We start from the raw sequence: 57,671 nt of genomic DNA, 5'->3' as shown, positions 1-57,671 counted from the left end.
ATGCAGCGAATCAGGGTTGATTTTCCTGAGCCTGAGGGGCCGCAAACAACAACGATCTCTCCTTCATGTACTGCCAGGTTAATGGATTTCAGTGCCTGAAAATCACCAAACCATTTATCTACATTGCTAAATTCAATTGCGTTAGTCACTTAATTGCATGTGCTCTTATATCAACGATCTGCTAATACCTTAACAATATCCGTTACATAATGCATTTATTGAATCTAATTTACGTATTGTTAACGGTAAAATTTACAGTGTAAAAATTAATTTACGATATGATATTTTTGTAAAATAAGGGCTTTTATTGATATTTCATAAAAATAATGATTGAACTCTTCGTTTTTAAAAGATAAGTTACACCTATATAGAACGAGATATGGCTCACACTTAACAATAACTCTTTGTGGGCACGCATAATTAAGTAGGACTAGAAGCAACATGATGTACAAAACTGACGACGTAAGAATTAATCAAATAAAAGAACTATTGCCACCAATTGCACTACTTGAGCGATTTCCGGCTTCAGAAAATGCGTCTTCAACAACGTATCAGGCTCGAAAGGCTATCCACAACATTTTGGAAGGCGAAGATGACCGCCTGTTGGTTATCGTAGGTCCGTGTTCAATCCACGATACTAAAGCAGCAATCGAGTACGGTGAAAAACTAAAAGTATTGCGTGATGAGTTGGGCGACCGCCTTGAAGTGGTTATGCGAGTCTATTTTGAAAAACCTCGTACCACCGTTGGCTGGAAAGGCCTTATCAACGACCCGTACCTGAACGATACATACCGAATCAACGATGGTCTGCGTACTGCTCGTAAGCTTCTGTTGGATCTTACTGACATGGGTATGCCAACCGCGAGTGAATTCCTTGACATGATTTCTCCTCAGTATATTGCGGATCTAATCAGCTGGGGCGCAATTGGTGCTCGTACAACTGAATCACAGGTACACCGTGAGCTTTCTTCTGGTATGTCTTGTCCGATTGGTTTTAAAAATGGTACTGATGGAAACATCAAGATTGCTTCTGATGCGATTCGTTCAGCAGAATCTTCTCATCACTTCCTATCAGTAACCAAGTTTGGTCACTCTGCGATTGTTGAAACGGCGGGTAACCCGGACTGCCATATCATTCTTCGTGGTGGTAAAGAGCCAAACTACAGCGCTGAACATGTTGCAACGATAAAAGACCAGCTTGAAGCATCGAAACTGCGTCAGAAAGTGATGATTGACTTCAGCCATGCAAACAGCTCTAAGCAGTTTAAGCGCCAGGTTGTGGTATCGGATGATGTAAGTGCTCAGATTGCTGGTGGTGAACAAGCAATCTTTGGTGTGATGATTGAATCTCACCTAGCAGAAGGTCGTCAGGATCTTATTGATGGTAAGGCTGAAACCTATGGTCAGTCTATCACTGACGCGTGTATTGGCTGGGAAGATACTGAAAAAGTTCTTCGCCAGTTAGCGGACGCAGTAGAAGCTCGCCGCAGCTCATAAAGAATCAAAATAACAACGACTTTGGTTAGAAAAGGCAAAATCCACCTCAATTAACGGGGTGGATTTTTTTGTTATCGATCAGCAAAGGATAGTTCACGCCAGCTTTATCCAGAATCTCATCCATAATTTTCATATTCTCGATAGTGGCTTGTGGCGACATGTTTTCGCTGAATTGTCTTTTCTCAAGCAGACACTGGTGTACTTCATCAACCTGATATTCGAAGCCGCTTGATCGATACGCCTGAGTAAACGCTTCAGTATGCCCATTGTTGAGAATGAGCTTCGCAGATGTTGCTTCCCAGAAGTTACCTTCTACTACTATGGTTCCCATACTGCCGGTAATATGGAACTCATTATCCAGCTTACTTAAGAACGAGCAGGTAAATTGGCTGGTGATACCTTCATAATCCATCAGAACGGAGCAGCGTTCATCAACACCTGTATCTCCAACGATTACTGAGGAGTGAATATGGGTCGGCTTTTGCTCAAGAACAAACTGTGAAAGCGCGATATTGTAGATCCCTGTATCTAATAAAGACCCTCCTGCAAGATCCAGGTTATATAACCGTTCATTGGTTTTATTGTTCTCCGGCTGGAAGCCAAAGCTGGATCGCAGTAGCTGAATGTCACCTATTTCCCCCTGGTTTATCCAGTTTTTTACCTGTTGCCAGCAAGGCAGAAAACGACTCCACAATGCTTCCATCAAAAAGGCCTGGTTTTCTCTGGCAATAGAAAACAGGGCTTCACTCTGTTTTGCGGTGACGGTTAATGGCTTTTCACATAACACGGCTTTGCCAGCGTCAAGGCATTCTTTGGCGGTATCAAAATGATATCGGTGAGGGCTGGCGATATATATTGCATCGATGTCGGGATTGTTAATAAGAGCTCCGTATGTATCGAAAACATAGGGTATTGTGTGTGTCGATGCGAACTCGCGCGCTCTATCTATATCTCGGCTGGCAACACCATAAAGCTCGCCGTCTCCCATATCTTTAAAAGCGTCAGCAAATCGATGAGCGATTCGCCCGGGGGCGATAATTCCCCATTTAATTTTCTTATTCATATTTCCCCATTATCATATACTCAAGTAACCTCAAGATGCATTTTCAGCGAGAATTTATTCGCTTTTAATCAAGGCACTGATTTGAAGGTATAGTGGTTCTACATCAAAAATCAGTAACGCAGAGTAGAAGCGAATAAAACTCGCCCTTCGGAGCTCATCAGAAGCGTGATTTCTTCGTCAAATATTCTTGAAAGGGAATGCCATTCCTACAAATATTTTCCTTGAACTAACGCTTCTGATGCAGCTCTGAATCCTGCATCTTGAGGTCACTTGAGTATATTATCGATAAAAAGCATAATTTAAGAATACCGAAACTAAACAGAAATACTATTGAAGTACTTCTCATATCTTTAATAAGCTTTAGCGAGTACCTGCAATATAACCTTCAAATAAATCGCGGTATTTTTCACCAAATAGACATATTTACTTGGCAATAATAAACACACATAAATGTGGAAGTTCATTGCAAGGTCATTTATATGAGCAGTGTTATTAAGGGTTCTATGTATTCTGTTCTCGGTGTTTTTGGCGCAGCCAACTATTTTAGAGGACTTAACCAACAAGAGCTAAAGTTGAGTAAGTTACAAAGAAATCAACGGATTCTGGCATCACCACAGTTTAAAAACGGAAAGTTCATCAACCAGATGCCTAGAACGCCTTACAATAAAAACCTTTTTAGTGATCTCAATAAAGCTACCTTTGGACGAACAGAGTTTAAGCCTCAACATGAATTACCTGTATACAAAATAAATCATGACTTGCTAAATAAACGAAGCGAAGAACTTCGTGTTACCTGGCTTGGGCACTCAAGTTTATTTATTGAGATGAACGCCACTCGTTTTTTATTAGATCCTGTTTTTGAGTTTGCTTCTCCGTTAATTGCCAAGCCGTTTTTTGACCGCAACATGTCAGCACCGGTAGCTAAAAATGAATTGCCGCTTCCGGATGTTATAGTTATTTCTCACGATCATTACGATCATCTTGAAAAATCAACAATCCAATATTTCGCAGATAAACCATTACGGTTTTTAGTCCCTTTGGGTGTTGGGCAACATTTAGAAAACTGGGGGTTGAGCCTTCTAAAATTCAGGAGTTTGATTGGTGGGAATCCACCTTAATTAATGGCGTAAAACTGACATCTACACCTGCCAATCACAATTCAGGTCGCACTGGTGCCGATAGCAATTCAACGTTGTGGTGTTCCTGGGTATTGCAGTCTGACAACGGTTCGATATTTTTTAGTGGTGATACGGCTTACGATTCACATTTTTCTGCTATACAGAAACGCTTAGGTCACTTTGATGTGGCATTTTTAGAAGTGGCGGCCAATGTAAAAGATGGAGTAGGATTTCCAGTAGAAAATCATGGTCATATGCAGGCTTGTCATACCGTGCGGGCGTTTAAAGATCTGAAAGCGACGAAACTGTTTCCGATACACTGGGCCACCTTTGAACTCTTTACCCACATGTGGGATGAACCGATGGCTGATTTGATTCAAGAAGCGGACGTTGCGGATGTCTCACTGACAACTCCAATGATAGGACAAACAATTTATCCTAAGCAGGAATTCGAGACATCTTATTGGTGGTGGCAGGCTGAAAAAGCTCATGTAGTGGATATGTTAAAAGCAATCGACACAGAGCTTAATGTTGGCACGGTTAACCTCTGAGCATTGGCTCGGGTATAAACTCCTGTGGCAGGCCTGCAGGTTCTACTTTTAATGTCTGTGTTGGAAATGCAACATCTGCATCGTGCTTGTGGATGATGGACATTATTTGCAGCAACACATCCTGTTTTACTTCATGATAACGAACCCAGTTTACAGTCTTGGTAAAGGTATATACGAAGAAATCCAGCGACGATGGTCCAAAAGCATTAAAGTTAACAATTAGGGTTTGATTGGCGTCGATATCAGGGTGTTGCTCAAGCATTGATCTGACATCCTTGATAATCAACTCTACTTTCTGCGCGTCATCGTAACGAAGGCCGATAGTTTCGTAGATTCGGCGATTCAGCATTCTTGATGGGTTTTCTACCACGATATTGCTGAATACCGAGTTTGGTACATACAAAGGCCTCTTATCAAATGTTCTGATTATGGTCATGCGCCAGCCAATTCTTTCGACCGTGCCTTCAATTTGTCTGTCTGGGGAGCGGATCCAATCGCCGACTTTGAATGGGCGATCAAAGTAGATCATCATGCCACCGAAGAAGTTAGAAAGAAGGTCTTTAGCTGCGAGACCAACAATCAAACCACCAACACCACCAAAGGTTAGTAATCCTGAAAGGCTGAGACCGAGGCTTTGCATTACCGATAGCAAACCCATGATGATGAAGATGAGTCTGACAACCTTAGCTATTGCCTGTACTGTGGTTTCGTCTCGTTTAGGGTCTTTTAAGATGACTTCTTCGACGTTTGAGACCAGTCGGATAATAATCCAGACAAATATAGTGATAAGAAGAATGTACTTCAGAGAGTCAAGCCAGTTGAGTGGATGAGAGACGATACTCTCTACCATCAAACCAAACGAAACGGTAGCTGGCCAACCCCAGATAAGCGTGCTGACAGGAGTTTTGATGGCTGCAAGAACAACATTATCCCATTGAATGCGGGTTTTAGCTGCGATGCTCTCCAGTCGTCCAAATAAAATGCGCCACGCAATCCATGCGCCAAAGCTGAAGAGGGTGAGTAGTATGACATCGTTACTCCAATCGATATCAGCAAGGAACAAGTCCAGTTTTTGAATGTAATCAGTCATAAGCTATAAGCGCAGAATCAGTAGTACACGGTAATGAAAAGAAAATTATCGTATTTTGCAGAATTTAACGCAATGTTTGCATTAGCTATTTACCTTTAATGTATGTTGCCAGCAGATTTCTTCCGGATAATTTCTTCATAACTGATTCTTACAGATCAAACGTCTTAGCTTGTTGTTGTTTGAATGAGTTGCTTGATTAGGACTTGAAAATGAAATTAGAAAATAAGCAATTTGCGATTATAGGATTAGGCCGATTTGGTTTAGCTGTTTGTCAGGAGCTTGAAGAAACGGGCGCTCAAGTGCTGGCGTTGGATATTGATGAAGAAAAGGTTAGGCAGGCAGCAAGTGTTATCGGTCAGGCTGTAGTGGCTAACTGTACCAGCGAAGAGACTGTTGAAGAGCTGAAGTTGGACGAGTATGACATGGTCCTAGTTGCAATCGGTGCAGATGTTAATGCTAGCATTCTTACTACCCTGGTGGTTAAAGAGGCAGGAGCCAAAACGGTCTGGGTGAAGGCGAATGACCGATTTCATGCCAAGATACTGCATAAGATAGGTGCAGACCATATCATTATGCCAGAGAGAGATATGGGCATTCGCGTAGCAAGGAAGATGTTAGATAAACGTGTGCTAGAGTTCCATTCTCTGGGAAGTGGTATGGCAATGACGGAAGTAGTTATCGGTCATAGACTTATGGGACAAACTCTTTCTGAACTCTCTTTTGTAAGGGAGAGGAGTTGAAGGTTTTAGGATTTAAGCGGGGGCCAGTAATCGAGACCAGCCCGGATATGTCTAAAGAAGTGGCCATCGGTGATCTGGTGATTGTTACAGGTCCGCAAGAGCTGCTAGAAAGAAAGCTTAAAGCACTATGAGTCTATTTATGCTAGATGGTTACGCTGTCACATCATCGCAGCGACGACAGGGCGGTTCCGAGCCCTGGATAATTTTCAGCAGCCTTTTAGCAATACTGATTCCCTCGGCGATTTTGTTGACCTTGCCTATATTTTCAGTCACTGGATTATCGCTGGAAGACGCTTTATTTACCGCAACCTCTGCGATTAGTGTTACTGGTTTAGGTGTAGTGGATACCGGTACGCACTTTACACTCACGGGTAAAGTGCTGCTAATGTTTTTAATGCAGATTGGTGGCTTAGGGCAAATGACCCTATCTGCTGTTTTGTTTTACATGTTTGGCATCAGGCTTTCACTCCAGCAGCAAGCGTTGATGAAGGAAGAGTTAGGGCAGGAGAAGCGTATAAACATAACTAAATTAGTTAAGCGAATTATAGCATTTGCATTGCTTGCTGAACTTGTTGGTTTTGTTTTTCTATCATTTAAGTGGGTGCCAATGTATGGATGGTCTACCGGCACTTTTTATGCCTTGTTTCACTCTATTTCAGCGTTTAACAACGCAGGCTTTTCGCTTTATTCAGACAGCATGATGAGCTTCGTTGATGACCCGTTAGTTATACTCACCATATCTGCTTTATTTATTGTTGGTGGGCTTGGGTTTACCGTTGTAGGGGATCTGGTGCTTAACTTTGGCAAAGGATTTAAAAGGTTAAAGTTGCACACCAAGATCATGCTGGTGGCAACGCCGGTGTTACTCCTTTCTGGCACATTATTTTTCTGGATATTGGAAAAGGACAACTCTGCAACCATGGTTGACTTAAGTTTATCAGGCCAATGGCTAGCGGCATTTTTTCAGTCTGCCAGTGCCAGAACGGCAGGATTTAACAGTGTCGATTTAACACAGTTTACTCAGCCTGCACTGCTAATAATGATTGTTCTTATGTTGATTGGTGCTGGTTCTACGTCTACAGGTGGTGGTATCAAAGTATCTACTTTTACTGTAGCAATGGTCGCTACCTGGGCATTTTTGCGACAAAAAAAGCATGTAGTCATGTTCAATAAATCAGTGAGTTGGCCTACCGTAACCCGTTCTCTTGCGATTATTGTTGTCAGTGGAACGGTGATCGTGGCATCGATGTTTCTGTTAACGATTACTGAACAGGCTTCTTTCGACAAGATTATGTTTGAGGTTATTTCTGCGTTCGCTACAGTTGGGCTAACTGCAGGGCTTACAGCGGAGCTTACGGTCTACGGTAAATATATTATGATTGTCGTGATGATCATTGGTCGTATTGGGCCCCTTACATTGGCCTTTATGTTGGCGCGACCTAAACCTACGCTGTTGAAATACCCTGAAGACAACGTATTAACTGGGTAGTGCGTATTTATCTGGCAATCGGCGTCACTGTGCTAGCCACGAGCGTTTTTGTTCACGTACATAGCACGGTCGGCGTCGTCTATAATCACCTCCATGGACTCATCATTTGGGTAACCGATTCGCACACCGATGCTCACACCAAGTTCAATGATCAGATGATCTATATCGATTGGTTCATTTATCGCATTGTGAATACGTTCAGATAGTTGGGTTATCTCATCGTTGGCGAGCTTCTCATTGATTAGAACCACAAACTCATCGCCCCCGAATCGTGCAACAATATCAGCATTTTTTAAGCAGGATTTAAGCCGTTTCGCTATCACGCTAAGCACAAGGTCTCCCGTTGCGTGGCCGTATCGATCGTTAACATCTTTGAATTTGTCTAAATCCAAAAACAGGCAGCAAACATAGTCGGATGTGCTTTTTAGTTGGGTGTAGGCTTCTATGAGTCCGTTTCGGTTTAACAATTGAGTCAGAGGGTCGTATGATGATTTGTGTTTTAAAGTGATGGACTCTGTGACGTCAAGAAGGCTAATCATTTTTACTTCTCTTGGTATGGACAGGACACTAGAGATCCCTATTTCGATATGCTTATTATTCAGCATAACGGAGCCTTCTACTAATGGGGTAGTGAGTAGCTCCTCTATGGTGTGAAGTTTTAGCTCTTCAACGGACATTTTAAACAGCTTACTCGAGACACTGTTGGCATAAACTACCTGATGGCTTCCATCAATAAAGAGTATTCCCTGAGGAAGGTGATGAATGAGGGTTTCGAGTTGATTGACAAATACATCTTGCTCTTTGCCTGCTCGCTTAAAACGGTAAAGAATTGCGACAAAATTGAGTAAAACCAGAATGAATATAACCACCTGGGCTTGTCTTAGTGAAGCGGCGTTTGTAACAGAGACCTCTTCCGATCGAACAGTGAGCTTGTTCATTAAATACAGGACATCTTCGTTGGTTTCTGTCGCATAAGCTTTAACTACCCTTACACTCCGTTCATCCATTGGTTTATATGTATCCGCCTCCCACTGTTTAAGCGTGGCATACACGTCACCCCACAACGAAAATGTCTGCTCTATGTATAACTGGCTCTCTGCATCGTTGATCGCTTCTATATAGACGGTGTCGTCAGCTGCAGTGTAAACATAGCCACCGTTTGCAAATGCGGTAAGAGCTTGCTGGAAAGTATCCGCTAAACGAACAGTTTGGGTAAATCGCATTCTGTTTGCTGGATTGCGGTTGGTACAGTCGATAAGGCAGGACTTGGCAATTCGTTGAGACAGCATCCGTTGTCTGCCTGCAAGATTGATAATCACTGCGTCATTTTGAAGTTTTTGAGTCAAGTTTAGGTTTAAGAAAAGCAGGGTAAAATCTAGCGTCAGGAAAACAGACACCATTAAGATAAGTGGAACGTTAGATAACTTCCTTATCTCCATTACTCAGGTAGACCTTGAACCAATAAATAAAATATATGTTAATAAATATGTATATGAATGTTGAGTATATTACTCTGTGTTATGAAACTATTCTATTCATGTAATGAAATAATTTCTTTTGAGCACATAATTTTTGGGAAATTTGATATATGGAGCATATATGGCGGACAAAAAGTCGCATTTCACTGCAAATTTGACGTTATCTATAGCTGGTATAGACAACGTCAATATTACATTTATCTAATACTTAGCCCTTAAAGCCTAATCATCAGTTTTCCTTCGTTTTCTCCCGTAAAAAACAGGTTGAGTGCAGTCATCGCGCTTTCTAAACCTTCTAACACATGCGAACGGTATTTTATGTTTCCTTCCAATACATATGGCGTAAGTTTAGCGAGCAACTGAGGCACTTCTCCAAAATGATCGGGCATAGCAAAACCCTGGACTGTGATGCGCTTTTTGATCAAGGGTATCCAGTTTGGTCCCGGAGATGGTGTAGCCGCTGTGTAGTCGGCAATCATGCCACAAACAACGATACGACCGTGCACGTTCATCCGGTCAAATATATGTTGCTGAATCGCGCCGCCAGTATTTTCAAAGAATAGATCCACACCATCAGGCGTAAGTTCAGCGAGCTTTTCCTGCAGGTTGTCAGTTTTGTAGTTGATTGCACCGTCAAACCCCAGCTCATTTACGATCCAGTCGGCTTTTTCATCACTGCCAACGACACCTATTACTTTCAACCCTTCTGCTTTGGCTAGCTGTCCGACAATCGAACCGACAGAGCCAGCAGCTCCGGTAACAACAAGTGTCTCCCCTTGTTTAGGTTGGCCAATATTGAATAACCCCTGTGTAGCTGTTAGACCTGGTAAGGCAAATACAGACAGTGCCGTTTCCGCGTCGATGTCTGACGAGAGTTTGTTAATGCCTTGACCGCTGCTAAGCGCATACTCTGTCCATCCAATCATTCCCATAACTTTATCACCGACAGAGAAATCCGGATGGTTGGATGCTACCACTTCTCCAAAGCCACTTGAACGCATTCGACTTCCAAGCGCAACAGGTGGGATATAGCTATCCTCGTCTGGCATCATCCAGCCCAGCATGGCTGGATCCATCGACATGTGTGTTTGCTTAATTAAGAACTCGCCCGGTGCTGGAGTAGGTATATTTTTTTCAACAACTTCAAATAGGCGGGGGCCGATAGGGTTACCATCTGGTCTCTTAGTTAATAGGATCTCTTTGTACTGACTCATTCTGTTCTCCTTATAATTTGATTAGCAGTATTGCATACATAAATGTGTATAAATAGGATATGATTTACTAATCAGTTTTGTTATTAAGGCAATAATATGGATAAGTTTAGGGCTATTTCCTATTTTATTGAAACAGTAGAGTCCGGTAGTTTTACCGCTGCCGCTAAGCGATATAAAGTACCTGCATCATCGATTTCCAGGCGAGTATCGGATTTAGAGTCGGAGTTGGGTGCCCAGTTATTGGTTCGTAGTACGCGCAATGTTTCTCTGACTGAAGTTGGCTCAACCTATTTCTCGCAGATGAAGGAATTAATGGCAAGGCTGAAACATTCAGAAAACCAGGTACAGCAATACCAAAGCATTCCCACTGGTACTCTAAAGATTAGCTCTACCGTAGGTTTTGGGGAAAACCATACTTCGACCTATTCTGGATGAGTTCAGAAAAAGGTATCCTGAAGTGGTTTTGGATGTCGTGTTAAGTGATACGTTGTCAAACTTAGAAAAAGATGATGTGGATATCGCTATTCGTGGTGGATATGCGCCAGATGAGCGTGTGATAGCGCTCAGGTTAATGGATAACGATTTTGTAGCGGCGGCATCACCTGGTTATATAGGGAAGTACGGAATACCGGAAACAACGCTTGAGTTAAAAGATCACAAGGCTCTGTTTTTTAAAACACCTGCCGGGCCAACACCATGGTTGTCAGAGGTTGACGGACAGTGGCAGGATGTATCTGGTATCCCTTTGTTGATTAGTAACAATGGGCGCTGGATTCTGGACAAAGCGATTGAAGGAGAGGGAATCATCATGTTGCCTAGATGGTCTCTTCAACCTTATCTGGATTCCGGCGAGCTGACCACGCTTAAATTTAGCGAACCTCTGAAGGTGAATTATTCGGGTGATCTCGCTATCTATCTGCTCTACCAGAAGCTTGATTACGCGATACCAAAGGTTAAAGTAGCTATTGATTTTATTGCAGCGAAAGTTAAACAAAAATATATGCCTTAAGAGGCCCTGATTCAAGGTGATGAATGTGAATAGAAAAAGGAATACTCAACCTTATTATTGGTTATTTCTTCTGGGACTATTGTTTCTCTTGGTATCAGTATCAGTCGTTCTTTTTCAATCTTACCTATATTTTTTTAAAGATATCTGGCCTGAGATAAACGTGGGGAAAATGCCCGTTTCTGCTATCAGTTTTGTTATTGGTTTGCTAAGCATTAATCTCTACCTAAGGTTGTCTAACTAATTGAATTTAATCTTTTCTATGTGAGGTGGACATAAGTTGTTACACTTATTGCACTCTATGAGTTAGATGGGGTATGCGATGTAATAAAAGTGTCATGGTTGCAATTCACAATTACGACAAAATACTCACTTCTATATAGTTATGCTCTCAATTTTTAAGACATTTTTTGCGCTTGGTTGGATCAGTTTTGGTGGTCCAGCCGCTCATATTGGTTATTTCCGAAATACCTTTGTAGAAAAACTAAACTGGTTGAGTGATGAAGAGTACGCTCAGATCGTTGCATTAAGTCAGTTTTTGCCAGGACCGGGTTCTAGTCAGGTTGGGTTTGCTATTGGCTACAAGAAAGGGGGACTTCCCGGTGCTGTTGCTGCGTTTTTAGGGTTTACCTTACCATCTGTCATTCTCATGATTTTGTTGGCACTGCTTAGCAGTCAACTGACAGAGTCAGGCGTGTTTGATTCGGTTGTTCATGGCCTGAAACTGCTAGCAGTTGTGGTGGTAGCAGATGCGACCTGGGGAATGTACAAAAATTTCTGTAAAGAACGTGTAGCAGTATTTTTAGCCATCCTAACCGCTGTTGTTATACTTGTTGTTCCAGGCATCATGGCGCAAATTTCCATTCTGCTTTTTGCCGCATTGGTTGGAAGACAGAAGTTACGTAAGGAAAAAACTCAAACTGTTCAAAATAACAAAAGCTATCTAAGCCATATTCATTGGCTACCATTGATTCTCTTTGGTCTCATATTATTTGTGTTGCCTCTTTTTGCCGATACCTTTAAACAACTCGGTCTGTTTTCAGATTTCTTCCAGGCAGGTAGTTTAGTGTTTGGTGGTGGTCATGTGGTTCTGCCGTTACTACAGAATATTGTCGGTGACCAGATTTCGCAGGACGCATTCCTCACAGGTTATGCTGCAGCGCAGGCTGTACCAGGGCCGATGTTTACGTTAGCAACCTATCTAGGGTATGAGATGGTTCCAAACGCTCCAGTAGTTGGTGCCATTGTCGCAACCGTAGGCGTGTTTCTCCCAGGATTTTTATTATTGCTAGCAGTTATGGACAATTGGCAGGAGCTTGCGAAACAACCTAAATTGGAAGGCGCGATCCGAGGAGTAAACGCAGCGGTAGTCGGTTTGCTTGTAGCTGCGCTATATACGCCAGTATTTAATAGTGCAGTTGGTAATAGTCTGGATATGGCTGTAGTAATACTTGGTATTTTTCTTTTAAAGCAAGTAAAACTCCCTATTGTGTATCTGGTTGGTTTATTTGCGGTGATGGGTGTAATTCTTAGCTTGATTTAGAACAATCTCGAGTTTGACGATATATTAATATATTCAAGTAACCTAAAGACGCAGCTCTTAACCCAGCCTCTTTAGGTCGCTAGAGTATAATGGGTTTAGTTGCATATGAAGGGTAATTTGTTGTTTTAAATAATTAATTGTGTGTATATTATGGTGCAATAAAACCAGAAATAAACGCAATTGCCCCGAATGAAAATAAACCCATCGAGTTTGTGGCTCGAAAAATACATTAGAACTAAATATATTAGCAATGTATGGTTTCATATTGCCCTTATATATTTGGCGGTTTTTCTGACAGGGCTAGTACTTTTAGTGCCTCTTGCCAACAGGCACGTTAATGTCATTGCTAAACAAGCGATTCAAGAGCTGGATAGTGCGTTTAACTCTGTCCACTCAGAGCTTTCTTATTTAACTGACCAAAAGATTGCATCACAAAGTTGTGATGAACTTTCTTCCCTTTTAAAGAAAGAGGTATTCAAGTCTGATTTGGCGAAGGAAATTGGCTTGTTTAGGCCATCAGGTGAAGTTTTCTGCACAAATAATGCTAGTGATGAGCCATTTTATCTGTATCAGACCATTATGAGCAGGCTAAAACATAATGGAACTACACTCTCTTACACCAAATCAAAAGTTAGTCAGGTACGTTCAGTCTTTCTGCTGTTTTCCGGGGAGAGCGGGTATGGCGTTACAGCATTGATTCCTCCAAGGTATATTTTCAGAATTCCAGAAGATATCTCAGAATTTGGCCTTGAATATCGGTTAGATGTTATTTCCAGAGATATTTCCGGTGCACCTCCGTCATCCGAGCGCAAAGCTACAGCGAGCTATAAATCAGACAAATACCCACTTAAGGTAAGTGTTTACACTTCCCAAGATTACTATCTGCACTATTTTGTGATGAATAGTTGGATGGGTTTATTAATAGCGGCGATAGTGACATTTTATTATTTCTATGCCAGAAACAAGCTTATATCTGGGAATTCTTTGGAAAGTGCTTTACAAAATGCATTAATAAACGAAGAGCTGGATGTGCATTATCAGCCAATTATTGATAGTAGAGACAGTAAAATTGTAGGCTTTGAGTCTTTGGTTCGCTGGAAAGATCCTGACGAAGGGTATATCTCCCCAGGTATTTTTATTCCTTTAGCAGAAAAACTTAACTTGATTGATCAGATAACTGAACAGGTTATGTCTAAAGTTATTACCTTTATAGCCGAACATGGTGATGCTATTAACGAGCGCTATGTCAGTATCAATATAAGCCGATCGTTGATTCTTAAGCCTGAATTTGTAGAGTGGTTTACTAAGCTCTATCGTGAGCGACCTGATCTCACAAATAAAATTGTGTTTGAGATTACCGAAGATATTAACTTTTCTAATCAGGAGCTGGATTTACTTAAAGCTCACCTTAGGCAGATCTCTGAGATTGGTATCAGGGTTGCTATTGATGACTTTGGTACTGGTTATTCAGGACTGGATTTTATACGTCAATATCCGTTTGACATAATCAAGATCGACAGGGTTTTTGTAAACAATTTAAGCGAGGACTCGACGATTATACCTCTTCTGGAATCGATGAAGATGATCTCGAATACATTGAATATGAAAGTCATCGTTGAAGGGGTAGAGGAGAAGACACAGGTAGATCTCTTATCTTCATTAGGGTTCTGCTTTATTCAGGGGTTCTATTATCATCGGCCTATGCCAAAAGAAGATCTATTAGCGTTAATCAATGCAGAGGTTAACTAGTCCAAATAAAGTACGCCCATACAAAAAAAGGACACTCAATCGAGTGTCCAAATGGTTTTGGCAAATTAGTAATTCTAGTTGTCAGTAGTAGAGTTACTAATTATCTTAGCTAACTGAGCTCATGAAATTGAATTTTCTTTTGTAGTGCTTCGAGCTCTTCTAGGCTCTTTACACCAACGCCTACCTGAGAGACTGCTAATGCAGAAAGTGCGGTTGCGAAAGTTAATAGTTCAGGCTTATCCATTTCCTGCATGTGACCCCAGCATAAGCCAGCCACTAGAGTGTCTCCGGCACCTACTGTGCTGACGACTTCCATTTTTGGTGGTTGAGAACGAACCCAATGGTGGTTGTTAAGCCACATCACACCGTCAGCACCCATTGATACGACGATGTTTTCAATACCTTTATCTGCCAGCGTCATTGCGGCAGACTGACATTCCTCGGCGGAATGAAGAGAACGTCCGGTGAACTCTCCAAGTTCTTCGTCATTTGGTTTTATTAGCCATGGATTTGCTTCCAGTCCGGCTGCCAACGCAGCACGGCTGCTGTCAAACAACACTTTTTTGTCTAAATCGTGCAGTTTCTGAATCCAACGCGCACATAGCTGAGGGCTAATGCCTTTTGGAAGGCTTCCCGCAATAACGAAGTAATCGTGCTCTTCTGCTAATCGGAAAAGCGTTCTTTCAAACTGTTCGATATCAATGGGTTTGACTTCCACACCTGGAAAATTGATATCGCTGGTAGCACCAGATTGTTCAACTAACTTAACGTTGATGCGGGTTGCGCCTGGAACTCGAACAAACTGGTCATTGACGCCAAGTTCATCAAATAACTGGCAGAACATCTCTTCATTGTCAGTGCCCAGAAATCCGGTAACTGTTACCTCGGCACCTAAATCACTCAGAACCTGCGCCACATTGACACCTTTACCGGCGGCGTGAAGATCTCCTTTATCCACCAGGCTCACAGAGCCCACATTCAGTGCATTCAAATGACCGGTAAGATCCAGAGCAGGGTTTAGCGTGACAGTAACGACTTTCTTTGTGGTCATATTCCGCTCCTTAACCTTCACCCAGACCAGACTCGATTGCAGCGCCAATCGCGGCTAGTGTCTGTAGAGCATGCGGACCACTGGTAGCTTGCCGAAGTATTATCGTGGTAGATGTAAGTTCTAACATAGTTTTTGTTCTCTTCTGCTTGCTCGGAGTCCTGCTCATCTGTAAAGCGGAGATAGCCTCTGTTTAGAGTATTCTGAAATTATGTATCTCTTATGCTGAATCGGTTCAGTGTATAATTCAACATAGAAAACAGAATAAGCTGTGAATTTATGATCCAGCGCACATATACTAAGCAACTTACTCTGCAATGGTCAGAGTAATGTTTTAATCCCGGTGTTGGCGGGATAGCAGAGGTGACCTAGATGACATTGGATGAAATAGCAAAGCTTGCAGGGGTTTCTAAGACAACCGCCAGCTATGTGATAAACGGTAAAGCTCAGAAATATCGTATTAGCGAAAAGACACAGAAAAAGGTGATGGCGGTTGTAGAAGAACATAACTACCGACCTGATCATGCGGCGTCTTCTCTAAGGGCTGGTAATAGCCGTTCATTTGGCCTGATTATTCCCGATCTGGAAAACACCAGTTACGCTAAGTTGGCTAAACTGTTAGAGCAAAACTCAAGAAAGGCAGGTTACCAGATCCTTATTGGCTGCTCTGATGACGACCCTGAGACAGAAACGAGTGTGGCAGACGCACTGGTTAGCCGAAGAATCGAAGCTTTGTTCGTTGCCAGTTGTATCCCGGATGCCAGTGGACATTACCAGAAGGTGCAGAAACGAGGGACTCCGGTTGTTGCTATTGACCGACCATTAGATGATGAACATTTTGCTTGTGTTATCAGCGAGGACTTCAGCGCTGCATTTGAATTAACACATTCGGTGTTGTCTGAGCAGGTAAATACGGTTGGGTTGATCGGAGCGCTACCTAACTTAAACGTATCAAAGGAGCGTCAACTGGGTTTTGAATCCGCACTTAAAGTACAGTCGAAAAACGCTATTGTAGGTTATGGCGATCACTTCCATCGCGAAGAAGGGAAAAAGATTCTTGAAAAATGGATAAAAGAGGGAGTATTGCCTGATGCAATTGTCACGACCTCATATACTCTGCTTGAAGGTGTGCTCGATGTACTGCTTGAACGCCCGGCATTAATGAATCAGATAAAAATTGGGACGTTCGGTGACAATAGACTGCTAGATTTCTTACCAGTCAAAATTAACTCCTTACCCCAACAGTTTGAGTTAATAGCGGATAGTGCGCTCGCTTGTGCTCTCAATGCTTCTGCCAAACGTTATCAGGCCGGGATTGAGTTAGTGCCGCGTAAGATTGTGACACGTTAAGTCATAGGGTAATCTACGCCTAATCCAAATCACAGGTAAATAAGATGTACGAAGAACACTCAGAAGAGCCAATGGAAGAGATTGAAGTTGAAGCGATAGGTATCGAAATCGCGACTCAACCGATAGAGCTTTTCAAAATATTTAAGCTAGCCAATCTGGTCGGTAGTGGCGGTGAAGCCAAACATATCATCAGTGAAGGATATGTCGCGGTGAATGGTGAGCTTGAAACCAGAAAGCGACGCAAGCTCTACGATGGCGACCTTGTTGAGTTTAATCAGGAGTTCTACCTTATTATCTGCGATGAGTCAGGAGAGTTTGTTGCGGAGCCAGATGAGCAGTACTACGAAGATAATCCAATGCACTCCTCGGAACACGATTACGTAGAGCCGGAATCAAACGGTCAGAATGAACCTGAACAAGCTGAAGAGGAAGTTTCTACACCTGAGAACAACAAAAAATCAGGCAAAGGCCGCAAGTCGATTTCCTTTTTCTGATCCCTCCTTTATATGGTTCAACCGGAAAATTTGCGGATTTTCCGGATTTGCTTTTCAAGGCCTGCATACACCGCCCTACGAACTTTAAATTCACTCAGTTGCATATTTGACACTAAACTCTAATCTATACTGATTGAGTATCTTTGATTAAATAGTCAATAAATGAGTTTTTGGTGTTGTATCGTGCTTAGGGGAATAGTGAATGGTAAGTATGTTGATCCTTTCTCTCGTTGCTTGCTTCAGCTTAGTGGTCGCCCCGATCCTATACGCTAATAATATCGCCATCATCGACAGTTACCACCAGGGCTATGCGTGGGCAGACTCCGAAAGGAAAGGCTTTGAAGAGCATGTCGATCCAGGCTCCCAGCTCACTTATTTCGAAATGGATACCAAGCGTATAGAACAAAGTGAGTTTCTCACACGGGCTAATCAGATATGGGAGAAGATTCAAGTCATTAAGCCAGATTTGATTGTCACTATGGATGACAACGCCTTGAAGTATTTTGGGTCGCGTATTACACACACCGAAATAGGTCTTGTTTTTATGGGGGTGGAAAACGACCCTCGCACTTACTTTAATGATCATAAGATTCCAGACAATGTCGCGGGGATTAGAGAAAAACCTCTGGTTAAGCAAAGTATTTTATTAATCTCGCAACTTGCTCCAGTCAGAAATAAGCGTTTTTTGCTGATGATGGATGAGGGGACCACTGCGAAGAGTGTTTCCTCTCGGCTATTGGCCGGGCGAGAGTCCATTACTATCGCTGACATCGAACTAGAGATATTTACGACCAACAGCTACAACGAATGGCAGGACAAAGTCCGTGCAATCTCAACATCGGAGTATGATGCATTGATCATCGCAAGCTATGCTTCACTTAAGGATAGTGATAAGGAGCATATCCCAGCATTTGTTACAACTGAGTGGACTAGCCAACATAGTCGTGTCCCACTGTTCACCTACTGGAAAGATGCAGTGGGGAAGGGAAGAGCAATAGGGGGCTTAGCTATCAGTGGGTACGAGCATGGGGCTAACGCTGCCCAAATGGTCAACGCTATACTGAATACTGGCGAGTTACCTCATATCGAAGTTCAGCAACAGGGAGAGTTTATCCTAAGTGAGTCCGAACTTTCACGCTGGGGGATCGAGCTTCCTCACTTTATCCGCAGCAGAAGTACAATCGTTGAGTGATAAAAGACATTTTATACCGTTAACCCTCCCTTAACCCATACATTGCTATTTTATCTTCAATCTTAATGGAGATAGTCGCAATGACCTTTAAACACACTCTAATTGCCATAGCTATTACAGGATTAGTCGGTTGTGCAAGTAGCAGCGATGCTAATTATGCTCAGCAGGCTACCAATAACTCTGTCGTAACGACAGACGCTTTGCTGGAAAAGTACATATCGGAACAAGGTGTAGCTACGACACAAGCATCTGAAGCAGTTTTGATTACTGATCTGGTAGACATTCCAGAGTTGAAGCAATACATCGAAACGGCATTGCAAAACAACCCTGGCCTTCAGCAAAGTATTACCGCTTTAAAAATACTGTATGCCCAGAAGGGAATAACCAGCGCCGATCGCCTGCCAAGCATCGATGCCTCCTATACGGGAAGCCAGGAAGAAGGCAGTGATGAGTCATACACAGGTGATGTAAGCGTCAGTTGGGAACTCGACTTATGGAATAAGTTGGGTGCCAATATAGCAGCCTCTGACAAAGATATTGCTAACTCACAGGCAACTCTACAAGAGGCGCAGGATGTGTTGGTTGCCAATATTATGCGTAGCTGGCTTGAAATCAGTCTGTATGAGCAGTTGGTTGATATCGAAACTCGCCGCCTAGCCATTCTCGAAAACAATGATGCTCTGGTACTTCAACGTTATCAGGTTGGTTTAGGTAGCCTGAAAGATCTCGATGATTCCCGAACGTCTAGTGCTTCAAGTCGCTCCACGTTGGCTGGCTATAAGGAAAGCCTGGCAAAGAGTCAACGCAATCTGATTCTATTAACAGGGGAGTGGAGTGCAGATTCACCTGAAATAGCTGTTTCGGCCACATTTCCTCAGGTAATTAACCCAATTAGCCAGCTTTCAGATCAGACTCTTGCCCGTCGTCCCGATGTGAAAGCGGCATTCCATTCCATTGAAGCTGAAGCGCTAAGAACCGACTATGCCTACAAGGCAATGCTTCCTCCTTTAGTCTTTCAGCAAGTCTGACATCTGTGGCTGATAATCCCGCAGATGCGTTACTGGTAAGCCCGTTATGGAGTCTGTTGGGTAACCTTTCCACTCCTCTGTTTCAGGGGGGCACTGAAGTCTGCTGCAGAGCAAGCTGAATTAACTACAGAGCAGAGTTTCTGGGTTTATCAGGAGACGCTTTTGAATGCGGTCAATGAAGTTGAAAACGCTATCGGACAAGAACGTTCGCTGGAACAACAGCAAAAGCACCTGAGTGATGCACTGGCAAGTGCACAAAGAAGCTCGGACAACTATGAACAAAGCTACCGTCAGGGGCTGGTAGATATTCTTGATTTGCTGACTGTTCAGCAAACCACCTATGACACAGAAGCTCAATTAGTTAATGCGATTTATGAGCGACTGGTAAACCGAATCGATTTAGGTCTGGCACTAGGCCTGGGGTATAAAGCATGAAACTGAACACTATAACTATCGCGATAACCTTGCTTTCGGCTTCAGCTATATTTGGCGCTGCAGCATACAATGGCTCTAAGATGCCAGAAAAAGGTAAACCGGGGGCAAAACCAGAATCTGTTGTAGCTAAGCCAGCAAAGATGGACGTCGTTACTATTTTGCAACAAATAGCGGTTCAGGAAACGACACCTTCAAGCTATCAATCTGAAGTAGTAGGTTACGGAGAAGTTCACTCAAAGTATGAATTGACATACACCAGCGAAGTCTCGGGTAGAGTCAAAAATGTCAGTGAGAACTTTGAATCAGGTATGGTGGTGAAAAAAGGCACCGTGCTCGCTTATGTTGACGATACCAGTTACCAGCAGGCGGTGGCTCAGGCGAAAGCCAGTGTCGCACAGGCGAAGCTGGACTACCTTGAAGAGCAGCGGCAAGGGGAGCAGGCGAAACTTGAATGGCAACGTTCAGGTTTATCTGGAGAGCCAGACTCGCCGTTAGTGTTGCGTAAACCACAGCTTGAGAACACCAAAGCAACACTGGAAAACGCCCAGCAAGAGTTAAAAAAAGCCCTGCAGGATCTGAGCAATACAGTCATAAAAGCACCGTTTGATGCCCTGGTGGTTACTCGCGATGTGCAGCCGGGGAGTTATGTTCAGGCAGGTACTCAGGTAGCCACGCTTTATAGCATTGATAGTGTTGAAGTTGAAATACCACTATCTGATGAACAGTGGAGCAGCTTACCTGTATTCGACAACGAGCTTCTAAAACAAGATAAATGGCCGGTAACCCTTACTACGTCTGATCTGCGTTTTGAATGGCAGGGTTATGTAGTTAGAACAGAGAAACACCTTTCTACTGAAACCAGGCAGCGTTCCCTAGTTGTTGCTGTAGATTCACCTCTGGAAAAAGGGAACAACCTTTACCCCGGAACCTTTGTCAAAGCCACTATTGAAGGTCAATCTCTTGAAGGCCTTTGGGAGTTGCCTTCCTCTGCGATATCTCAACAAGGCAATATCTGGTTGGTGAACGAAAATGGTTTGTTAAACAGCATTTCAGCGGATGTGAAGTTTGCTAAGCAAGATAGCGTTTATGTTACGCCAGCTTTTGAAGGTTCTGTGAAGATAGCCAAACGCCCGCTAAGCAGTTTCCAGAACAATATGAAAGTTCAGCCGGTAATTGAGGGTTCATATGAGTAATTCGACAGAAAAATTCACAGGGCCTATTGCCTGGTTTGCCAGAAACTCTGTTGCAGCAAACCTGTTGATGATAGGGATGATAGTTGTTGGCTTGTTCTCTATTAACACCTTGAGAAAGGAAGCGTTCCCGGCATTAGAGCCTGATGTGGTCTCTGTTTCGGTTGTTTATGACAGTGGTGATCCGGTGCTTGCCGAAGAAGGCATTGCGATAAAAATCGAAGAAGCGCTGGAAACTGTCCCAGGTATCAAGCGTATTACTTCAACGTCTGACTCAAGTGGGAGTCATGTATCGATTGAAAAAGAGAGTGACTACGATCTAGATACCCTCCTTACGGATGTGAAAACCAACGTTGATGCCATCAATAATTTCCCAGTTGATGCCGAGAACCCTGTTATCGACAAAGCAAGGCGTCAGGAACACGCTATCTGGGTTCAGCTATCCGGTGATGCGAACAGAACAACACTCCAGTCATTGGCTGAACGTCTAAAGTCACATCTTCTCAGTCAGGATGCAATTAGCGATGTAGAGATGAGCGGCAAGATAGACCCAATGTTGTCGGTTGAAGTAAATGAAGCCATGTTACAGGCATATGGCTTGAAACTGTCAGACATCTCAGATGCAATAAACGCGGAATCTTCAACCTCTATCTCTACCAGTCTTAGAAATGGTGATAAGAGCGCTTACCTTAAAGTGTCTCAGCAAGCTTATGAGATTGAAGAGTTTAAATCGATTCCAGTAATGACCACCGCTAATGGCACGGAAATTCTGCTTGGTGACATTGCTGTGGTAACAGACAGCTTTGAAGACGACACTTTTGTGCTTTCCCGGTACAACCAGCAAAACTCGATTGCTATTCAGGTGGTGATGGATGAGTACAGCGATGTGGTTAAGGTTGTTGAGCAGGCTAATCAGGTTGTTGAACAATGGCAAATCAGTAACATTCTGCCTCAAGGCGTAGAAATTGAGTCCTGGGCCGATCAGAGTGAAATCATTAAAGACCGCCTATCTTTGCTAATAAAGAATGCACTAACGGGTATTGCATTGGTATTTGCGGTGCTAGCTCTGTTCCTTAACATTCGTGTCGCGTTTTGGGTGGCTGCCAGTTTGCCATTTGTTTTTTGTGGCACGATATTCTTTATGACAGATACCTTTACGGGGCTGACCATTAATGAAATGACCACTTTTGGCTTCATTATGGCACTTGGTATTGTCGTTGATGATGCTGTAGTGGTAGGGGAAAGTATCTACACCACACGCCGAAACGAAGGCGATTCTATGGATAGCACCATAAAGGGAACGCTTAAAGTTGCTGCGCCGACGATATTTGGTGTTCTGACTACAGTTGTGGCTTTTGTAGCTATCGCAAATGTTGAGGGTAAGCTGGGACAGATATATGCCCAGTTTGCAATGGTTGTGACAATCTGTTTGCTACTTTCACTGTTGGAATCGAAGTTTATTCTTCCGTCTCACCTTGCTCATATCAACACTAAACGAAGTGAGAAAAAAGGACCGTTTGCTTATATTCAGTACGGTGCAGATACAGCACTGCAATGGTTTAACAACCGCGTGTACAAAAACGTTATAGAGATAGCGTTAAAGATGCGTTACGCGGTAATCATGTTATTTATCGCAATGTTTGTGCTGGTGATTGGTATGCCATTTACTGGTTCTGTTCGTGTCGCTTTCTTCCCAGAGATTGTGGGTGACCGCGTGACTGCGGATATGAGCATGTATAACGACGCGAGTTTTGGGCAGACACACAATAATCTATTAACCTTAGAAGCTAAAGCTATTGAGGCTGATAAGCAGCTAACAGAAGAGTTATCCGGCGAGTCAGTAACGGGTATTGACCACATCCAAATCCGAGCAAGCTCAGACAGTTCGGGTTCAATGCTCGTCGAGCTAGGAGAAGAAGCCGTATATGACGCTAACGAATTTGCTAAACGCTGGGGTGAACTAACCGGAAGTATGGAAGGCGTTAAGAAACTGAAAATTCTTACTAAGCGCGAGATGGTTGATAACTTTAAGGTCGAACTTAAAGCCTGGGATAACGAAACGGTGGTTGCAGCAGGTAATGACTTTAAGCTAGCTCTTGAGAAAATCCAGGGGGTAAGCGGCATTGATGACAATCTTGATCCTGGTGAACCACAGTACCGCTTTGAGTTAACCCAGCAGGGCAGAGCGCTTGGGCTGGATACTGCGACACTTTCTTCGCAAGTACTGCAATCTTTTGGTGGCGATACTGTGCAGAAATTCCAACGTGGCAAAGACGAAGTGAAAGTAAAGGTGCGCTATCCAGAAAAGGAGCGTCAGACTCTTTCTGACGTAATGAATGCGAATATTCGTACTACAGATGGAGCTTTGGTGCCTCTGACAACCGTTGCGAATGTCTATTCAGAGTATCAGGCGTCTGAAGTAACACGAATCGATAACCAAAGAGCTGTTTATATCACCGCAGTCGTTGATGGTAGAGTTATTGCGTCAAACGAATTGGTTGCACAGCTTCAGGCTAATCTAGTCCCTCAGTTACAGGCACAATATCCTGGCCTGGATATGGATTTTACCGGTGAGGCAGAACAGCAGCAAGAAGCGCAGAGCTCAATGAGTCATATGTTTATACTCGCGCTATTTGGCATATATGCGTTGCTGGCTATTCCTTTGAAATCGTATGTGCAACCGCTACTGATTATGGTTGCTATTCCATTCGGTATTGTTGGGGCAATTTTGGGGCATTGGCTAAACGATCTGACCATCAGTATCTTATCCTTGAATGGTATTCTGGCGTTAAGTGGTGTGGTGGTGAACGATAGCTTATTGCTAGTTTCACGATTTAATGAGCTGATAAAGGATAAATCAAAATCTGTACACGATGCGATTGTTGAAGCATGTACAGGGCGATTACGAGCTGTGTTGCTTACCTCAATCACGACCTTTGCTGGCCTTGCACCGTTACTTAGTGAGACATCAATTCAGGCTCAGTTCCTTATTCCTGCAGCGGCAGCTCTTGGGTATGGTATTCTGTTTGCGACGTTTATTACTTTGATTCTTACGCCATCACTGCTGTTTATTCAGTGTGAAATCAAGGCATTGATTCAAAAGCTTGTGAACAAACTTTCAGGTCAGCAAGAGCCTGTTGTACAGGTTTGAGTGAAATTAAGAAGATAAATTGAGGGAAGAATGGCCACAGAAAACCTGACGTGTTTATTGGTAGAGGATGACATCGATTTGGCGACAGCTGTTGTCGAATATCTTGAGTTAGAGGATATTCAGTGTGATCACGCAGCTAATGGATATTCAGGATATAACCTGGTTACGAAAAATAACTATGATGTATTGATACTGGATCTGAATCTGCCAAAAATGAGTGGCCTTGAAGTGTGTGAAAAGTTAAGGCAACAGGGAATGGATATCCCTGTTCTGATGTTGACTGCACGCGATACCCTAGATGATAAGCTGACAGGTTTTTCTAAAGGCGCTGATGACTACTTAATCAAGCCTTTTGCGATGGAAGAGCTGATTGTTCGCGCACGGGTACTTGCCCGTCGCCGTAGTGGACAGGTCACGAAGTTAAGCGTTAGTGACCTGACGCTAGACTTAAACCAAAAGCAGGCATTCAGAAACAACCAGCAGCTAAAACTGTCTCCTACAGCGCTCAAAATATTAGAGGTTCTTATGCGAGCCAGTCCAAACCCCGTAAGCCGTGAGTCATTGATGCAGAGCGTATGGAGAGAGGCTCAACCTGACAGTAACAGTTTGAAAGTTCACATATTTAACCTACGTAAACAGGTGGATGGAGAGTCGGAACGTAAGCTAGTACATACGATTCCAAACCAGGGTTTTGCTATTCACAATAAGGATAGTGTATGAAGGTTCGGTGGAGTTTAAGACTACATATACTGGTTGTTGTTTTGTTGACCGGAGTCGTGACCATATTTGGGTTTTCAGCCCTAAGCCTTAACTATTTTTTTTCCGGAATGGACCATGCCATGGAGCGAATTATGCTTTCTGATGCATACAACGCTTCGGTATCAGACGGAAAGCCAGTCGTGAAAGCCTTTCGGGATCCTGATGGAAATGAGAGGGATAAAATTGTTATCGCATCACGCTGGGAAGATCTGCCAGAGCTGGTTCAGCAGAATTTCACAGAACAGGAGCTAGAGCTTAATGAGCTTCACAAAAAGTTAATCACTTCTGGTACGTTTAGTCTTGAGCCTCCAAAAGCGGGAACATTTCTACTTAAGTCGATGTTTCACGGCGATGTGCGTTATGCCGCGATTTACTTTTATGCGGAAAATCGAGAACAAGTGAAGATAGGCCGATTTCCTCATGTCATCGTGGTTCTGTTTATCGCACTCGCAGCGATCTTATTGTTTTCTCTGATTTTAAGCCTGCTAATGCGCAAAGTGTCGAAGCCTATAGAGCATTTAAAAAACTGGGCAAAGTCGATAGATGAATCCGACCTTAAGACAAACACTCCAGATTTTCAGTACCGAGAACTCAACACTCTTGCAGATATTATAAAGTCTAGCTTCAAGTCTGTTCGTGAAAGTGCAGAACGAGAGAAGCGATTTCTTGGCTTTGCCAGCCATGAACTGCGAACGCCTATCGCAGTTACCCGTACCAATGGAGAACTTTTACGTAAACTCATTGAGAAAGAAAAAAGCAAAGAGAAGCAACTTGAAGTGTTGGAGCGGATCGAAAGAGCGGGTCTAACAATGACGGATTTAACAGAAACCTTGCTTTGGCTGAATCGTCAGGAAGATAAAGAGTTGCCTGTAAGTAAAGTCCCGCTTGGTTCTTTAGTCAGCCAGATTAATGAAGAGCTGGTGTACCTACTAGAAAATAAAAGGGTAGATGTAAATATATCCACGGATGACTCGATTTTATTACTTCCAGAACCCCTGTGCCGAATTATCATCACAAACCTTCTACGCAACGCTTTTCAACATACTAATGAAGGCGACATTACTATAAAACAAACCGCGGGAGAGTTTGTTGTAACGAACAAGGATATTTCTACACATAGGCTGCAACCTGACCTGGGTTTTGGCCTAGGGTTAGAGTTGTCAGAGAAGCTGATTGCCCGATATGGCTGGCGCTATATCAATAAAGAACACAATAGTGACGAAAAAGAAACACATGGCCGGGAAGTGTCTCTAATCTTCCACAATTAACTTAATGCGAAAGGAATAGTTGTCCAGTTATCACAATATGTGCTTTTGTCAGCAGTATTTGCGTCAATCATTTTTACACGTCAAACATTTTTGATTAGTATAACCAAGGGTAAATATATCGTGATAAATGTATATTATAAATGATCGAGTTTCAGTTTAAGTTAAATGAAATATGTGGCGAGTTGGCCGTCACATCAAAAAGTGCATATCAGGAGATAGCGGGTTATTACCGTGCTGGTGATTTCTTTTCGCTTGTTGAATCTTTGGTCTCGATGGCTATATGGAAAGACGAAAATAAAAGGTTCAAAGATGATCTTGAACCAAACACATATACCCCAAAAGCATATGCTGAAATAAATGGCATTACAGATATCTATATTTCAGTAAATGATTCTCCTCCTAAGAGGTTGTTTTAGTACCGTTCATTTTTTTGCTCCTGATGCACAGCTTTACTGAATGAAACATCAACTAGATATATAACATCTTGTCACGTTACGCGTTAAATATCAGTAGTTAATCTTTACTTGAGTATATATCTCTCAGGTGTATGGGGAGACCAGGATGGATACAATAAATGTCAACAACGTAAGCTGTGTAAATAGTACCCCTCATGATGTAGTTGAAGGTTGTTTACTGCATGATCTCCCTGACGCCATATTTTTGATAGATCCTGAATCATCCCATATCCTTTATGCCAACAAGGCCGCTTTTGAGTCAGTGGGACTGACTGAAAAGGAGATCCTCAACCAATCCGTATTAAGCCTACAGGCTGATGTCGTCAACCTTCCTCAGTGGTCGGAGATTTCTAAGGTTATTTCTGAGTCAGAAGAGCCTTATGTTTTCCTTGGGCGACATAAGCGCCGTGATGGCTCTGTTTTTCCTGTCGAAGTGAGAACGAGCAACTTGTACAAACAAGGTAAGCATCTGTTCTTATCTGTCGCGCGGGATATCACTCGTCGTATGATTCTTGATGAAGAACTAGATGGTCATAAGCACGGTTTATGGTATGCCCTCAACGAAGCAACGGATGGACTCTGGGAATGGAATATTCAATCGAACGAGTTGTATGTGAGCCCAAAGTTGAAACAAATGCGGGGGTTTGGTCCCCATGAAAAGGTAGCAAGTGTAGATTTTTGGACAGGTGCTATTCATCCCGAAGACAAAGATCGTGTGTTGGCGATAATGGATGAGCATATAAAAGGTAAACTCGAACGCTTCGAAGCGATTTATCGCTTAAAGAACCGAGCTGGCCATTATATTTGGGTGCATGACACAGGAAAAATCAGTGAGTTTGATTCACAAGGGAATCCTACGGTAGCGGTGGGTATGGTCCAAAATGTCACAGATCAAGTTAAGCTAAGGGAAAGATTGGAAAACCAGGCTGCACGCGATGAACTAACAGCCGTATTTAATCGACGTGTATGTAAAGAGGTCATTGAGCAACAGATCGTTACATCTAGAATTGGCGGGACATCCTTCGCGGTATTTTTAGTAGATATCGATCACTTCAAGGCTGTGAATGATTGTTATGGTCACTGCTCCGGAGATAAGGTGCTTAGGGCGTTTACTGATGTTGTCCAGACGCATCTCAGGGAAGAAGACGTTCTTTTTCGGTGGGGTGGTGAAGAGTTCGTGGTTTTGTTGCCTGGGTTGGATAAAAACAGCGTAACTCCTGCTGCGGAAAACTTACGTCATTGCATTGAAAATCATCCGGTCGTTTTATCGGAAACTGAAACGGTAGGATTAACCGCGAGTATTGGCGTATCAATATATCCAATGCACGGAGCAGATAGGCAGCAATTGATCCAAAAAGCAGACATTGCAATGTATAGGGCTAAGAATAATGGACGAAACCGTACGGAAATCTTCAACGATAATTAGCCTAAATCAATAAATGGGATGTTATGTTCTTTGAGGCTACTACTTGATCGGATTATTTGTTTAAATGTCCATCCCATAATTAAGTCATTCAAAACATAGTATTTTGGGCTTAGATTGTAATTTAACTGTTTAGGAAGAAGTTCATGGATCAGGATACGGAAATCGGTCGCTTTTTAGACTTTTTGGCAGATGCTATCCTTATTGTCGACGAGAAGTCACATATAATTTATGTTAACCAATCATGTTCTCAAATGTTTGGTTATGACAAACCAACATTTCTTACTATGAAGCTTGAGCAGTTGATGCAATCTGATGCTGCAAAAAATCACCACCAGAAAGTAGCTGGCTTTATCGATAATCAGTCCAGCGCTAAAGTCATGATGTCTAGAAATATTATGCCGTGTGTCAATGCGGACGGTATAGATTTCAACGCAAGGATATCGATTGCCAATATTGAGTATGAAGGCAAACATTGTGCTATCGCTACGATTCAGGATTACTCAACCATTCAGAATATGATTGATAACCTGTCTAACGAAGCGAGTACGGATGTACTAACTGGATTGTTTAATAAACGCCATTTAGAGAGCCTTTACGATCAGCGTTACTTTGAGAATACGGGGTCGGTAAGCTATGGTGTTGCATACCTTGATTTGAATGGCTTTAAGGCTATCAATGATACTCACGGACATGAGGTTGGAGACGAAGTACTGCGTGAAGTAGCAACGCGTATGAGCCATGGTCTTCGAGCGGGAGACCTCAGTTTTCGTATCGGCGGCGATGAATTTTTGCTGTTATTCTCTATTACTAATCCTAAGGCCTATAAGCGCGAGCTTGGGAATTTTGGCCATAAAATTCATAATCTTATCAGCAAACCAATCTCCATTGATTCGTTAGATTTAGAACTCAATGTCGGGACAAGTATCGGCCTGGGAGCGTATCCATTCGATGGCGAGGATATGCAAGAGATTATCCAGAAAGCGGATAAGGCCATGTATCATTCCAAGGCAAACTGCATTCCATTTGTATTAGTCCCTTCTGACGAATAATTACGTAATAGTGACGAGAATCCTATTTTTTGTATCTATCGAAACGTTTCGATAGATCGTCGTCACACATCTATTTCTTACCTACAGATTTTTACAGAATAGTGTCTATAGTTACCTTATCGAAACGTTTCGATGGTTTTGCCGAAACGTTTAATTTGAAGAATCAGGTCAACTATTCGGATTAATAATATGAAAAAATCAGCACTACTGAACTCTGAAATATCTTATCTGGTCGGAACCCTCGGACATACGGATGAAATCACCATTGCTGATGCAGGTTTACCTATTCCTGAAGGTGTAGAACGCATTGATCTAGCGTTGACTCAGGGTGTCCCTGGCTTTATTCAGACAGTTGAAACCATACTGAAAGAGTCGCAAATTGAAGGTGTTGTTATTGCCGAAGAGATCAAAGAGGTTAGTCCGGAACTACACGCTGAACTGCTTGAAGCAATTCGTAAAGATGCAGAATCAACCGGGCGTCAAACGTCTATAACTTATGTATCGCATGAAGAGTTCAAAGTTCGAACGTTTGAAAGTAAGGCTGTGGTTCGTACTGGCGAGTGCACACCATATGCTAACGTTATTTTCCAGACAGGCGTGACTTTTTAGTTCCCAATATTTTGGGTAAAAAGTATTTAGGTATTGAGGAATGGCAATGACCCAACCAATATTAGAACTTACTAGCATAGATAAGGCGTTTCCAGGGGTTAAGGCTCTGGATAAGGCTTGCCTGAATGTTTATCCAGGACGGGTAATGGCATTGCTTGGTGAAAACGGTGCAGGTAAGTCCACGTTGATGAAGGTACTTACAGGTATCTATTCGCTGGACGCTGGCTCTATTCGTTACCAGGGAAAAGACGCGAAGTTTGAAGGACCAAAGCACTCTCAGGAAGCGGGTATCAGTATTATCCATCAGGAGTTGAACCTGATTCCTGAGCTGACCATTGCCGAGAATATCTTCTTAGGGCGCGAGAAAGTATCAAAGTTTGGCCGCATTATGTGGCCGGAAATGTATCGAGAAGCTGATGCCTTGCTTGCTCGATTAAATGTCAAACACAGTTCAAGGCAGCCGTTGGGTGAGTTGAGTCTCGGTGAGCAGCAGATGGTTGAGATTGCAAAGGCACTTTCCTTTGAGTCGAAAGTCATCATTATGGACGAGCCAACCGATGCCCTGACTGACACCGAAACGGAATCACTGTTTAAAGTGATCAATGAGTTGCGTGAACAAGGCTGCGGCATTGTTTATATCTCTCATCGCTTAAAAGAAATTTTTGAAATCTGCGACGACATTACTGTACTCCGTGATGGTAAGTTTATTGGTCAAAGGCCGGTGTCAGAAACCGACGAAGACGCCTTGATTGAAATGATGGTTGGTCGCCGATTAGAGGAGCAATACCCTAGAGTCGACGTCGCCCATGAAACCAACTGTTTGACAGTGAAAGGATTAAGTGGCTCCGGTGTTGAAGACATTAACTTTACCCTTAATCACGGTGAAATCCTGGGTTTCTCTGGCCTTATGGGAGCAGGACGAACCGAGCTGATGAAGGTGATTTATGGCGCTCTTGAAAGAACCGCTGGAGAAGTAATTATTGATGGTAAGCCGATTTTGCCAAAATCACCGCAAGAAGGTTTGGCTAACGGCATCGCCTATATTTCGGAAAACAGAAAAGGGGATGGCCTGGTACTGAGCCTTTCGGTAAAAGAGAACATGTCTTTAAGCGCGCTGGAACACTTTACTAAAGGTATTCACATCGAAGGTGGAGAAGAAACTCAGGCGACAGAAGATTTCATACGTCTTTTCAATATCAAAACCCCTTCAAGAAATCAGATTATCGGTAACCTTTCTGGTGGTAACCAGCAGAAGGTAGCGATAGCGAAAGGATTAATGACTAAACCTAAGGTATTGATTCTGGATGAACCAACCCGAGGTGTAGACGTTGGTGCAAAGAAAGAGATCTACCAGCTAATTAACCAGTTTAAATCTGAAGGTATGAGTATCATTCTCGTATCGTCCGAGATGCCCGAAGTATTGGGTATGAGTGACCGCATTCTTGTGATGCATGAAGGTCGTATAAGTGGTGAATTTGATGCCAGCGATGCAGATCAGGAAAAACTCATGGCGTGTGCAGTAGGTAAAAAGTGAGTGAGGAAGCGGCATGAACACGAAAACAAACATAGGTAACACACAGCTAATGCATGATAAAAAACTTTTTAGTAAAGAGTGGCTTATTGAACAAAAATCTTTGATTGCACTACTGTTTCTTATTGCAGTTGTGTCGTTCTTAAATCCTAATTTCTTTACTGTCGACAATATCTTAAACATTTTACGACAGACTTCGGTTAACGCGATTATCGCCGTTGGTATGACTCTGGTTATTTTAACCGCAGGCATTGACCTGAGTGTTGGCTCGGTACTGGCTTTGTGTGGTGCGTTTGCTGCGGCAATGATCGCGCTGGAAGTACCGGTTATCGTGGCTGTACCGGTATCGCTTCTTGCTGGTGCAATCCTTGGGGCGATAAGCGGTATTATCATTTCCAAAGGTAAGGTTCAGGCATTTATTGCCACGCTGGTTACCATGACTCTGCTTCGTGGTGTCACCATGGTATTTACTGATGGTCGACCAATCTCTACAGGATTTACTGATACTGCTGATGCTTTTGCCTGGTTTGGTACTGGTTATACGCTTGGCATTCCGGTTCCTGTATGGATTATGGTGATTGTTTTTGCAGCAGCATGGTATGTACTAAACCACACGCGATTTGGTCGCTATGTTTATGCACTTGGTGGCAACGAATCAGCGACTCGACTATCAGGTATCAATGTTGATCGTGTGAAGATCGGTGTTTACTCCATTTGCGGTGCCTTGTCTGCACTAGCGGGGATTATCGTAACGTCACGCCTTTCATCTGCGCAGCCGACAGCCGGTATGGCGTACGAACTGGATGCGATTGCCGCCGTTGTGCTTGGTGGTACAAGCCTGGCTGGTGGCCGTGGCCGAATCATGGGAACACTGATCGGTGCGTTGATCATAGGTTTCCTAAACAATGCATTGAATCTACTAGACGTATCTTCGTACTACCAGATGATTGCGAAAGCAGTGGTAATTCTTCTGGCGGTACTTGTGGATAATAAAAACAAGTAACTTGAATATAAGAAACCTGGATACACAATAACAGGCCAGTTTAACTGGCCGTACTCTAAACTATCTATAACTAAGAAACTGAAACATCAGAAACAAAGGACTACAACAATGAAAAAGATTGCTACTCTTATCTCCGCTGCTGTTCTGTCTGCTTCAATGAGTGCGACAGCGTATGCAGAAGACACTCTTGCGGTCGTGGTATCTACACTGAACAACCCATTTTTTGTATCGATGAAAGATGGTGCCGAGCAGAAAGCGAAAGAGCTTGGCTATAAGCTGATAGTGCTTGATTCTCAAAACGATCCAAGTAAAGAGCTTTCTAACGTTGAAGACTTAACGGTGCGCGGCGTTAAAGCAATTCTTATTAACCCTACGGATTCAGATGCAGTTTCTAACGCTATCCGCATGGTCAATCGTACTAAGATCCCTGTACTGACTCTGGACCGTGGTGCATCACGTGGCGAAGTAGTTTCTCACATCGCTTCTGATAACGTAGTGGGCGGTGAACTGGCAGGTAACTTTATTGCAGAAGTTGCGGGTAAAGACGCTAAAGTGATTCAGCTTGAAGGTATCGCTGGTACATCTGCAGCACGTGAGCGTGGCGAAGGTTTCATGAATGCAGTTAAAGGCACAAACATGGAAATTCTGGCTAGTCAGCCAGCTGACTTCGACCGTACAAAAGGTTTGAACGTAATGGAGAACCTGTTAGCAGCTAATCCGAACGTACAGGCAGTATTTGCACAGAACGATGAAATGGCACTTGGTGCGCTTCGCGCGGTACAGGCATCAGGTAAAGATGTGATGATCGTTGGCTTCGATGGAACGGATGACGGCGTGGCAGCGGTTAAGCGTGGTGATATGGCAGCAACGGTTGCTCAGCAGCCAGAATTGATCGGTGCGCTAGGTATCGAAACTGCTGACAAAGTTCTTAAAGGCGAGCAGGTTGAAAACTACATCCCAGTACCTCTGAAACTGGTTCTTAAGTAATTATTTAAGTATACAAAAACTTAAGAAATAGAAATCAGCTTCCCTCTCTTTTCCCTAAATGGGAGGGAAGTATCATCGTCATTCCTTTTTTAATATCTTCATTTGGTAGGTTATTCTCATGAGCAAGCTAGTAGTTCTAGGCAGTGTTAATGCTGATCATGTATTAAAAGTTCCTTCTTTTCCTCGTCCGGGTGAAACTCTGCACGGAAACGGCTATCAGGTTATTCCAGGCGGTAAAGGTGCGAATCAGGCCGTCGCTGCAGTTCGACTTGGTGCTGACATTGGGTTTATCGCCAGCGTAGGAGATGATGCTTTTGGTGTAGGAATCCGAGATAGTTTTGCTAGCGAGGGAATGAACACCGAAGCGGTGTTTATTGAAGAGAATACGCCAACCGGCATCGCCATGATTCAGGTATCTGATTCCGGTGAGAATAGTATTTGTATCTCTGCAGAGGCAAATGGCAAGTTAACCGCTGACAGAATCAAGCCTTGCTTAAGTGCTATTCAGGATGCAGATTACTTATTAATGCAACTGGAAACACCGATGGAAGGTGTTGAGCTTGCTGCAATTGAAGCCAAAAAAACAGGCACAAAAGTCGTACTGAACCCGGCTCCTGCAAAGGAGCTTGGCGATGAACTTCTTAATCATGTAGACATCATCACACCGAATGAAACCGAAGCTGAAGTACTGACCGGAGTAACTGTGTTTGATGATAAATCAGCTCAACTGGCTGCTGATGTGCTACATGCAAAAGGCATTTCTACTGTTATGATCACGTTGGGTTCTAAAGGTGTGTGGCTAAGCCTGAAAGCGGGCGAGGGCAAGATCATTCCTGGATTTAAGGTTGAAGCAACGGATACGACGGCGGCGGGTGACACCTTTAATGGTGCATTAGTTACGGGATTACTGGATGGTAAGTCACTAGAAGAAGCGATAATTTTTGCTCATGCCGCTGCTGCTATCTCAGTAACAAGATTTGGGGCACAAACTTCTATTCCCAATCGTGAAGAAGTTGAAGGTTTTATTAAAAATCAATAATCTAGTCCGTCATATATCGGAGCAGTAATAACAGGATGATGTCATGGCAACAATGAAAGATATTGCAAAACTGGCTGGAGTTTCTACCTCCACGGTAAGCCATGTCATTAACCAGAGCCGATTTGTAAGCGAAGAGATCTCTGAAAAAGTTCAAAAGGCAGCAAAGGATCTAAATTATGCCCCTTCTGCGTTAGCTCGTAGCCTCAAGATGAACCGTACGCGCACCATTGGCCTAATTGTAACGACTTCGACAAACCCGTTTTTTGGTGAAGTGGTGAAGGGTGTAGAGCGGCGATGCTACCAACAAAACTACAATCTTATACTTTGTAATACAGAGGGGGATGAGGAGCGGATGAAGTCGTCCATCAATACACTGTTAGAAAAGCGTGTTGATGGCTTATTGCTGCTTTGTTCCACCCTGGAAGGCCAATATCTGGACGTATTTGAGCGATACCCGGATATTCCAACTGTTGTTATGGATTGGGGTGAAACCCACTTCCCAAGCGATAAGATTAAAGACAACTCCCAGTTAGGTGGTTATCTGGCCGCTAAGCATCTGATCGAGAGTGGGCATAAAGAGATCGGTTGTATAACCGGGCCACTACAGCGTCATCAGGCGCAAATCCGTTATGCGGGCTTTTGTCAGGCGCTAGAAGAAGCTGAACTGCAATTGCGTAAAGATTGGATTGTAGAATCGAACTTTGAGTGTGATGGCGGTGTCGATGCGTTTAATAAGCTGTTTGAAAAACATGGCAAAGATGGACTTCCAACTGCTATCTTCGCCTGTAACGACATGATGGCGATGGGCATAATCAACGCAGCGAATAAACACGGAATTTCAGTACCAGAAGATATTTCTATTATTGGTTATGATGATGTTTATATTTCTAGCTTTATGGTGCCGCCTCTGACTACAATTCATCAGCCTAAGTACCGTCTTGGTAAAGCGGCTGTGGATACGCTTTTACAGAGAATCGAAAACAAAGGGGAGGCTCTAGAGGTATTGCCTTTAGAGCCAACTTTAGTCGTCCGGGACAGCGTTAAAGTTCTCTAGAGCTTGTTCAGAAAGACTCTTTTGCTCTGAACGTCATTGGTTCCCTTGTAATTGGATGCTCAAGGCTCAAAGACTCAGCGTGTAAGTGCAGTCTCTTTTCACTCTGACCATAAAGGTCATCACCCACAATTGGCATATTTAATCCATCCTGATGAGCACAATGCACCCGAAGTTGGTGCGTTCTGCCGGTTTTAGGGTAAAGATAAACTTTACACTGGTTCTCTCTTATTTCGACTTTTTCCCAGCGGGTTTCTGCCGGTTTACCGTGTTTGAAGCAAACGAGTTGCCTTGGGCGATCATCCTGATCACCGCGCAATGGCAGATGTATTTCTCCACTATCCAGCTCAGGAACCCCCTCAATTAAAGCAACATAACGCTTCTGTACTTCCCGGGTAATAAACTGCTTGTGAAGTTGTTTTTGCGCCCGGCTACTCAAAGCCAGAACGATCAGGCCTGAAGTAGACATATCGAGGCGGTGAACAACCAGCGTACCTGTTGCTTCCGGGAACATGTTCTTAATACGAGTATAAACCGAATCTTGAATATTCTTACCAGGAACGGACAGAAATTCAGCGGGCTTGTTTACTACCACCATATGCTCATCTTGATAGATGATCTCAAGTTCTTTGCCTTCAGCCGGATTCTTTAACAGAGGATTTTCATCCATCTCTATGCCGGCAAGCATATGACCCAGAATTGGTTCGCACTTTCCTTTACAGGACGGATAGAAGTTTTTATGGCGTCGTATCTCCGATTTTGGCGAAAGTCCCCACCAGAACTCCGCCATCGACACCGGAGTTAAGCCGTGAATAAAGGCATACTGCAGTAGTTTGGGCGCAGCACACTCACCTGCACCTGCTGGTGGTACTACTGCACTGGTGTCTTTAAATATATCGAGAAGGTCTTTTACTTCGCTAAACGTATTCAGGAATCGGTAACTTTCGAATAACTGTTTCTGGAGCCTGTTTGAACGTGTTTTACGTTCCGCTTTCAGAGCATCAAGTGGTTGCTTCTGATGGTTAAATACCTCCTGAGCTTTTGCTATTTCTTGCTCCCAGTGGGCTTTCAGATCCCTTAGTTGTAGCTTTTCGATAACGCTTTGCTGGTTCAGTTGTTGTATCAGTTCAGAGTGCTCCTGAGTAGACATGCCGGGAGCGGGTGTATTGCGAAGCGCCTTTTCTTTTTTTGCGATTCTCGGTCATTGCCAAGCGGTGAGCAGTAATGGCTCTTTCAGATTCTGTTTTTGCTTTGTTTAACTCAATTTCCGCATGTTTTATTTCTTCATTAGCTTCCAGTCTTTCAATTCTACGATTAATAGCGTTTATCTCTTCTTGTTCAATTAAGAAAAAGCTATCTTCAGTCAGCATATCAAACACAGGTGGCACAAATCCTGGTATCAGATTCTTGTCTGCCATCTTTCCTGAAAATGCGGATAAGTAACCAAGTTCACCTTCTCTGTTCTTTACCACCAGAACACCGAACATTTTACCGATGGCATCTGCTGTATTTCCCTCTAATCCAAAATTGTGTTGCCACTCATCTTGAGTCTCCAGGTAGTGTTGCAGTTCGGACACTGCAGCAATACACAAGGGGTGGGGACGATAATAGAAAGGAAAAGTAAACTTCTCTGGGAGAGAAATACTGTCAATAGATTGCTTAAAAGGTGTGAAACAAGAATCGTGGCTCATAGTGGTTAGCGGTGGAGTCGGTTAAGAGTGTTCAGCGAAGAATTCTACCTTTTTATTGCCGCGTTTCACTACGCTTGCGGCAGAAGCTTTTGAAAATCAATTGATTCTTTTGTTAATACGCATAACGTATTGAATGTAAGGGTAATTTAGAGCTGTTTCGCAATTCTTTGATATAACCATGGTGAATAATTGTATGCGGTTCCGAGGTTCTAGTATTTATCACTTTGACGTTTGAGGTCGTTGCTTTGATAGGTGTTGGAATATGAGATTATATAGAATGACTGTGTTGAGCAGTCTATTACTGCCATATGCGGTTTTAGCCAGTGATGTAGGGGACTCTCTGCTGGACCTAGATTCGTTGATGGCGTCAGACGTTCAGTTATCTTCGGTCATGAAAAGATTACAATCAGCAAATGAGACCGCCGCATCCGTCTATGTGTTGTCGGGAGAAGAAATCCGACGTTCAGGTGTCAGCTCTATTCCACAGGCACTGACTCTAGTGCCTGGGATTCAAGCTAGAAAGATAGACAAAAACTTATGGGCTATCACATCTCGAGCAGTGGCAAGCCGATACTCAAGTAAGCTTCTCGTGATGGTCGATGGTCGCAGCGTATATGATGTTGTTCATGTCGGGGTAAATTGGGAAGCACTTGATATTCCTCTATATGATATAGAGCGAATAGAAGTTGTACGTGGGCAAGGGGCGTTATTATGGGGAAGTAACGCAACAAACGGTGTGATTAATATCATCACAAAGCACACTGAGGACACAAGAGGGCTGACGGTTCAGGGGAGCCTAGGTGACCAAATCAACCATAATGTGGGAGTGAGTTATGGTAAAGCACTAGATAAATCTGGGTCATATCGTGTGCATGCGGTAAGCAGGGAGCACAATGCGTCGGATAGAACGGAGTTTGGGTCGAAAGCAAATGACAGTTCGAGTGTTTATGGGATAGGAGGAAGGCTTGATTTAAATCTTTCTGAACGCCTTTTCATGTTGTTCCAAGCTGGTTATCAGGAAACTAAGCCTTCAGGTATGCTTGAGGTGCCAGAATTAGCCACTTTTGTAAATCATCATACTGACATTGAAACCGATCGTAAGGACTCTTTTTTTAGTGGCAAAATTGAACATTCACTAGATTCGAGAACAACTCAGGCATTTCAATTCTCCTATTCTTTCGTAGACAGCAAATCTATATTTTTTGAAGAAAATCAGAAGCAATTCGATGCTGATTACCAGCTTAATACCGAAATCAATCAACTGCGATTTGATATGGGATTGAACTATCAATATATCGATCTCGCTATTGAGGATACCGCGTATGTGTCCCAAATTAATAATGTCGATGCCCTTGAGCATTATGGTGCATTTCTGCAGGCTGAATACGAGCTAATACCGCAAACATTAAACCTCACTATTGGAAACAAGTCAGAGCACAATAGTATTACTGGCTGGGAGCACCAGCCTATGCTCAAGATGGTTTGGATGCCCGATATTCAACATACCTTTTGGACCTCAGTATCTCAGGGAGTTCGAATCCCATCATTGGCGGAATATGATTTTGAGCTTTTGACCAAGAGTGCGAAAGCGTCTTACATCATCCCGGGGTTAGACACTCAGATAAAGAGTGTGCTGAGAGGGAACGAAGACATCGACGCGGAAAAGTCGGTTTCACAAGAGTTTGGTTATCGTTTTATAGATCATTCGTTTAGCCTAGATTTATCTGGCTTTTACACCAAATCAAGAGATGTACCTGCTATAGATACCGAACTCGGGCCTCATACTGTAGAACAGCTTTTAGGCGCGTATCAGTCAGACCTGTTGTTCGGTACTAATTTTCTACCAGGATTATTATCTTCTTCAACTATTAACTATTCGTTCGTTTCTGGCATAGAACTAAACACCTATGGTGGCGAGTTATTGATAGCCTGGCAAGCGACAGAAAACCTAAAAACGGAGTTTAGTTATAGTTATACCAATTATGAATATGAACTTGGATCCCAACTTCGGAGCGCGGTTGGTTTTGATTCAGAGCTACAACATTGGTTGGCTAAAGCGATATGGTCAGTAAATAGTCATCATTCACTTTATTCAATTGTTCGTCACGAGAGAGGTGAGGCATACGGTACGAATGACTTTACCGCGATTGATGTTAGCTGGAGCTGGCAAATAGACCCTAACTTATTACTGTCAATTACGGGGAACAACTTGTTTTATGGCGACAAGGTTGAATATTCCAATGAGCAGGAAGCGTACGAGGTACCCTCATATATTGAACCATCTATAACAGCGCGAATTAATATTGACTTTTAAGGAAGCTACTCGATGGGGTTACTGCGTGCTAGAAGTTTAATGTTGATTATTTTGTCCTGCTTTGCCGTAGGGGAGGCCACGGCAAATGGAAGAGAGTACGCCTTAAAAGCAGGCTTTATATACAATTTTGCTCGATTCAGTGAGGGCTGGTGGTTCGAGCCAGCAATAGAAAAAACATATCGTATTTGCAGCAATGATGCTGAGTTTATTGGTATCGCGAATCAGGCTCTTAGCACAAGAAGTATCAAAAACCGGCCTGTGGTTTTGAAACTTATCTCAAAACCAGACCCGGATTGTCACTCTCTTTACATCAGCAATAAACAGCCATTCACAAGTATAAATAATATTTTGGAAAGTCATACCGGTATGCTTATCGGAGAAGAAAAAAACTTTATTGATATGGGGGGGCACCTTTCTTTCTTTATTACCGGAGGAAAAATCAGATTTGAAGTGAGCCCGCAAAACCTAAAACAAGCCGGAATAAAACTAAGCTCCAAAGTACTAAGGCTAGGGCGCGTTGTCGAGGATACAAAATGACCGGGTTTAGCAGCATTCCACTTAGTAAATCAATATACGTTAAGTTAGTCACCTTATTGATGCTGGTATCAGGCATTTCTGTGTTGATAACGTCGATCGTACTTTCTGCTTATGAACTGGAGCGAATGGAAACTGCCGAAGAGCGCCGTCTACGTTCTATCGCGGAAATCTTGCAACCTAACCTTACCGCATCCATTTTGTTTGAGGATATTAGTGCCGCGACGGAGCTGATCGAGCCCTTAATGAATCAATCGAGTATTACTCATGCGGTAGTGTTCGATAAAAATAACAATAAGTTCGTTTCTATTTCTAAGCGAAACGAAAAAAATTCTGGTGTGAGAAGTTCTGCGCAGAGAACAATATCGCTTCCTCTAGTCCTTGATGGTGTTAATCATGGATGGCTGGAAATATATGCTGATAATAGCAATCATGCAGAACATATCAGGTTCTACAGTATATTTTTGGGGGTGATTACACTACTTATTCTGGCAATGTGTCTTATTGTCTCTATCTGGTTGGGTCGCCGGTTTGTAAAACCGATTCTTGATTTAGCTAGTATCGCAAACAGAGTGACGAACACTAACGATTATTCGTTAAGAGCTGAAGCTTCCGGTACAGATGAGTTGGGCGATTTGGCGCTTTGCTTTAACAATATGATGGAGCAAATTTCCGAAAGAGACCAAACACTCGAATTAAAAGTTGAGCAACGCACTGTTGAGCTAAATATTGTTAACCAAAAACTACACAGTCAGGCATACAAAGATAGCCTTTCTGGTCTTCCAAACAGACGTCATACCTATGAGCTAATAAATAACCTTATTCAGACACTACCTGAGGGTAATACATTTGCATTGTTATTTATCGACCTGGACGGTTTTAAAGATGTTAACGATACTATGGGCCATGACTTTGGGGACATGCTCATTATTGCTGTTGCACAAAGGCTTAAGCAGGCTATTAATATAAACGACACCATAGCCAGGTTAGGGGGCGATGAATTTACCATTATTGCAAATGACTGGACAGACAAAACTAAGTTATCTCAATTTGTTGAAGGGATACATCAAGAGCTTAGTGAACCTTTTATTATCAGTGGTGAGCGTATTCTAGTATCAGCGAGTATTGGTATCAGTACTTATCCCGATAATGCACGCAGTTGTGAAGAGTTGATGAAAAACGCAGATCTCGCTATGTATCAAGCAAAAGCAGAAGGACGCGATGGGTATTGCTTTTTTAAAGATGAAATGTTGGAGCGCATTCAGAAAAAGCGCCAAATGCTCGATGACCTGAGAGTGGCTATTGCAGAACAACAACTCGAACTCTATTTACAACCTATTATTGCTCTGGATAGTGGAAAAATCGAAAAAGCGGAAGCGCTTATTCGTTGGCACCATCCGGTAAACGGACTGGTTTCTCCCGGAGAGTTTATACCGCTAGCAGAAGAAAGCGGTCTTATCAATGATATTGGGCTTTGGGTTGCGAATCGCTCAATAGAGATTATATCTAATATCCGACGCAACTATGACCCAGATTTCTGCCTGGGATTCAATGTGTCTCCAATTCAGTTAAAGTCTGGCAGTAAATGGCTTAATAAGTTCACCGAAGCCTTATTCCGAACCAGCTTAGGCGAGAATGCTCTATTGATAGAGATAACTGAGAATGTACTTATTCAGAGTGATTCTAAAGCGCTTCATCGGCTGATGTCGATGAAAGATCTTGGTGTGAATGTAGCGATTGATGATTTCGGGGTAGGTTACTCATCTTTGTCATATCTACAGCAGTTCAAAGTACATACTCTTAAAATTGATCGCTCCTTTATAGACAAACTAGATGCGGATTTTGCTAGCGAAACTCTCTGTAATACGATGATAAAGATGGCCAAAAACTTAGGTATTCAGGTGGTGGCAGAGGGTGTAGAAACGCCTATTCATGCGGCTAAACTAAACACCATGGGGTGCGATTATGTGCAGGGTTTTTGTATCACAAGCCAATGAAACAATCAGAGTTTGAAGTGTTAATTGAACAAGATAAGAAGTGTGCTATCGGTCGCTGAATAGGACTGCAGCAGCCATAGGCTGCTGCAGAATTTTTATTACATGCTGTAAGTGTACGGAGCCTGAATACCCAGAGGAATGCCAAGAGCCCAGTATGCAAGCAAGAAGACAGTCCAGCCAATCAGCATTGCAATAGAGAATGGCATCATCAGAGAAGCCAGAGTACCGATACCAGTTGACTTGACATAGCGTTGGCAGTAAACCACAACTAGTGGGAAGAATACCATCAGTGGTGAGATAATGTTCGATACGGAGTCACCAACACGGTATGCCGCCTGAGAAAGCTCTGGTGAAATACCAACTGCCATCAACATTGGAACAAGAATAGGACCAATCAAAGCCCACTTCGCTGATGCAGAACCTACAAGCAGGTTAACAAACGCAGTAAGCAGAATCATACCCACAACCGTTGCCTGACCAGGTAGATCCATTGCCTTAAGACCTTCAGCACCGTATAGCGCTAGCATAGTACCGATGTTTGACTGGCTAAATGCTGAAAGGAACTGAGCACAGAAGAACGACATTACAATGTAAGCACCCATTGTTGCCATTGTATCTGACATTGCTTTGATTACATCGTTGCTCGATTTGAATGTGCCTGAAACTTTGCCGTAAACGATGCCTGGGATAATAAACAGGATGAAAATCAACGGAACAATTGACTGCATTAACGGTGCACTGAAAGCCGTGATTTCGCCTTCTGGTGAACGAAGTGCTGAGTTTTCAGGCATGATTGCGAATACTAGAAGAGCGATACCAGCAAGCATAGAGTAGCCTGCCCATTTGAACGCTTTTGATTCAGTTTCAGTGAAAGTGCCCAGATCTGGTGCTTCTTCTGCATCTTCATCTACAGGGGTATTTACCAAGCGAGGTTCAATGATCTTCTCAGTTACATACCAGCCGATAGCAACAATGATCACTGATGAAAGACCAGTAAAGAAGATGTTAGCTAGTGGGTTGATAACGTACTCTGAATCCAGTACCTGCGCAGCTGTTTGAGTAAAGCCAGCCAGTAGTGGATCGATGCCAGAAGGGATAAAGTTTGCTGAGAAACCACCGGATACACCAGCGAATGCAGCAGCGATACCCGCTAGAGGGTGACGACCAGCAGCGTGGAAGATGATACCACCTAATGGGATAACAAGAACGTAACCAGCATCAGCAGCAGTGTGTGACACGATAGCTACCAGGATAAGCATTGGAGTAAGAAGCTTCTGCGGTGAAGTTAAGCATCTTCTTAAGGCCAGTAGTGATGAAGCCAGAAGAGTCTGCAACGCCTACACCCAGCATAGCAACTAAAACGATACCAAGAGGAGCAAAGCCAGTGAAGGTTTTAACCATATTAGCAAGGAAAGAAGCCATCGCTTCGCCAGTAAGAAGGTTACTGACTACTAGTGCTTCACCGGTTCTTGGGTTGATAAGATCGAATGAGACATTTGAAAGTAAAGCGGATGCACCCCAAACAATAAGTAATGCGTAAAAGAATAGGATTGCGGGATCCGGGATTTTATTGCCGGCTTTTTCGATTGCGTTTAAAAAACGGTCCATACCTGACGGTTTACCAGGTTGTCCGTTATTAAGTATTTGATCTGTCATCTGTAACTCTAATATTTTTGCGTTATAAATCATAACCTCCCCCTGACGAGGGGGAGGCTGGAGGGTGATTTTATGAAAAAACAATGAATTCTACGTCAGAAGAATGTCAGAGCAAATAGCGCTGTGAGAAGCTGTCCAGATTAATTTGTTTGAAAACGTGAATGGATTAATCGGCGTAATGAAAAATTGGTAACCATGGTTATCCCTGATAGAACCAGGATTGTCCCGACAAGGGTATTCCAGCCAACGTGCTCATCGAGGATCAGGTAGCCCCATAAAATTCCAAATGCAGGAATAAGGAAGGTAACGGATAGCGCAGAAGCCGCTCCTATCTCTGAAATCAATTTGAAATAAAGCAGATAAGCGACGCCTGTACATATCACTCCTAGTGCGATGACAGAGAAAGCCATATCTGGAGTGGGAACTTCTCTGACTGGCATGACTATAGCCATTGGTAAGACGAGCAACGAGGCTGCCCACATACTTCCATGTGCATTATCGAAAGATGAAATACTAGGTGCTGTTTTTGCGTAGTTGCTAGCGATACCATAACAAGCGGCAGCAAATACGCCTGCCAGAATAGGAAGTAAGGCATTATTGCCAATTCTGGCTGCATCCCATCCTACCAAAATCACAACACCTATAACGCCAACCAGTAAGCCCAAAGTTGCTTTTTTAGTAAGTGGTTCCTTTGTCCAGATGACACTTATAGCGGCTCCCCAGATAGCAGCAGTAGAATTAAGTATTGATAGCGTTGAGGCATTGAGAGTTTGTGCTGCGTAAGCAAATAGTAAAAAGGGAAGGGCAGTGTTGAACAATCCGATAATAAAGAAGTGTTTTTTAAATTCGAGTAAAGGGAGGCGACGCTTTAAATAAAGTGAGGCGATAAAAAGGAATAGAGCTGCTAGTGCTACCCTTGCTTCGATGAGGACTGCTGGTCCCAGTGCCGTAGCGGTTAATCGCATAAAAAGAAATGAGCTACCCCAAATAGCGGCGAGTGCGATCAACTGAATCGTGCTGATAAAAGGCATTGGCTTTCCTTGAGTGCTGTAACGGTAAATGGAGCGTCAGTTTGGCGTTAAACTTAATCAGGTGCAAGAACTAAAAAAGCCCCCGAAGGAGCTTTTATCAACTATTTATGGTGCGAATTAAGCAAAATTAGCTTTTCTTCGGCCACGCTGTCTCATCGATATCAAGATCTGCGAACTTAGCAGAGTCAAACTCTGGGTGTTCTTTACCTTCTGCAAGTTGTGCACGGTAATCTTTTAGTATTCTCATCGCTGTTGGGAACAGCATGATCAGTGCCAGCAAGTTCACTACCGCCAGAATACCCATCATAGGATCTGAGAAGAAGAATACTGAAGTTGCAGCAGGTGCTACAGCACCAGTGAATACAATCAGGATTACAGCGGCACGCAGTACGTGCAGAGCAGATTTGCTCTTAGACATAAATGCTAGTGCGTTTTCACCAAGGTAGTAGTTGTAGATTACCGAGCTGAAAGAGAACAGCAGGATAGCAAATGTCAGGTAGTACTTCGCCCACTCACCAAGATGTGATACTAGTGACTGCTGAGTTAGAACAACACCATCGATATCGGCACCTGGTACGTAAACGTCACCCAGAAGGATAACGAATGCAGTACAGCTACATACGATAATAGTGTCGATAAATACAGACAGAGATTGAGTGATACCCTGGCTGATAGGGTGAGTTACGTCTGCAGTTGCCGCTACGTTTGGCGCTGAACCAAGGCCAGCTTCGTTCGAGAACAGACCGCGACGAAGACCTTGTGCCAGTGCAGCGCCCATACCACCACCAACGGCTTCTTCAAGACCGAACGCATTGCTTACGATTGAAGCGATAACCGCTGGAAGTTCAGCGATGTTCATAAGAATGATCACTATTGCGATTAGCATGTATGCAACGGCCATGATCGGTACAATTACATCGGCTGCTTTAGCGATACGGTGGATACCACCATAAATGATAAAGCCAACCACGCCAGCGAGGAAAACGCCAGTGTACATGCGGTCAATACCAAGGCTGTCTGCTGCTGCGCCAGCTACAGTGTTGCCCTGGAATGCGTTAAAGCCGATTGCGAATGAAGCGATCAGACATACAGCATATACGTAAGCCAACCAGCGGTAGTCTTTACCAAGGCCATATACAATAGTCTGAGCCGCACCACCACGGAAATCGTCGCCTTCTTTTACGCTTGTATAGCTGAGCCAGAGAACATTCAACCAGGCTGGTTGCCATGCCGACAAGCGCAATCGCCCACATCCAGAATACTGCACCAGGACCACCTAGAGTAATCGCTACTGCGACACCAGCGATGTTACCACCACCTACACGGCCACCAACGGATAGTAAAAGTGCTTCACGGCCTGAGATAGATTTTTCGCCAGCTGTTTGGTTTTTCGTCAGCAATACGCGGAACATGCGTTTAAAGAACCTGAACTGTACAAAATCCGTAACAATAGTAAAGAACAGGCCAAAGATCACCAGGAATGGGATAAGTGCCCAGCCCCAGGTTAGATCACCAATCATCCCAAAAGGATTGTAAAAATTCCATTTGGACTCCTTGAATTATTTCAAATGTCTGTCCTGAGAATAATTATTCAGTAGTGTATATGAGTATTTTGTCGCTACTGCTGGCAAATTATCTTTCGTGATACATCTCGAATTGTATGAAAATTAGCCACTAATCTCAGTACAAGCGGAGGATTATACTGGAAACCGAAGCAGGGAAAAATCTTGACAATGAGAAACTGAGAGATAGAAAAGATGAATGGAAAGCTTATTTCATTATAAATCAGATTGTTAACAGGTGTTGATTTATAACAAAAAATGCCACAAACAAAGATGTGTGTGGCATATTTAATCAATTAATACTGTCTGTTATATAGAAATACCTGTTGATTTCGCAATTTCCAGATATATTTCTCTAAGCTTTTTTAGCTACAGGCCCTGGTTTTCCAGAACCAATAGTTTTGTCATCAATTTGAACAACGGGCCATACAAATGTCGAAGCTGAGCTTAAAAATGCTTCTTCTGCATCGTAGGCTTCTTCAATTGTAAACAGGCGTTCCTCTATTTCGATATTAGCGTCTGAAGCCATTTTCAACAGAGCTGCGCGTGTTATGCCGTGTAAGATGTCGTTACTTAGGGGGCGGGTAACTACCTTGCCTTCTTTTGTTACGATATAAACATTGTTAGAGCTTCCCTCTGTCACATACCCATCTTCGATAAGCCATGTGTCTGAGGCACCTGCTTTGATGGCTGCTTGTTTAGCCATACACGCGGATAATAGCTGTGTTGTTTTGATATCTCTTCGATGCCAACGGATATCAGGTATTGAGATTACCTTAACGCCTTTTTCGGCCTTTGGTGTCTCTACGACAGAGCGAGACTGGGTGAACATCACTACTGTAGGCGGCACATCTTCAGCTGGGTAAGCGAAGTCTCTATCACCAGCGTTGCCTCGGGTTACCTGTAGATAAATCCCACCTTCTATCAGGTTATTACGTCTCGCGATCTCTTTTTGGAGCTCTGTTAACGACTCGGCAGTAAATGGGTTGGTTAATTCCAGTTCGTTACATGATCTCGCTAGGCGAGCAATATGGCCATCGTTGTCCAGGAGTTTGCCATCGACAACTGCGGTGACTTCATAAATCGCATCTGCAAACAGAAAGCCGCGATCAAATATTGAAACCTTAGCCTCTGATTCAGGGAGAAATTCTCCGTTAACGTATACGGTACGTTCCATAGTTTTAACCTTTATTATCTTTATCCCCAAAGTGCTGGAGTAAATGGCAGCATTCGGTTTTGTTCAAATTTAAATCCATGTTTGATGTCTTGGCTTAGCAGTAACGGGCCATCAAGATCGACAATTTGTGCACCCTGTGCAACAACAAACGCAGGAGCCATACTTAAAGAAGATGCTAGCATGCAGCCAACCATCACTTGTAAACCTGCCTGTTCTGCCTCTTGTTTTAATGCCAGAGCCTCGGTTAGTCCACCGGTTTTATCTATCTTTATATTGATCATTTCATAACGATCAATGATTTGGGCTAGGCTCTTTCTATCATGACAGGATTCGTCGGCACAAATTGGAATGGGACGCGGAAGTTTTAGCAAAACATCATCTTTATCGGCCGGAAACGGTTGTTCTATCATGCTAACACCAAGCTTTACAAGTTCTGGTATCAAGGCTTGATAGATGTTGGCATCCCATGCTTCGTTGGCATCCAGGATAATATCTGAATCTGGTGCTCCGCGCCGTACCGCTTTTACCCGGTCTAGATCTTCCTTGCCTCCAAGTTTCAACTTGAGCAAAGGTCTGTGAGCATTTTCTATCGCCGCCTGTTCCATGTTTTCAGGTGTATCAAGCGAGAGCGTATATGCCGTAACCAGGGGCTCGGGTGTAATAGAAAGACTATCCCAAATCGATATACCTTTGCTTTTACATTTCAGATCCCAATACGCGCAGTCAAGAGCATTTCGTGCAGCACCGGAAGGCAGGAGACTTTGAATTTCTTTCTGATTTACGCCACTTTCCACAGAGGCCTGAATACTTTCCAGTTCAGCTAATACGCTTTCTATAGATTCGTTGTACCGACCGTATGGAACGCACTCTCCTCGCCCTATGATGCCATTTTGCTCTAACTCAACAACAATGACATCAACCTGTGTTTTACTGCCTCGGGATATCGTAAAACTTCCCCGGATTGGCCAACTATTGGTTGATAGTTTTAGCTTCATTTTAGCTCCGATAGCTTCTCTACAATTCGGCTAACACCCTGGCGGAATGGATCAACAACAGGGATGCCAAACTCTGACTCAAGTTTATCCATATAAGATAGTGCTTCTTTTTCTTCTAAAAGAGAAGTGTTCACCGAAATGCCGATAAACTGAGTATTCGGATTGGTTAGCTTTGCAGTAGCGATATTCGCATCCATACAGCTCTGGATTTCAGGTACTGAATATTCAGGCAGTCCACGCATGTGTGTACGTGTTGGCTCATGACAAAGTACCAGTGCGTCAGGCTGAGAACCATGAATTAACCCGGTCGTTACGCCAGCGAACGAAGGATGGAATAGTGAGCCCTGACCTTCGATTACATCCCAATGATCAGCACTGTTGTCTGGCGAGATAGTCTCGATAGCACCGGATATAAAGTCAGCGACTACGCAGTCAACACTAACTCCTTCGCCTGAAATCAGAATACCAGTCTGACCTGTAGCTCTGAAGTCAGCATTCCTTCCTTGAGCTTTCATCTCTTTTTCAATTGCCAGAGAAGTGTACATCTTGCCACATGAACAGTCTGTGCCAACAGTTAATAGACGGCGGCCAGTGCGCTTCTTACCATTTGCTACAGGGTAACTTTGAGTTGGATAGCGAACATCGAATAACTTACGGCCATTTTTATTTGCACACTCGACAATTTCCGGGATGTCAGCAAGTTTATTGTGAAGACCTGACGCGAGATCCAATCCAGACTCAAGAGCTTCAATCAATACGCTGATCCACTCTTTTGAAATGACGCCACCTCTATTAGCCACGCCAATAACCAGTGTTTTTGCGTCAGCTGCTACGGCTTCAGAAATAGACATATCTTCTAACTGACAATCAGCATTACATTCAGGAAGTCTGAATTGACCTACACAGTATTCCGGATGCCAGGTTTTGATCCCTTGAGCAACTTTAGCGGCTAGCGGATCGGCTGCATCACCCAGGAATAGTAGATATGGTTTTTGTAATTCCATTTTAGTTCTCCATTAATTCGATGTCGTGTAGATAAATGTTTTATGTATTGTTGATTTATGTAGTGCAAAATTCGTGACAACTATGAGGGGGTGATGAGCTTTTTATATACTGTGGTAGGTGAGATATCGGGGTTTTGGTAGGTTTTGGGACTGATTTCTTTCTCTGGTAATGTTTTTTTATATGTTGAAAATACGAATATAAATAGAAAATAATTCTGTCTGAATTAAGGTCAATAAAACTAAATGCCAGAATTAAAAAATTCTAAGTTTTATATAATTATGCAGAACCTATTTCTTTTAGGATTATGTGCTATGTGAGAATTATAAGATTTAATGAAATATTTTTTATTAAATGTGTCCACACCCCTGATATATGTCTGGTTATTTATGCTGTCAAATCGTTACTTATTCACCAATGTGGTGCTTTGTTGCACCATGCTGGTGAATGTTAGCTGGATTTTGATGAGAGAATAGAGTTATATCTGGTAGCTGTAGGCTATATTTATTGGGAGTGTTTTAGTTTTACACTAAGAAAAAGGTCAAGATTTACCTCATTGTAATCGGTGGAATATTCTGTATATCAGCACTGTTGTCGGAACTATATTCTATTAAATTCGGTCTGAGTGAATTATCCTCTCTTGCACTATTCCACTTATTTTGATTCATTACAGGAATTAGCTCTCTTTGGCATATTATTATCGAAGAGAGTTACTAAATTGGTCTGTAATTTGCACTTTTAAACTCAGTTTGGTGTTTTATGCAATTACAGATGCTTTTGCCTAAAGAAATCTGAATGTTATAAATACGGAGAATAATAAATGGAAGTAATAACAGACCTAATAGGTCAGTTGAATGGAATAGTGTGGGGCGTACCTATGCTAATTCTTATTCTAGGAGTTGGTATCTATTTAACCGTTGGTTTGAAGTTTATGCCTATATTCAATATAGGACGAGCATTTAAACTGATGTGGAGTGGCCGCTCTTCTGGTGGCGATGGGGAAATTCCGCCATTTCAGGCATTGATGACTGCGATGTCTGCGACTGTAGGTACAGGTAATATTGCAGGTGTTGCTACTGCGGTATTTATTGGTGGCCCAGGTGCACTGTTCTGGATGTGGTTAACGGCCCTCGTTGGTATGGCAACTAAGTTCGGTGAAGCTGTACTTGCGGTTAAGTATCGTGAAAAAGATGAAAATGGTGCCTATGTCGGCGGCCCGATGTATTACATCAAAAACGGTATGGGACAGAAGTGGGCGTGGCTGGGTACGTTATTCGCTCTGTTTGGCGCGGTAGCAAGCTTTGGTATCGGTAACGCTGTTCAGTCTAACTCTATTGCACAGGTGCTGGAATCTAACTTTTCTTTTTCTCCTTTGGTTGTCGGCATCGTTATCATGGTTTTAGCTGGCGCTGTTATTATCGGTGGCCTTAAGCGTGTGGGTAAGTTTGCAGGCGCAATGGTTCCATTTATGGCAATTGCGTATATCGTCAGTGGATTAATCATCCTACTAATGAACTTCGGTGAGCTAGGTGCTGCGATTGCGTTAGTGTTTGAGCATGCATTCACGCCAGCTTCAGCTGAAGGTGGCTTCGCCGGAGCTACAGTATGGATGGCAATTCGATTTGGTGTAGCACGAGGCGTATTCTCGAACGAAGCGGGTCTTGGTTCTGCGCCAATCGCTCACGCAAGTGCTCAAACGGATGATCCTGTTCGTCAGGGCTTGATCGCTATGCTTGGTACCTTCCTGGATACTTTAGTTATCTGTAGTATCACTGGGCTTGTGATTATAATCTCAGGTGAGTGGACTGGTGGTGAATCGGGTGCTGCACTAACGTCTGCTGCATTTGGTCATATTTTACCTGGTTGGGGTAGCTATCTTGTAGCTATCAGCCTTGCAGTTTTTGCTTTCACAACGATTGTAGGCTGGTCTGTTTATGGTGAGCGTTGTGCAGAGTACCTGTTCGGTGCTAAGGCAGTTATCGTATACCGCGTTATCTTTGTTCTTGCTTTACCGGTAGGTGCAATGGCTGAGCTTAACTTTGTCTGGCTGTTGGGTGATACGCTGAATGCGATGATGGCGATACCTAACCTAATTGCGCTTGCGGTGTTAAGTCCGGTTATCTTCTCTCTAACTAAGAGTTATTTCTCTTCTTCAAAAGCAGACGAAGCGTCTGCAACCGAGTAATTATCCTTATAGCTACTTCTTATCTTGATAAGAAGTAGCTTCTTAAAATTGTTAAATCTATTCTTATGGAGTTCTTATGATCACTGCGGAAGCTGTGATTGATCTTAATGCTCTAAGGCACAACTACGCCAGGCTAAAAGAGATCAGTCGTTGTAATAGGGTTATTGCGGTAATAAAGGGTGATGCATACGGTCACTGTGCGGTCGAAGTTGCTAAAGCTTTAGATATCGCCGATACGTTCGCAGTCTCCAGAATAGAAGAAGCGATGGAGCTAAGAACCGCTGGTATACAGCAGCCAATATTATTGCTTGAAGGCTGTTTTTGTCGTGAAGATTTAGCCGTGGCATCTGAATTGAACTTTCAAACCGTTATTCACGACAAAACTCAGCTAGAAGACCTTGTAGCTATTCGACTAAGCCAACCAATCATCACCTGGCTAAAGGTTGACACAGGAATGCATCGCTTAGGCGTTCAACCTGGAGACGTATCAGAATACGTAGAAAGGTTGAGCAACAGTTCAAATATAAAAGGTGAAATAAATTTCGTCAGCCATTTTAGCTGCGCTGATGATAAAGAATCTTCAGTAACTCAGCATCAGATAGACGTTTTTGAATCGGTGATTGCTGACTTTCCCGGAGCCAAATCAATCGCAAACTCCGCAGGTATTTTATTCTGGGACCTGGCCCATTTTGACCAGGTAAGAGCTGGAATTGCGCTTTACGGAATATCTCCAGATGAAAACAGCATAGGCTCTGAGTACGGCCTGAAGCCAGTGATGACGCTGCAATCTAAATTGATATCGGTCCGGGAACATGGCGCAGGAAAGCCTGTTGGCTATGGCGAAATCTGGAAATCATCAACGCCGACCAAAATTGGTGTTGTCGCAATGGGTTACGGAGATGGCTATCCGAGGTTGGCACCATCAGGAACGCCTATTTGGGTAAATGGGCGGGAAGTACCAATTGTAGGCCGGGTGTCGATGGATATGATAACCGTGGATTTAGGGCTCGACTCACAGGATAGAGTTGGTGATAGCGTTGAGTTCTGGGGAGAAAATCTTCCGATAGAAAAGGTAGCCAATGAAGTAGGGACGATACCTTATGAACTCACCATAAAACTGACAAAAAGAGTGGTGAAAACCTATAAAGCGCTATAGGCTAGTGAGCGCTATTATTTTGTAAGAATACTCCAATGTTAGAAAAGCAGAACCTCCTCAAATTAGCCCGAACACAAATGCCATTTGGAAAATATGCGGGCAGAGTACTTATAGATTTGCCCGAGGAATATTTACTCTGGTTTGCCAGAAAAGAGCAATTTCCGGAAGGAGAGCTAGGGCAGTTGATGCAACTCTGTCTAGCTCTAAAAGTTGAGGGGCTGGACAGTGTTGTCAAACCCCTAAAGTACAAAGATTAACTCTCAATCACTGAGATAATGTCGCGCAGCGATGAAACAATGTAGGTTGCTCGTTGCTTAACTTCATCGTTGGGTGGTAGGAGGTCAGGTATCATCGCTGCCTGACACCCTGCGTTCAATCCGGCCAACATACCGTTGTTTGAGTCTTCGAGTACCAGACAATGTTGTGGCTCAACATCGATTGCCTCACAAGCCATTATGTAACAGTCAGGTGCTGGCTTACCGTTTTCTACCTTTTCAGCGGTGATTACTACATCAAACTGTTCAAGAAAGCCTGAATTTTCGAAATGGTGCTTTACGTCTTTAAGAAATGAAGAGGTAACGAGCGCTAATTTTAGGCCTTTCTGTTTTGCTTCTGTAAATAGAGGTTTGAACCCAGCTTTGTATTCAGGTTGCCCTGACTTCAGCTCTGCCAGATAACTATCTCTGACGGTTCTGTACCGTTCTATATCTAATTGTTCACTAAACCAATCGATTAAAAGCTGCTCACATGCAGGGTCTTGTACACCAATAAAATTACGATACAAATCGTCAGTTAACTCAATATCCTGATCTTTAGCCGCTTTCTGCCATGCGATTTTATACAGACCTTCTGTATCGAAAATCAAGCCATCCATATCAAATAAAAGTGCTTTAATCATGAGTTCTTTACATGTAGATAGAAGAGTGTAGGAGTATCATTGTGCCGTTAATGACTGATTTTTAAAACAGAAAAAACATTCCCGTAAAGCTCAAAATTTCACAAGGGGCTCGAGAATTATCTGTCGGCGAGATATCAGCAAGTTTTACGAGATTTTTAGAATTTGTTCAAAGTATTAAAAAAAACATATTACTTTTATAGGTTAAAATAATACTAATATCATAATTTAGTATAATAAAATCATTGTTCGGTAAAGGTTTTGTGGGATGAATATTAAGAACTGGTCCTTGACGAAAAAGCTAAGAACCAATTTATTGCTCTATTTAATCTGTTTTTCTTTGTTGATGATCGCTGCGATATCTGGCTTTAGTAAATCTCAAAAGCTTTTTAATGATGTTGCACATGATACGGTGCCTGACATTGTAGCAATACTGGAGCTTAAGTCTATATCCAAGCGATTGTTTGCTGAAATTCAGGGCTTTGTGGCAACCGGTGATGTCGATGAAATGGAAGAGTTTGCGGAATCGCTTGAGCTTTTTGATGTCTGGTTGGAGCGGTGGGTGATTCATGATTCTGATACGGCAGAGCTTGAGTTAAAACAAGCGATGAGCAACCATAAAAAGGCATTTGAAACCTTTGCGAATGAAATATTCTCCTTAGCAGCAGAAGAAGAGAAATTAGTAGATGAATTTAGTGAAATGTTCGATGAGCTTTCTTATTTAAAAAATAGTCTATCAATAGAACCGAGTGACGTTATTTCCAAAAATCGTATTGATGATTTAATAACTAATTTAAAAATCTTTTATGTTCAAACCTATTCCTCTTTATTGACGATACTGGAAGGAGAAGAAGAAGAAGAATCTAATTTAGAACGAGAATTATTTAAAAATTCTATAAGAGATCTGAGTAATCACATAGGAATAAATGCTCTAGTAATCATTGCTGATAAAATACTGCTGACAAGTGACAAGTGACAGGTTAATAGAAATAGATAACCAAATAAGGGATCTGCTCGAATCGGTAGAAGATTATGAAGAAGAAATTTTGGAAACGGTAGATGAATCGGTAGTGCACCAAACAATGGAGGTGAATTATTCGCTGTCTAAAGCAAGTGATACAGTACTCCAATTTATCGTTTTTGTATCAATATTGGGGACGGCTAGCTTTGTATTAGTTTTACTTATATCTCTTAAGGTCGGTAACTCCGTTGTATCCAGGATTGGTGACCTTCTAGAATCTGTAAAGAAGGTGACAACAGGAAATTTGAATCATGAATCAAAAGTTCGAGGTAATGACGAAATAGGCACCCTAAGTGCAGCCTTCAATGAAATGACAAGCACTCTGCGTAAAACAACCGTATCTAAAGATTACCTTGATAGTCTATTAGCAAATATGAATGAAAGCTTGATAGTGGTCTCGGCATCAGGAAAGATCGAGGTTGTTAATGATAATGCGCTGGCAACCTTGAAATATTCGAAAGAGGAGCTACTTGGAAAACAAATAACGGAACTGATAACTGTTGAAGATACTTCAGAACAATTGGGGCATAGTGACATTGCAACCAAAAGAACCGATGGTTTCTTGGTAACAAAAGAGGGAGAACGAGTTCCTGTTCAGCTCTCTAGTTCTCGATTATTGAACAGCGCCGATAGTTCAGAAGGGGTGATATTTGTTGCTACTGATATTAGCCAATTAAAACAAGTTCAGAAGGAGTTAGAACACTCGAACACAGAGCTTAAACTTACACAGGAGCAACTCATACAAGCGAGTAAGTTAGCGTCGATAGGGGAATTAACCGCAGGTATTGCGCATGAGTTAAATCAGCCACTAATGATAATCCGTAACGGAAGCCAATTGCTTGAGAGAAAACGAGTGAAAGGATTGGTTGATGATAGCCACTTAGAAGGCTTTGTATCATCAGTACTTTCAAACTCGAAACGTATGATGAGTATCATTGATCACCTTAGAACCTTTTCTAGACAAACTTCCAAAGAGTTTCAGGAAGTAGACGTCAAAAAAGTTATTAATGATTGTTTCTTTATGGTGGGTGAGCAGCTAAAGCTCAAGGGTATAAATACAGAAGTCGAGTTAGCTGAAGATAGATTGTTTGTATCTGGAGTGCCTTATCAGCTAGAGCAGGTTATGCTTAATCTACTAGGAAATGCCCGCGACGCTATTTCAGACTCAGATGCGCAAAACAAAGACATATTAATAATAGCCAAACGGTCTGATAGTGATGACAAGTTTATAGAGGTTTTAATTGTAGATAGTGGGAATGGAATTGATGACGAAATTAAAACGAAGATATACGATCCATTCTTTACAACGAAAGATGAAGGCAAAGGCACTGGGCTTGGGTTGTCAATTTCATACGGAATAATCAAAGATCACAAAGGTTCAATTGACGTCGCGAAGACTAGTAAAGATGGAACAACGATGAGAATTACTTTGCCTGTGTTAGATGACGCAGAGCTTACGCAAAACTAGGGGATTGATGTGACAGATACGGTATTAGTTGTAGATGATGAGCCCGAGATTCGAGCGATATTGTTGGAGTTACTTCAGGATGAGGGATATAACGTATTCCAAGCAGAAGATGGGGATGCTGGATACAAGATAATCTTGTCTGAAGATATAGATGTGGTCGTTACCGATATTAGAATGCCAAATAAAAACGGTATTGAGTTACTCAGGGACATAAATAACTCTAATCTTGATGTGGATGTAATTGTACTAACAGGACAGAGTGATGAACACACCGCTATCGATTGCCTCAGAGCTGGTGCATATGACTATTTACTCAAGCCAATTGAAGATCTGGATATATTACTGAACTCTGTCGAAAAAGCATTAGAGAAGCGACATCTAAAGCAAAAAACCTGGAGCTTATGGAACGACTAGAGGAACTCGCGGTAAGGGATCCTTTAACAGGGTTGTACAATATGCGCCCTTTTTATCAGTTTGTAGATTCGGAAATTGAATACTCTTCCGAGAAATCACAGCAATTTGGGGTTCTCTTTATTGATATCGACCACTTTAAAGCTATTAATGATAAGTTTGGTCATTGGTTTGGTGATCAAGTCCTTAAAACATTTGCAAAACTCTTAAAAGTAGAACTAAAAGAAACGAATAAGTTTTTCAGATATGGGGGGAAGAGTTTGTCGTCATTCTCCCTGAAACTAATTTCGACAGGACGTTAAAGATAGCTAAGCGACTGCTAAGTACCGTCCGTAAACATGAATTTGTTTATGACAACAAGAGTACTTACATAACAGTAAGTATTGGAGGATCTGTGTATCCAGTTGATGCTATAGGACAAATTGATTTAATCAAGCTTGCTGACAAAGCGTTATATAGGGCTAAGGAGTCAGGTAGAGACTGCTACGTCGCTTCATCTTGTGAGAAAATACATAGATAGAATGAGAGGTATGAACGCTTAAGCGCTTGATTCCGTATGCACTACGGTCTAGCTTAATACTTAGAAGAATAAAATACGCTCTAAGTATAAGGATATTCAATGTCAGTGCAAAAAGGCTCGCTGTTTAGCTTTGCTAATTTCAGTGTCAAAAGAAAGCTTCAGATTCTCACCCTCCTATTTATTGTCGTGATTTCAGGGCTGGTCAGCTATACGGTTGTCTCCTTAAACCAGCAGAAAGACGATAGCCTCGTGATCAATATTGCGGGTAGGCAAAGGATGCTTACCCAAAAGTTAACCAAAGAGTTTATGTTAGCGCTTCATGTTGCGCAGCAGCACAACAGTAAACCGAATCTATCTTCGATAGAGAATAGCAAAAAGCTATTTGATATTTCATTACAGGCCCTGACCTATGGTGGTACGACCTATTTAGATGTAGGGATGAAACAACCCGTA

43 protein-coding genes and 8 pseudogenes (2 of these 51 cut by a window edge) are annotated in these 57,671 nt (G+C 42.7%); 37 read left to right on the top strand and 14 right to left on the bottom strand.

All coding sequences use genetic code 11. From position 1 onward, the window contains the following. A protein-coding gene (locus P7F88_RS06635; RefSeq protein WP_277823028.1) for an amino acid ABC transporter ATP-binding protein crosses the window boundary here: on the bottom strand, positions 1-149 show its 5' portion. Its footprint begins 571 nt before the window's first position; only the first 149 of its 720 coding nucleotides appear in the window; the start codon lies at positions 147-149; the stop codon falls past the left edge of the window. A 295-nt stretch (positions 150-444) separates the two neighbouring features. On the opposite strand from P7F88_RS06635, the gene aroG reads away from it, so the two are divergent. Beyond that, complete coding sequence (gene aroG, locus P7F88_RS06630) at positions 445-1,497, top strand: 3-deoxy-7-phosphoheptulonate synthase AroG (RefSeq protein WP_277824566.1); 1,053 nt, start codon at positions 445-447, stop codon at positions 1,495-1,497. A gap of 46 nt (positions 1,498-1,543) precedes the next feature. On the opposite strand, the gene P7F88_RS06625 is transcribed toward aroG, so the two are convergent. Beyond that, positions 1,544-2,560, bottom strand: a complete 1,017-nt coding sequence (locus P7F88_RS06625; RefSeq protein ID WP_277823026.1) for a Gfo/Idh/MocA family protein — start codon at positions 2,558-2,560, stop codon at positions 1,544-1,546. A 479-nt stretch (positions 2,561-3,039) separates the two neighbouring features. Between P7F88_RS06625 and P7F88_RS26595 the strand changes: the two are divergent. Further along, positions 3,040-4,229: pseudogene (locus P7F88_RS26595) on the top strand (MBL fold metallo-hydrolase). Here the strand turns inward: P7F88_RS26595 and P7F88_RS06615 are convergent. Beyond that, positions 4,219-5,319, bottom strand: coding sequence for a mechanosensitive ion channel family protein (locus P7F88_RS06615; RefSeq protein WP_277823024.1), 1,101 nt, complete (start codon positions 5,317-5,319; stop codon positions 4,219-4,221). The pseudogene P7F88_RS26595 and the gene P7F88_RS06615 sit on opposite strands and share 11 nt — an antisense overlap. A gap of 209 nt (positions 5,320-5,528) precedes the next feature. Between P7F88_RS06615 and P7F88_RS06610 the strand changes: the two are divergent. After that, a pseudogene (locus P7F88_RS06610) lies at positions 5,529-6,190 on the top strand (potassium channel family protein). 8 nt (positions 6,191-6,198) lie between these two features. Then, entirely contained in the window at positions 6,199-7,548 is a 1,350-nt protein-coding gene (locus P7F88_RS06605) for a TrkH family potassium uptake protein (RefSeq protein WP_277823022.1), read from the top strand. A gap of 32 nt (positions 7,549-7,580) precedes the next feature. Here the strand turns inward: P7F88_RS06605 and P7F88_RS06600 are convergent, their stop codons facing one another. Both P7F88_RS06600 and P7F88_RS06595 read right to left on the bottom strand, forming a co-directional pair. Further along, positions 7,581-8,987: a diguanylate cyclase domain-containing protein gene (locus P7F88_RS06600; protein ID WP_277823020.1), complete on the bottom strand. Its 1,407-nt coding sequence runs from the start codon at positions 8,985-8,987 to the stop codon at positions 7,581-7,583. A 254-nt stretch (positions 8,988-9,241) separates the two neighbouring features. Continuing rightward, the gene (locus tag P7F88_RS06595; RefSeq protein WP_277823018.1) at positions 9,242-10,240 is read right to left on the bottom strand and encodes an NADP-dependent oxidoreductase; all 999 of its coding nucleotides are present in this window, start codon (positions 10,238-10,240) and stop codon (positions 9,242-9,244) included. A 96-nt stretch (positions 10,241-10,336) separates the two neighbouring features. On the opposite strand from P7F88_RS06595, the gene P7F88_RS06590 reads away from it, so the two are divergent. The 4 genes from P7F88_RS06590 (at position 10,337) to P7F88_RS06575 (ending at position 14,538) form a co-directional block, all read left to right on the top strand. Continuing rightward, the gene (locus P7F88_RS06590; RefSeq protein WP_277823016.1) at positions 10,337-10,675 is read left to right on the top strand and encodes a LysR family transcriptional regulator; all 339 of its coding nucleotides are present in this window, start codon (positions 10,337-10,339) and stop codon (positions 10,673-10,675) included. A 22-nt stretch (positions 10,676-10,697) separates the two neighbouring features. Further along, positions 10,698-11,249 (top strand): substrate binding domain-containing protein, encoded by a 552-nt coding sequence (locus P7F88_RS06585; protein WP_277823014.1) that lies wholly within the window; start codon positions 10,698-10,700, stop codon positions 11,247-11,249. 382 nt (positions 11,250-11,631) lie between these two features. Continuing rightward, positions 11,632-12,789, top strand: coding sequence for a chromate efflux transporter (chrA, locus tag P7F88_RS06580; RefSeq protein ID WP_277823012.1), 1,158 nt, complete (start codon positions 11,632-11,634; stop codon positions 12,787-12,789). A 312-nt stretch (positions 12,790-13,101) separates the two neighbouring features. Continuing rightward, on the top strand, positions 13,102-14,538 hold the full coding sequence (locus P7F88_RS06575; protein WP_277823010.1) for an EAL domain-containing protein: 1,437 nt from the start codon (positions 13,102-13,104) through the stop codon (positions 14,536-14,538). A 109-nt stretch (positions 14,539-14,647) separates the two neighbouring features. Here the strand turns inward: P7F88_RS06575 and pfkB are convergent, their stop codons facing one another. After that, a complete protein-coding gene (pfkB, locus tag P7F88_RS06570; RefSeq protein WP_277823008.1) occupies positions 14,648-15,589 on the bottom strand; it encodes a 1-phosphofructokinase in 942 nt (313 codons plus the stop codon). A gap of 369 nt (positions 15,590-15,958) precedes the next feature. On the opposite strand from pfkB, the gene cra reads away from it, so the two are divergent. The 18 genes and pseudogenes from cra to P7F88_RS06480 all read left to right on the top strand — a co-directional run bounded on the left by cra (position 15,959) and on the right by P7F88_RS06480 (position 35,606). Further along, on the top strand, positions 15,959-16,936 hold the full coding sequence (gene cra / locus P7F88_RS06565; RefSeq protein WP_277823006.1) for a catabolite repressor/activator: 978 nt from the start codon (positions 15,959-15,961) through the stop codon (positions 16,934-16,936). A 44-nt stretch (positions 16,937-16,980) separates the two neighbouring features. Beyond that, complete coding sequence (locus P7F88_RS06560; protein ID WP_277823004.1) at positions 16,981-17,430, top strand: RNA-binding S4 domain-containing protein; 450 nt, start codon at positions 16,981-16,983, stop codon at positions 17,428-17,430. Between the two features lie 202 nt (positions 17,431-17,632). Beyond that, positions 17,633-18,622, top strand: coding sequence for an ABC transporter substrate-binding protein (locus tag P7F88_RS06555; RefSeq protein ID WP_277823003.1), 990 nt, complete (start codon positions 17,633-17,635; stop codon positions 18,620-18,622). A gap of 80 nt (positions 18,623-18,702) precedes the next feature. Further along, positions 18,703-19,650: a TolC family protein gene (locus P7F88_RS06550; protein WP_277823001.1), complete on the top strand. Its 948-nt coding sequence runs from the start codon at positions 18,703-18,705 to the stop codon at positions 19,648-19,650. A gap of 90 nt (positions 19,651-19,740) precedes the next feature. Further along, positions 19,741-20,085, top strand: a pseudogene (locus tag P7F88_RS06545) (TolC family protein); the annotation flags it as partial. Beyond that, positions 20,082-21,278: an efflux RND transporter periplasmic adaptor subunit gene (locus P7F88_RS06540; RefSeq protein ID WP_277822999.1), complete on the top strand. Its 1,197-nt coding sequence runs from the start codon at positions 20,082-20,084 to the stop codon at positions 21,276-21,278. The pseudogene P7F88_RS06545 and the gene P7F88_RS06540, both read left to right, overlap by 4 nt. Then, positions 21,271-24,426: an efflux RND transporter permease subunit gene (locus P7F88_RS06535; RefSeq protein WP_277822997.1), complete on the top strand. Its 3,156-nt coding sequence runs from the start codon at positions 21,271-21,273 to the stop codon at positions 24,424-24,426. Before P7F88_RS06540 ends, P7F88_RS06535 begins: the two co-directional genes overlap by 8 nt. Positions 24,427-24,456: 30 nt before the next feature. Further along, complete coding sequence (locus P7F88_RS06530) at positions 24,457-25,146, top strand: response regulator transcription factor (RefSeq protein WP_277822995.1); 690 nt, start codon at positions 24,457-24,459, stop codon at positions 25,144-25,146. A 131-nt stretch (positions 25,147-25,277) separates the two neighbouring features. After that, positions 25,278-26,453 (top strand): sensor histidine kinase, encoded by a 1,176-nt coding sequence (locus P7F88_RS06525; RefSeq protein WP_277822993.1) that lies wholly within the window; start codon positions 25,278-25,280, stop codon positions 26,451-26,453. Positions 26,454-26,593: 140 nt separating this feature from the next. After that, a complete protein-coding gene (locus P7F88_RS06520; RefSeq protein ID WP_277822991.1) occupies positions 26,594-26,869 on the top strand; it encodes a hypothetical protein in 276 nt (91 codons plus the stop codon). A 145-nt stretch (positions 26,870-27,014) separates the two neighbouring features. Beyond that, positions 27,015-28,334, top strand: coding sequence for a sensor domain-containing diguanylate cyclase (locus P7F88_RS06515; RefSeq protein WP_277822989.1), 1,320 nt, complete (start codon positions 27,015-27,017; stop codon positions 28,332-28,334). A gap of 143 nt (positions 28,335-28,477) precedes the next feature. Then, positions 28,478-29,383 carry a sensor domain-containing diguanylate cyclase gene (locus P7F88_RS06510; RefSeq protein ID WP_277822987.1) on the top strand — a complete coding sequence of 302 codons (906 nt, stop codon included), beginning with the start codon at positions 28,478-28,480 and terminating at the stop codon, positions 29,381-29,383. Positions 29,384-29,538: 155 nt separating this feature from the next. Beyond that, positions 29,539-29,992: pseudogene (gene rbsD, locus P7F88_RS06505) on the top strand (D-ribose pyranase). Between the two features lie 46 nt (positions 29,993-30,038). Continuing rightward, entirely contained in the window at positions 30,039-31,526 is a 1,488-nt protein-coding gene (gene rbsA / locus P7F88_RS06500; protein WP_277822983.1) for a ribose ABC transporter ATP-binding protein RbsA, read from the top strand. Between the two features lie 13 nt (positions 31,527-31,539). Next, positions 31,540-32,526 carry a ribose ABC transporter permease gene (gene rbsC / locus P7F88_RS06495; protein WP_277822981.1) on the top strand — a complete coding sequence of 329 codons (987 nt, stop codon included), beginning with the start codon at positions 31,540-31,542 and terminating at the stop codon, positions 32,524-32,526. A gap of 108 nt (positions 32,527-32,634) precedes the next feature. Next, on the top strand, positions 32,635-33,513 hold the full coding sequence (gene rbsB / locus P7F88_RS06490) for a ribose ABC transporter substrate-binding protein RbsB (protein ID WP_277822979.1): 879 nt from the start codon (positions 32,635-32,637) through the stop codon (positions 33,511-33,513). A gap of 118 nt (positions 33,514-33,631) precedes the next feature. Further along, positions 33,632-34,552 (top strand): ribokinase, encoded by a 921-nt coding sequence (gene rbsK / locus P7F88_RS06485; RefSeq protein ID WP_277822977.1) that lies wholly within the window; start codon positions 33,632-33,634, stop codon positions 34,550-34,552. Positions 34,553-34,595: 43 nt separating this feature from the next. Continuing rightward, on the top strand, positions 34,596-35,606 hold the full coding sequence (locus P7F88_RS06480) for a substrate-binding domain-containing protein (protein ID WP_277822975.1): 1,011 nt from the start codon (positions 34,596-34,598) through the stop codon (positions 35,604-35,606). A gap of 7 nt (positions 35,607-35,613) precedes the next feature. On the opposite strand, the pseudogene P7F88_RS06475 reads toward P7F88_RS06480, so the two are convergent. Continuing rightward, positions 35,614-37,294, bottom strand: a pseudogene (locus P7F88_RS06475) (RluA family pseudouridine synthase). A gap of 262 nt (positions 37,295-37,556) precedes the next feature. Between P7F88_RS06475 and P7F88_RS06470 the strand changes: the two are divergent. From P7F88_RS06470 to P7F88_RS06460, 3 genes are read left to right on the top strand one after another with little or no spacing between them, the layout of a single operon-like run. Further along, positions 37,557-39,608: a TonB-dependent receptor plug domain-containing protein gene (locus P7F88_RS06470; protein ID WP_277822973.1), complete on the top strand. Its 2,052-nt coding sequence runs from the start codon at positions 37,557-37,559 to the stop codon at positions 39,606-39,608. Between the two features lie 39 nt (positions 39,609-39,647). After that, positions 39,648-40,145: a YfiR family protein gene (locus P7F88_RS06465; protein ID WP_277822971.1), complete on the top strand. Its 498-nt coding sequence runs from the start codon at positions 39,648-39,650 to the stop codon at positions 40,143-40,145. After that, entirely contained in the window at positions 40,142-42,139 is a 1,998-nt protein-coding gene (locus P7F88_RS06460; RefSeq protein ID WP_277822969.1) for a bifunctional diguanylate cyclase/phosphodiesterase, read from the top strand. The genes P7F88_RS06465 and P7F88_RS06460 overlap by 4 nt, the downstream gene beginning before the upstream one ends. Positions 42,140-42,237: 98 nt before the next feature. Here P7F88_RS06460 and P7F88_RS06455 read toward each other — a convergent pair. The 6 genes and pseudogenes from P7F88_RS06455 to dgcN all read right to left on the bottom strand — a co-directional run bounded on the left by P7F88_RS06455 (position 42,238) and on the right by dgcN (position 49,564). After that, positions 42,238-43,795: pseudogene (locus P7F88_RS06455) on the bottom strand (AbgT family transporter). A 140-nt stretch (positions 43,796-43,935) separates the two neighbouring features. Further along, the gene (locus P7F88_RS06450) at positions 43,936-44,826 is read right to left on the bottom strand and encodes a DMT family transporter (protein WP_277822967.1); all 891 of its coding nucleotides are present in this window, start codon (positions 44,824-44,826) and stop codon (positions 43,936-43,938) included. A gap of 127 nt (positions 44,827-44,953) precedes the next feature. After that, positions 44,954-46,238: pseudogene (locus tag P7F88_RS06445) on the bottom strand (alanine/glycine:cation symporter family protein). A gap of 505 nt (positions 46,239-46,743) precedes the next feature. Then, on the bottom strand, positions 46,744-47,565 hold the full coding sequence (locus P7F88_RS06435) for a D-amino-acid transaminase (protein ID WP_277822961.1): 822 nt from the start codon (positions 47,563-47,565) through the stop codon (positions 46,744-46,746). A gap of 20 nt (positions 47,566-47,585) precedes the next feature. Continuing rightward, positions 47,586-48,560 (bottom strand): N-acetyl-D-Glu racemase DgcA, encoded by a 975-nt coding sequence (gene dgcA / locus P7F88_RS06430; RefSeq protein ID WP_277822959.1) that lies wholly within the window; start codon positions 48,558-48,560, stop codon positions 47,586-47,588. Then, a complete protein-coding gene (gene dgcN / locus P7F88_RS06425) occupies positions 48,557-49,564 on the bottom strand; it encodes an N-acetyltransferase DgcN (RefSeq protein WP_277822957.1) in 1,008 nt (335 codons plus the stop codon). Before dgcN ends, dgcA begins: the two co-directional genes overlap by 4 nt. 818 nt (positions 49,565-50,382) lie before the next feature. Between dgcN and P7F88_RS06420 the strand changes: the two genes are divergently transcribed. The 3 genes from P7F88_RS06420 (at position 50,383) to P7F88_RS06410 (ending at position 53,160) form a co-directional block, all read left to right on the top strand. Next, entirely contained in the window at positions 50,383-51,747 is a 1,365-nt protein-coding gene (locus tag P7F88_RS06420) for an alanine/glycine:cation symporter family protein (protein ID WP_277822955.1), read from the top strand. A 76-nt stretch (positions 51,748-51,823) separates the two neighbouring features. Continuing rightward, on the top strand, positions 51,824-52,903 hold the full coding sequence (gene alr / locus P7F88_RS06415; RefSeq protein ID WP_277822953.1) for an alanine racemase: 1,080 nt from the start codon (positions 51,824-51,826) through the stop codon (positions 52,901-52,903). A 35-nt stretch (positions 52,904-52,938) separates the two neighbouring features. Then, complete coding sequence (locus P7F88_RS06410; protein ID WP_277822951.1) at positions 52,939-53,160, top strand: DUF3820 family protein; 222 nt, start codon at positions 52,939-52,941, stop codon at positions 53,158-53,160. Here P7F88_RS06410 and P7F88_RS06405 read toward each other — a convergent pair. Then, complete coding sequence (locus P7F88_RS06405; protein ID WP_277822949.1) at positions 53,157-53,801, bottom strand: HAD family hydrolase; 645 nt, start codon at positions 53,799-53,801, stop codon at positions 53,157-53,159. The genes P7F88_RS06410 and P7F88_RS06405 overlap by 4 nt on opposite strands. A 265-nt stretch (positions 53,802-54,066) precedes the next feature. On the opposite strand from P7F88_RS06405, the gene P7F88_RS06400 reads away from it, so the two are divergent. The 5 genes and pseudogenes from P7F88_RS06400 to P7F88_RS06380 all read left to right on the top strand — a co-directional run. Beyond that, the gene (locus tag P7F88_RS06400) at positions 54,067-54,774 is read left to right on the top strand and encodes a CHASE3 domain-containing protein (protein ID WP_277822947.1); all 708 of its coding nucleotides are present in this window, start codon (positions 54,067-54,069) and stop codon (positions 54,772-54,774) included. A 70-nt stretch (positions 54,775-54,844) separates the two neighbouring features. Next, the gene (locus P7F88_RS06395) at positions 54,845-56,287 is read left to right on the top strand and encodes a sensor histidine kinase (protein WP_277822945.1); all 1,443 of its coding nucleotides are present in this window, start codon (positions 54,845-54,847) and stop codon (positions 56,285-56,287) included. 9 nt (positions 56,288-56,296) lie between these two features. Further along, the gene (locus P7F88_RS06390) at positions 56,297-56,701 is read left to right on the top strand and encodes a response regulator (RefSeq protein ID WP_277822943.1); all 405 of its coding nucleotides are present in this window, start codon (positions 56,297-56,299) and stop codon (positions 56,699-56,701) included. After that, a pseudogene (locus P7F88_RS25775) lies at positions 56,689-57,218 on the top strand (GGDEF domain-containing protein). Before P7F88_RS06390 ends, P7F88_RS25775 begins: the two are co-directional and overlap by 13 nt. Positions 57,219-57,317: 99 nt before the next feature. Beyond that, on the top strand, positions 57,318-57,671 hold the beginning of the coding sequence (locus P7F88_RS06380; protein WP_277822939.1) for a methyl-accepting chemotaxis protein. It continues 1,656 nt past the right edge of the window; only the first 354 of its 2,010 coding nucleotides appear in the window; its start codon is at positions 57,318-57,320; the stop codon falls past the right edge of the window.

Source organism: Vibrio hannami (assembly GCF_029589055.1).
Taxonomy (GTDB): domain Bacteria; phylum Pseudomonadota; class Gammaproteobacteria; order Enterobacterales; family Vibrionaceae; genus Vibrio; species Vibrio hannami.
Note: the sequence above shows the minus strand (reverse complement) of the source record. Positions and strands in the feature narration are given on the sequence as shown.

Excerpts from the sequence above, each read along its gene's own strand:
- rbsC (WP_277822981.1), top strand. The coding sequence starts at position 31,540 with ATGAACACGAAAACAAACATAGGTAACACACAGCTAATGCATGATAAA.
- cra (WP_277823006.1), top strand. The coding sequence starts at position 15,959 with ATGACATTGGATGAAATAGCAAAGCTTGCAGGGGTTTCTAAGACAACC.
- P7F88_RS06525 (WP_277822993.1), top strand. The coding sequence starts at position 25,278 with ATGCTTTCTGATGCATACAACGCTTCGGTATCAGACGGAAAGCCAGTC.
- P7F88_RS06535 (WP_277822997.1), top strand. The coding sequence starts at position 21,271 with ATGAGTAATTCGACAGAAAAATTCACAGGGCCTATTGCCTGGTTTGCC.
- pfkB (WP_277823008.1), bottom strand. The coding sequence starts at position 15,589 with ATGACCACAAAGAAAGTCGTTACTGTCACGCTAAACCCTGCTCTGGAT.
- P7F88_RS06550 (WP_277823001.1), top strand. The coding sequence starts at position 18,703 with ATGACCTTTAAACACACTCTAATTGCCATAGCTATTACAGGATTAGTC.
- P7F88_RS06435 (WP_277822961.1), bottom strand. The coding sequence starts at position 47,565 with ATGGAACGTACCGTATACGTTAACGGAGAATTTCTCCCTGAATCAGAG.
- P7F88_RS06560 (WP_277823004.1), top strand. The coding sequence starts at position 16,981 with ATGTACGAAGAACACTCAGAAGAGCCAATGGAAGAGATTGAAGTTGAA.
- rbsB (WP_277822979.1), top strand. The coding sequence starts at position 32,635 with ATGAAAAAGATTGCTACTCTTATCTCCGCTGCTGTTCTGTCTGCTTCA.
- P7F88_RS06555 (WP_277823003.1), top strand. The coding sequence starts at position 17,633 with ATGGTAAGTATGTTGATCCTTTCTCTCGTTGCTTGCTTCAGCTTAGTG.
- P7F88_RS06600 (WP_277823020.1), bottom strand. The coding sequence starts at position 8,987 with ATGGAGATAAGGAAGTTATCTAACGTTCCACTTATCTTAATGGTGTCT.
- P7F88_RS06420 (WP_277822955.1), top strand. The coding sequence starts at position 50,383 with ATGGAAGTAATAACAGACCTAATAGGTCAGTTGAATGGAATAGTGTGG.
- dgcA (WP_277822959.1), bottom strand. The coding sequence starts at position 48,560 with ATGAAGCTAAAACTATCAACCAATAGTTGGCCAATCCGGGGAAGTTTT.
- P7F88_RS06595 (WP_277823018.1), bottom strand. The coding sequence starts at position 10,240 with ATGAGTCAGTACAAAGAGATCCTATTAACTAAGAGACCAGATGGTAAC.
- P7F88_RS06400 (WP_277822947.1), top strand. The coding sequence starts at position 54,067 with ATGAATATTAAGAACTGGTCCTTGACGAAAAAGCTAAGAACCAATTTA.
- P7F88_RS06460 (WP_277822969.1), top strand. The coding sequence starts at position 40,142 with ATGACCGGGTTTAGCAGCATTCCACTTAGTAAATCAATATACGTTAAG.
- P7F88_RS06590 (WP_277823016.1), top strand. The coding sequence starts at position 10,337 with ATGGATAAGTTTAGGGCTATTTCCTATTTTATTGAAACAGTAGAGTCC.
- aroG (WP_277824566.1), top strand. The coding sequence starts at position 445 with ATGTACAAAACTGACGACGTAAGAATTAATCAAATAAAAGAACTATTG.
- P7F88_RS06510 (WP_277822987.1), top strand. The coding sequence starts at position 28,478 with ATGGATCAGGATACGGAAATCGGTCGCTTTTTAGACTTTTTGGCAGAT.
- chrA (WP_277823012.1), top strand. The coding sequence starts at position 11,632 with ATGCTCTCAATTTTTAAGACATTTTTTGCGCTTGGTTGGATCAGTTTT.
- P7F88_RS06515 (WP_277822989.1), top strand. The coding sequence starts at position 27,015 with ATGGATACAATAAATGTCAACAACGTAAGCTGTGTAAATAGTACCCCT.
- rbsK (WP_277822977.1), top strand. The coding sequence starts at position 33,632 with ATGAGCAAGCTAGTAGTTCTAGGCAGTGTTAATGCTGATCATGTATTA.
- P7F88_RS06480 (WP_277822975.1), top strand. The coding sequence starts at position 34,596 with ATGGCAACAATGAAAGATATTGCAAAACTGGCTGGAGTTTCTACCTCC.
- rbsA (WP_277822983.1), top strand. The coding sequence starts at position 30,039 with ATGACCCAACCAATATTAGAACTTACTAGCATAGATAAGGCGTTTCCA.
- P7F88_RS06405 (WP_277822949.1), bottom strand. The coding sequence starts at position 53,801 with ATGATTAAAGCACTTTTATTTGATATGGATGGCTTGATTTTCGATACA.
- dgcN (WP_277822957.1), bottom strand. The coding sequence starts at position 49,564 with ATGGAATTACAAAAACCATATCTACTATTCCTGGGTGATGCAGCCGAT.
- alr (WP_277822953.1), top strand. The coding sequence starts at position 51,824 with ATGATCACTGCGGAAGCTGTGATTGATCTTAATGCTCTAAGGCACAAC.
- P7F88_RS06450 (WP_277822967.1), bottom strand. The coding sequence starts at position 44,826 with ATGCCTTTTATCAGCACGATTCAGTTGATCGCACTCGCCGCTATTTGG.
- P7F88_RS06465 (WP_277822971.1), top strand. The coding sequence starts at position 39,648 with ATGTTGATTATTTTGTCCTGCTTTGCCGTAGGGGAGGCCACGGCAAAT.
- P7F88_RS06615 (WP_277823024.1), bottom strand. The coding sequence starts at position 5,319 with ATGACTGATTACATTCAAAAACTGGACTTGTTCCTTGCTGATATCGAT.
- P7F88_RS06530 (WP_277822995.1), top strand. The coding sequence starts at position 24,457 with ATGGCCACAGAAAACCTGACGTGTTTATTGGTAGAGGATGACATCGAT.
- P7F88_RS06605 (WP_277823022.1), top strand. The coding sequence starts at position 6,199 with ATGCTAGATGGTTACGCTGTCACATCATCGCAGCGACGACAGGGCGGT.
- P7F88_RS06625 (WP_277823026.1), bottom strand. The coding sequence starts at position 2,560 with ATGAATAAGAAAATTAAATGGGGAATTATCGCCCCCGGGCGAATCGCT.
- P7F88_RS06520 (WP_277822991.1), top strand. The coding sequence starts at position 26,594 with ATGATCGAGTTTCAGTTTAAGTTAAATGAAATATGTGGCGAGTTGGCC.
- P7F88_RS06410 (WP_277822951.1), top strand. The coding sequence starts at position 52,939 with ATGTTAGAAAAGCAGAACCTCCTCAAATTAGCCCGAACACAAATGCCA.
- P7F88_RS06540 (WP_277822999.1), top strand. The coding sequence starts at position 20,082 with ATGAAACTGAACACTATAACTATCGCGATAACCTTGCTTTCGGCTTCA.
- P7F88_RS06470 (WP_277822973.1), top strand. The coding sequence starts at position 37,557 with ATGAGATTATATAGAATGACTGTGTTGAGCAGTCTATTACTGCCATAT.